This is a genomic window from Streptomyces herbicida (assembly GCF_032656585.1).
Lineage (GTDB): Bacteria > Actinomycetota > Actinomycetes > Streptomycetales > Streptomycetaceae > Streptomyces > Streptomyces herbicida.
In genome coordinates, this window is record NZ_JAUYWJ010000015.1 from 111781 (window position 1) to 169451 (window position 57671).

50 protein-coding genes (2 of these 50 only partly in view) are annotated in these 57671 nt (G+C 69.1%); 28 read left to right on the top strand and 22 right to left on the bottom strand.

Annotation, left to right across the window (positions count from 1 at the left end):
* Positions 1-637, top strand: the 3' portion of a protein-coding gene (locus Q8A52_RS29625; RefSeq protein WP_316756908.1) for an HAD-IIB family hydrolase. 290 nt of this gene lie to the left of the window's left edge; only the last 637 of its 927 coding nucleotides appear in the window; its start codon lies beyond the left edge, outside the window; the stop codon is at positions 635-637.
* 43 nt (positions 638-680) lie between these two features.
* Here the strand turns inward: Q8A52_RS29625 and cydD are convergent, their stop codons facing one another.
* From cydD to Q8A52_RS29640, 3 genes are read right to left on the bottom strand one after another with little or no spacing between them, the layout of a single operon-like run.
* Complete coding sequence (gene cydD / locus Q8A52_RS29630; protein WP_316756910.1) at positions 681-4202, bottom strand: thiol reductant ABC exporter subunit CydD; 3522 nt, start codon at positions 4200-4202, stop codon at positions 681-683.
* A 60-nt stretch (positions 4203-4262) separates the two neighbouring features.
* Entirely contained in the window at positions 4263-5267 is a 1005-nt protein-coding gene (gene cydB / locus Q8A52_RS29635; protein WP_316756913.1) for a cytochrome d ubiquinol oxidase subunit II, read from the bottom strand.
* 18 nt (positions 5268-5285) lie between these two features.
* Positions 5286-6794 (bottom strand): cytochrome ubiquinol oxidase subunit I, encoded by a 1509-nt coding sequence (locus Q8A52_RS29640; RefSeq protein ID WP_316756915.1) that lies wholly within the window; start codon positions 6792-6794, stop codon positions 5286-5288.
* 251 nt (positions 6795-7045) lie between these two features.
* Between Q8A52_RS29640 and Q8A52_RS29645 the strand changes: the two genes are divergently transcribed.
* Complete coding sequence (locus Q8A52_RS29645; protein ID WP_316756917.1) at positions 7046-7426, top strand: cyclophilin-like fold protein; 381 nt, start codon at positions 7046-7048, stop codon at positions 7424-7426.
* A 7-nt stretch (positions 7427-7433) separates the two neighbouring features.
* Here Q8A52_RS29645 and hisC read toward each other — a convergent pair whose 3' ends face one another.
* Entirely contained in the window at positions 7434-8513 is a 1080-nt protein-coding gene (gene hisC / locus Q8A52_RS29650) for a histidinol-phosphate transaminase (RefSeq protein WP_316756919.1), read from the bottom strand.
* A gap of 439 nt (positions 8514-8952) precedes the next feature.
* On the opposite strand from hisC, the gene Q8A52_RS29655 reads away from it, so the two are divergent.
* The 3 genes from Q8A52_RS29655 to Q8A52_RS29665 all read left to right on the top strand — a co-directional run bounded on the left by Q8A52_RS29655 (position 8953) and on the right by Q8A52_RS29665 (position 12698).
* Entirely contained in the window at positions 8953-10065 is a 1113-nt protein-coding gene (locus Q8A52_RS29655) for a LacI family DNA-binding transcriptional regulator (protein WP_316756921.1), read from the top strand.
* A 505-nt stretch (positions 10066-10570) separates the two neighbouring features.
* Positions 10571-11647, top strand: a complete 1077-nt coding sequence (locus Q8A52_RS29660; RefSeq protein WP_316756923.1) for a metallophosphoesterase — start codon at positions 10571-10573, stop codon at positions 11645-11647.
* A gap of 181 nt (positions 11648-11828) precedes the next feature.
* Positions 11829-12698 (top strand): hypothetical protein, encoded by an 870-nt coding sequence (locus tag Q8A52_RS29665; RefSeq protein ID WP_316756925.1) that lies wholly within the window; start codon positions 11829-11831, stop codon positions 12696-12698.
* A 61-nt stretch (positions 12699-12759) separates the two neighbouring features.
* Here Q8A52_RS29665 and thiC read toward each other — a convergent pair whose 3' ends face one another.
* Positions 12760-14544, bottom strand: a complete 1785-nt coding sequence (gene thiC / locus Q8A52_RS29670) for a phosphomethylpyrimidine synthase ThiC (protein ID WP_316756927.1) — start codon at positions 14542-14544, stop codon at positions 12760-12762.
* 244 nt (positions 14545-14788) lie between these two features.
* Here thiC and Q8A52_RS29675 point away from each other — a divergent pair, with 244 nt between their 5' ends.
* Positions 14789-16267 carry a YibE/F family protein gene (locus Q8A52_RS29675; RefSeq protein WP_316756929.1) on the top strand — a complete coding sequence of 493 codons (1479 nt, stop codon included), beginning with the start codon at positions 14789-14791 and terminating at the stop codon, positions 16265-16267.
* 93 nt (positions 16268-16360) lie between these two features.
* On the opposite strand, the gene Q8A52_RS29680 is transcribed toward Q8A52_RS29675, so the two are convergent.
* From Q8A52_RS29680 to Q8A52_RS29695, 4 genes are all read right to left on the bottom strand, one after another.
* Complete coding sequence (locus Q8A52_RS29680; protein WP_263210561.1) at positions 16361-16798, bottom strand: SsgA family sporulation/cell division regulator; 438 nt, start codon at positions 16796-16798, stop codon at positions 16361-16363.
* A 98-nt stretch (positions 16799-16896) separates the two neighbouring features.
* Positions 16897-17760 carry an IclR family transcriptional regulator gene (locus Q8A52_RS29685; protein WP_408649272.1) on the bottom strand — a complete coding sequence of 288 codons (864 nt, stop codon included), beginning with the start codon at positions 17758-17760 and terminating at the stop codon, positions 16897-16899.
* Between the two features lie 196 nt (positions 17761-17956).
* Positions 17957-18169 carry a DUF5326 family protein gene (locus Q8A52_RS29690; RefSeq protein WP_316756934.1) on the bottom strand — a complete coding sequence of 71 codons (213 nt, stop codon included), beginning with the start codon at positions 18167-18169 and terminating at the stop codon, positions 17957-17959.
* Positions 18170-18303: 134 nt separating this feature from the next.
* Positions 18304-18621, bottom strand: coding sequence for a cupin domain-containing protein (locus Q8A52_RS29695; RefSeq protein ID WP_316756937.1), 318 nt, complete (start codon positions 18619-18621; stop codon positions 18304-18306).
* Positions 18622-18680: 59 nt separating this feature from the next.
* Here Q8A52_RS29695 and Q8A52_RS29700 point away from each other — a divergent pair, with 59 nt between their 5' ends.
* From Q8A52_RS29700 to Q8A52_RS29720, 5 genes are all read left to right on the top strand, one after another.
* Positions 18681-19061, top strand: a complete 381-nt coding sequence (locus tag Q8A52_RS29700) for a phage holin family protein (protein ID WP_316756939.1) — start codon at positions 18681-18683, stop codon at positions 19059-19061.
* A 5-nt stretch (positions 19062-19066) separates the two neighbouring features.
* Positions 19067-19558 (top strand): low molecular weight protein-tyrosine-phosphatase, encoded by a 492-nt coding sequence (locus tag Q8A52_RS29705; RefSeq protein ID WP_316756941.1) that lies wholly within the window; start codon positions 19067-19069, stop codon positions 19556-19558.
* A complete protein-coding gene (locus Q8A52_RS29710) occupies positions 19555-20703 on the top strand; it encodes a cystathionine gamma-lyase (protein ID WP_316756943.1) in 1149 nt (382 codons plus the stop codon). The genes Q8A52_RS29705 and Q8A52_RS29710 overlap by 4 nt, the downstream gene beginning before the upstream one ends.
* A 227-nt stretch (positions 20704-20930) precedes the next feature.
* Complete coding sequence (locus Q8A52_RS29715; protein WP_316756945.1) at positions 20931-21836, top strand: LysR family transcriptional regulator; 906 nt, start codon at positions 20931-20933, stop codon at positions 21834-21836.
* A gap of 88 nt (positions 21837-21924) precedes the next feature.
* On the top strand, positions 21925-22407 hold the full coding sequence (locus Q8A52_RS29720; RefSeq protein ID WP_316756947.1) for an NUDIX hydrolase: 483 nt from the start codon (positions 21925-21927) through the stop codon (positions 22405-22407).
* A 4-nt stretch (positions 22408-22411) separates the two neighbouring features.
* Here the strand turns inward: Q8A52_RS29720 and Q8A52_RS29725 are convergent, their stop codons facing one another.
* Both Q8A52_RS29725 and Q8A52_RS29730 read right to left on the bottom strand, forming a co-directional pair.
* Positions 22412-23920 (bottom strand): globin domain-containing protein, encoded by a 1509-nt coding sequence (locus tag Q8A52_RS29725; protein ID WP_316756949.1) that lies wholly within the window; start codon positions 23918-23920, stop codon positions 22412-22414.
* A gap of 333 nt (positions 23921-24253) precedes the next feature.
* Positions 24254-24886, bottom strand: a complete 633-nt coding sequence (locus Q8A52_RS29730) for an HAD family hydrolase (protein ID WP_316756951.1) — start codon at positions 24884-24886, stop codon at positions 24254-24256.
* Between the two features lie 151 nt (positions 24887-25037).
* Here Q8A52_RS29730 and Q8A52_RS29735 point away from each other — a divergent pair, with 151 nt between their 5' ends.
* Entirely contained in the window at positions 25038-25904 is an 867-nt protein-coding gene (locus tag Q8A52_RS29735; RefSeq protein ID WP_316756953.1) for a GNAT family N-acetyltransferase, read from the top strand.
* A gap of 80 nt (positions 25905-25984) precedes the next feature.
* Here Q8A52_RS29735 and Q8A52_RS29740 read toward each other — a convergent pair whose 3' ends face one another.
* Together Q8A52_RS29740 and Q8A52_RS29745 are read right to left on the bottom strand one after the other, a co-directional pair.
* Positions 25985-26404: a GlcG/HbpS family heme-binding protein gene (locus Q8A52_RS29740; protein WP_316756955.1), complete on the bottom strand. Its 420-nt coding sequence runs from the start codon at positions 26402-26404 to the stop codon at positions 25985-25987.
* Between the two features lie 65 nt (positions 26405-26469).
* Entirely contained in the window at positions 26470-27678 is a 1209-nt protein-coding gene (locus tag Q8A52_RS29745; protein ID WP_316756957.1) for an MFS transporter, read from the bottom strand.
* A gap of 145 nt (positions 27679-27823) precedes the next feature.
* On the opposite strand from Q8A52_RS29745, the gene Q8A52_RS29750 reads away from it, so the two are divergent.
* Together Q8A52_RS29750 and Q8A52_RS29755 are read left to right on the top strand one after the other, a co-directional pair.
* The gene (locus Q8A52_RS29750) at positions 27824-28282 is read left to right on the top strand and encodes a MarR family winged helix-turn-helix transcriptional regulator (RefSeq protein ID WP_316756959.1); all 459 of its coding nucleotides are present in this window, start codon (positions 27824-27826) and stop codon (positions 28280-28282) included.
* A 9-nt stretch (positions 28283-28291) separates the two neighbouring features.
* A complete protein-coding gene (locus tag Q8A52_RS29755) occupies positions 28292-28744 on the top strand; it encodes a GNAT family N-acetyltransferase (protein WP_316756961.1) in 453 nt (150 codons plus the stop codon).
* Positions 28745-28825: 81 nt separating this feature from the next.
* Here the strand turns inward: Q8A52_RS29755 and Q8A52_RS29760 are convergent, their stop codons facing one another.
* A complete protein-coding gene (locus tag Q8A52_RS29760) occupies positions 28826-30211 on the bottom strand; it encodes a serine hydrolase domain-containing protein (RefSeq protein WP_316756963.1) in 1386 nt (461 codons plus the stop codon).
* Positions 30212-30255: 44 nt separating this feature from the next.
* Positions 30256-31737 carry a replicative DNA helicase gene (gene dnaB / locus Q8A52_RS29765; protein WP_316756965.1) on the bottom strand — a complete coding sequence of 494 codons (1482 nt, stop codon included), beginning with the start codon at positions 31735-31737 and terminating at the stop codon, positions 30256-30258.
* A 459-nt stretch (positions 31738-32196) separates the two neighbouring features.
* Between dnaB and Q8A52_RS29770 the strand changes: the two genes are divergently transcribed.
* Complete coding sequence (locus tag Q8A52_RS29770; RefSeq protein WP_316756967.1) at positions 32197-33534, top strand: MATE family efflux transporter; 1338 nt, start codon at positions 32197-32199, stop codon at positions 33532-33534.
* A gap of 175 nt (positions 33535-33709) precedes the next feature.
* Here Q8A52_RS29770 and rplI read toward each other — a convergent pair whose 3' ends face one another.
* The 4 genes from rplI to rpsF form a co-directional block, all read right to left on the bottom strand.
* The gene (rplI, locus tag Q8A52_RS29775; protein WP_316756969.1) at positions 33710-34156 is read right to left on the bottom strand and encodes a 50S ribosomal protein L9; all 447 of its coding nucleotides are present in this window, start codon (positions 34154-34156) and stop codon (positions 33710-33712) included.
* An 18-nt stretch (positions 34157-34174) separates the two neighbouring features.
* A complete protein-coding gene (rpsR, locus tag Q8A52_RS29780; RefSeq protein WP_003949403.1) occupies positions 34175-34411 on the bottom strand; it encodes a 30S ribosomal protein S18 in 237 nt (78 codons plus the stop codon).
* Between the two features lie 57 nt (positions 34412-34468).
* Positions 34469-35047, bottom strand: a complete 579-nt coding sequence (locus Q8A52_RS29785) for a single-stranded DNA-binding protein (RefSeq protein WP_316756971.1) — start codon at positions 35045-35047, stop codon at positions 34469-34471.
* A 78-nt stretch (positions 35048-35125) separates the two neighbouring features.
* Complete coding sequence (rpsF, locus tag Q8A52_RS29790; RefSeq protein ID WP_003956532.1) at positions 35126-35416, bottom strand: 30S ribosomal protein S6; 291 nt, start codon at positions 35414-35416, stop codon at positions 35126-35128.
* Between the two features lie 276 nt (positions 35417-35692).
* Here rpsF and Q8A52_RS29795 point away from each other — a divergent pair, with 276 nt between their 5' ends.
* The 3 genes from Q8A52_RS29795 to Q8A52_RS29805 all read left to right on the top strand — a co-directional run bounded on the left by Q8A52_RS29795 (position 35693) and on the right by Q8A52_RS29805 (position 38408).
* The gene (locus Q8A52_RS29795) at positions 35693-36010 is read left to right on the top strand and encodes a hypothetical protein (protein WP_316756975.1); all 318 of its coding nucleotides are present in this window, start codon (positions 35693-35695) and stop codon (positions 36008-36010) included.
* Between the two features lie 179 nt (positions 36011-36189).
* On the top strand, positions 36190-37311 hold the full coding sequence (femX, locus tag Q8A52_RS29800; protein ID WP_316756977.1) for a peptidoglycan bridge formation glycyltransferase FemX: 1122 nt from the start codon (positions 36190-36192) through the stop codon (positions 37309-37311).
* Between the two features lie 65 nt (positions 37312-37376).
* Positions 37377-38408 (top strand): alanine racemase, encoded by a 1032-nt coding sequence (locus Q8A52_RS29805; RefSeq protein WP_316756979.1) that lies wholly within the window; start codon positions 37377-37379, stop codon positions 38406-38408.
* Between the two features lie 110 nt (positions 38409-38518).
* Here the strand turns inward: Q8A52_RS29805 and Q8A52_RS29810 are convergent, their stop codons facing one another.
* Both Q8A52_RS29810 and Q8A52_RS29815 read right to left on the bottom strand, forming a co-directional pair.
* Entirely contained in the window at positions 38519-40027 is a 1509-nt protein-coding gene (locus tag Q8A52_RS29810) for a glycosyltransferase family 87 protein (protein WP_316756981.1), read from the bottom strand.
* A 129-nt stretch (positions 40028-40156) separates the two neighbouring features.
* Positions 40157-42787 carry a transglycosylase domain-containing protein gene (locus Q8A52_RS29815; protein ID WP_316756983.1) on the bottom strand — a complete coding sequence of 877 codons (2631 nt, stop codon included), beginning with the start codon at positions 42785-42787 and terminating at the stop codon, positions 40157-40159.
* Positions 42788-43140: 353 nt separating this feature from the next.
* Here Q8A52_RS29815 and Q8A52_RS29820 point away from each other — a divergent pair, with 353 nt between their 5' ends.
* From Q8A52_RS29820 to Q8A52_RS29835, 4 genes are all read left to right on the top strand, one after another.
* The gene (locus Q8A52_RS29820) at positions 43141-43824 is read left to right on the top strand and encodes a PadR family transcriptional regulator (protein WP_316756985.1); all 684 of its coding nucleotides are present in this window, start codon (positions 43141-43143) and stop codon (positions 43822-43824) included.
* A gap of 43 nt (positions 43825-43867) precedes the next feature.
* On the top strand, positions 43868-44950 hold the full coding sequence (locus tag Q8A52_RS29825) for an inositol-3-phosphate synthase (protein ID WP_316756987.1): 1083 nt from the start codon (positions 43868-43870) through the stop codon (positions 44948-44950).
* A gap of 95 nt (positions 44951-45045) precedes the next feature.
* Positions 45046-46308, top strand: coding sequence for an MFS transporter (locus Q8A52_RS29830; RefSeq protein ID WP_316756989.1), 1263 nt, complete (start codon positions 45046-45048; stop codon positions 46306-46308).
* 135 nt (positions 46309-46443) lie between these two features.
* Entirely contained in the window at positions 46444-46935 is a 492-nt protein-coding gene (locus tag Q8A52_RS29835) for an LppU/SCO3897 family protein (protein ID WP_316756991.1), read from the top strand.
* Positions 46936-47035: 100 nt separating this feature from the next.
* On the opposite strand, the gene Q8A52_RS29840 is transcribed toward Q8A52_RS29835, so the two are convergent.
* On the bottom strand, positions 47036-48478 hold the full coding sequence (locus Q8A52_RS29840; RefSeq protein ID WP_316756992.1) for a CCA tRNA nucleotidyltransferase: 1443 nt from the start codon (positions 48476-48478) through the stop codon (positions 47036-47038).
* A gap of 255 nt (positions 48479-48733) precedes the next feature.
* Between Q8A52_RS29840 and Q8A52_RS29845 the strand changes: the two genes are divergently transcribed.
* From Q8A52_RS29845 to trxB, 6 genes are all read left to right on the top strand, one after another.
* Positions 48734-51097, top strand: coding sequence for a DUF6049 family protein (locus Q8A52_RS29845; RefSeq protein WP_316756994.1), 2364 nt, complete (start codon positions 48734-48736; stop codon positions 51095-51097).
* A 46-nt stretch (positions 51098-51143) separates the two neighbouring features.
* Positions 51144-53498 (top strand): murein biosynthesis integral membrane protein MurJ, encoded by a 2355-nt coding sequence (gene murJ / locus Q8A52_RS29850; protein ID WP_316756996.1) that lies wholly within the window; start codon positions 51144-51146, stop codon positions 53496-53498.
* Positions 53499-53616: 118 nt separating this feature from the next.
* Positions 53617-55341, top strand: coding sequence for a protein kinase family protein (locus tag Q8A52_RS29855; protein WP_316756998.1), 1725 nt, complete (start codon positions 53617-53619; stop codon positions 55339-55341).
* A gap of 26 nt (positions 55342-55367) precedes the next feature.
* The gene (gene sigM, locus Q8A52_RS29860; RefSeq protein WP_316757000.1) at positions 55368-56093 is read left to right on the top strand and encodes an RNA polymerase sigma factor SigM; all 726 of its coding nucleotides are present in this window, start codon (positions 55368-55370) and stop codon (positions 56091-56093) included.
* The gene (locus Q8A52_RS29865; RefSeq protein WP_316757002.1) at positions 56090-57004 is read left to right on the top strand and encodes an anti-sigma factor; all 915 of its coding nucleotides are present in this window, start codon (positions 56090-56092) and stop codon (positions 57002-57004) included. Before sigM ends, Q8A52_RS29865 begins: the two co-directional genes overlap by 4 nt.
* Positions 57005-57174: 170 nt before the next feature.
* Positions 57175-57671, top strand: partial view of a thioredoxin-disulfide reductase gene (gene trxB / locus Q8A52_RS29870; protein ID WP_316757004.1) — the 5' portion only. The gene runs 472 nt beyond the window's last position; only the first 497 of its 969 coding nucleotides appear in the window; it begins with the start codon at positions 57175-57177; its stop codon lies beyond the right edge, outside the window.

The window sequence follows — 57671 nt, forward strand, 5'->3', positions numbered from 1 at the left end:
CTGTGGCAACGGCGCCGCCGTCGTCGACCTGCACGGCAGCCCCGGCACCCACCGGTTCGTGAAGGTGCGCGAACTGGCCCGGGAGAACGCCCTCGACGCCGTACGGCTGCTGCGCGACGCGGCGCCGGGCACGGTGTACGCGGTCGAGCAGACGTACGGCTTCCATCAGGAACCTGCCTATCCGAAGCTGCACATGGAGATACCGGACAATCTCGCTCCGGCCGAGGAACTCCTGGCGTCCGACGGTCCGGGTGCCACTGAGCCGGTGCTCAAGATCCTCGCCTATCACCCGGATCTCGACCCCGACGCGTTCCTCACCCTCGCCCGCCTCGCCGTCGGCGACCGTGCGAACGTCACCCGCTCCAGCCCCAGCGCCCTGCTGGAGCTCAGCGGCCCCGGCGTCTCCAAGGCCAGCACCCTCGCCCTGTGCTGCGCCGAGCGCGGCATCTCGCACGAGGAGGTCGTCGCCTTCGGGGACATGCCCAACGACGTGGAGATGCTGACCTGGGCGGGTCAGTCGTACGCGATGGGCAATGCGCACCCGGACGTGATCGCCGCGGCGTCGGGGCGGACGGTCGCCAACAACGAGGACGGGGTGGCCGTCGTCATCGAGCAGTTGCTGGCGGCCCGGGCGTAGCCTCATCGGGCCGCGGACACGTCCGTCCGCCCGGCAGACCGCTTCAGCGCACTCCGGCCGGCAGCTCCGCCTCGGCCTCCCGCTCCACCATGACGCGCAACGGCCCCTCCACGGCGGCCAGTTCGGCGTACGGTCCGCGCTGCACCACGCGTCCCTCGTCCAGCACGAGCACCTCGTCCACCGCTTCGAGTCCCGCGAGACGGTGGGTGATGAGCAGCGTCGTACGGCCCTCGGTGGCGGCCAGCAGATCGGCCGTGAGCGCGTCGGCGGTGGGCAGATCCAGGTGCTCGGCGGGCTCGTCGAGCACAAGGACAGGGAAGTCGGCGAGCAGCGCGCGGGCGAGCGCCAGCCGCTGACGCTGTCCGCCGGACAGCCGTGCGCCGTGCTCGCCGACCAGCGTGTCGAGCCCGTCGGGCAGCCCGTCCGCCCAGTCGAGCAGCCGGGCCCGCGCCAGCGCGTCCCGCAGCTCCGCCTCGGTCGCGTCCTTCTTCGCGAGCAGCAGGTTCTCACGGACTGAGCTGTCGAAGAGGTGCGCGTCCTGGGCGCACAGCCCGACGAGCCGCCGTACGTCATCGCCGTCCAGCGCGTACGCGTCCACACCGGCCAGCGTGTAGGAGCCCGCGCCCGGGTCGAGGAACCGCAGCAGCACCTGGCCGAGGGTCGTCTTGCCGGACCCGGACGGCCCGACCACGGCGACGCGGCGCCCTTCCTCCAGTATCAGGTCGAGCCCGGTGAGCGCCTCCCGGTGCTGCCCGGAGTACCGGGCGCCCAGCCCCTTCACGACGACCGGGAACGGTGACGCGGGCGCCTGCCGCGGCCGCTCCGGCTCCCGTACGGGCTCGGGGGCGTCCAGGATCTCGTCCACACGCTCCGCGCTGCGGCGCACCCGCTGCCGGTATCGCACGGCCACCGGCAGTCCGAGCACGGCCTCGAAGGCGGCCATCGGGGTGAGGACGACCACGGCCATCACCACCCCGTCCAGCCGGCCCCCGGCGACCGCCTGGGCACCCAGCAGCGCGGTGCCCGCCACGGTCAGGCCGGAGATCAGCGCGGTGAGTCCGTCGCCGAGGGCGGTGGCGGTGGCGGCCCGCGAGGCGATCCGGGTGAGGGTGCCGTCGGCCCGCCGGGCCGCGTCGGTGCGGGCGGGCAGCGCGCCGGCGACCGTCAGCTCGGCGGTGCCGGAGAGCAGGTCGGTCACTCGCGTCGCGAGACCTCCCCGGGCGCGCGCCAGCCGTCGCTCGGCACGCCGGGCCACGGCGCCGGTCAGCAGCGGTACGCCGATCCCGGCCGCGAGCAGTCCCGCCGCGAGCGCGGCTCCGGCCCCGGGCAGCAGCCAGGCGGTGAACGCCACGGATCCGGCGGACACGGCCACCGCGACCCCCGCGGGCAGCAGCCAGCGCAGCCAGTAGTCCTGCAGCGCGTCCACGTCGGCGACGAGCCGGGACAGCAGGTCGCCCCTGCGGGCCGTGCGGAGCCCGGCGGGCGCCAGCCGCTCCAGCCGCCGGTACACGGCGACCCGGGTGTCGGCCAGCATCCGCAGCACGGCGTCGTGCGACACCAGCCGCTCCGCGTACCGGAACACGGCCCGCCCGATCCCGAAGGCCCGCGTGGCCGTCACGGCCACCATCAGATACAGCACGGGCGGCTGTTGCGAGGCACGCGAGATGAGCCAGCCGGAGGTCGCCATCAGCCCGACGGCACAGCCGAGCGCCAGACTCCCGAGGAGCAGCGCGAGGACGAGGCGTCCGCGCCGGGGTCCGGCGAGGGCGCGGACACGGGCGAGGACCCGCCCCTTGGACTCCGTGGGGCCGGCTTCGGTCCCGTCCTCGGCAGGACCGGCGGCCGGCATCTCCTCGACGGAGCGCGCGTGGCGGGAGCCGGCAACGGCGGAAGCGGGGGAAGCGGTGGCCGATGTGCCGGAGAACTCGGCTGCCTCCAGCCGCACCACGCGCTCGGCAACGCCGAGCAACGCCGGTCGGTGCACGACCAGCAGCACGGTCCGTCCCACCGCCAGCCGCCGCACCGCCGCCACGACCTCGGCCTCGGTCGCCCCGTCGAGCGCGGCCGTCGGCTCGTCCAGCAGCAGTACGGGCCGGTCGGCGAGGAACGCCCGGGCCAGCGCGAGCCGTTGCCGCTGCCCGGCGGAGAGCCCGGCCCCGTCCTCGCCGAGCACGGTCCCGGCCCCCTGGGGCAACGCGTCCACGAATTCCAGGGCACCCGCGTCGCGCAGCGCCCGCCGTACGGCGTCGTCGTCCGCGTCGGAGCGCGCCAGCCGTACGTTCTCCGTGATCGTCCCGGCATACAGGTGCGGCCGCTGCGGCACCCAGGCGATGTGCGAGCGCCACTCCTTCAGGTCGACGTCGGCCAGATCGGCTCCCCCGATCCGCACCCGGCCCTCGCTGGGCCGTACGAACCCCAGCAGGACGTTCAGCAGCGTGGACTTGCCCGCACCACTCGGACCGAGCAGGGCGACGGTCTCTCCGGGTTCGACGGCGAAGGAGACGTCCGTCACGGCATCCGTGGAGCGCCCGGGATACCGGACCGTCACACCCTCGAAGGAGAGGGCTGCCGAGGGCACCGGCCCGGTCCCGGACGCGGGCACCGGTGTCTCCAGCACGGCAAAGATCTCTTCGGCGGCGGCAAGTCCCTCCGCCGCCGCGTGGTACTGCGCCCCCACCTGGCGCAGCGGCAAATAGGCCTCGGGGGCCAGCACCAGGATGAGCAGCCCGATGTAGAGGTCCATGTCGCCATGGACGAGCCGCATCCCGATCGTCACTGCGACCAGCGCGACGGACAGCGTCGCGAGCAGCTCCAGCGCAAAGGAGGAGAGGAAGGCGATCCGCAGGGTTCGCAGGGTCGCCTGGCGGTACTCACCGGTGATGCGGCGGATGGACTCGGCCTGGGCCTTGGCGCGCCCGAACACCTTCAGGGTGGGCAGCCCCGCGACGACATCCAGGAAGTGCCCCGAGAGCCGGGACAGGAGCCGCCACTGACGGTCCATCCGGGACTGGGTGGCCCAGCCGATCAGCGCCATGAAGAGAGGGATGAGCGGCAGGGTGCCGACGATGATCGCCGCCGACATCCAATCCTCGGTGACGATCCGCGCCAGCACCGCGGCCGGCACGACCACCGCGAGCCCCAGCTGCGGCAGGTAGCGCGCGAAGTAGTCGTCGAGGGCGTCGACACCACGCGTGGCGAGGGTGACCAGCGAACCGGTCCGCTGTCCGCTCAGCCACCCGGGGCCCAGTGCCGCGGCGCGGTCGAGGAGCCGTCCGCGCAGCTCGGACTTGACTGCCGCGCTCGCCCGGTGCGCGGCGAGCTCGGTGAGCCAGGAGACCAGCGCACGGCCGCCCGCGACCGCCACCAACAGCACAAGGGCGGTGCGCAGTTCGGTCGCCGACTGGCCGTACTGGAAGGCACCGACCACCACTTCGGCGATGAGCATGGCCTGCGCGATGACGAGTCCGGCGCCGAGGGCACCCAGGGCGACGACCGCCACCAGGAAGAGCCGTGTGGCGCGGGCGTAGCGCAGAAGACGCGGATCGATTGGTTTCACGTGAAACATGCCCTTCGGCCCAAGGAGGGGTGTTTCACGTAAACGTGGTGAACACCCCTCCTGCCAGACTCAGTGCGCGGCTTCGGCTATGTGCTGCGTGCCGATCCGCTTGCGGAACACCCAGTACGTCCAGCCCTGGTAGAGCAGCACGATCGGCGTGGCGATCCCTGCGCACCAGGTCATGATCTTCAAGGTGTACGGGCTCGACGAGGCGTTGGTGACCGTGAGGCTCCAGTCGCCGTTGAGCGAGGACGGCATGACGTTCGGGAAGAGCGACAGGAAGAGCATTGCCACGGCGGCCACGATCGTGACGCCGGACAGGGCGAACGACCATCCCTCGCGGCCCGCCTGGTTGGCCACCAGAGCGGCGACCAGCGCGACGACCGCCACGATCATGGCCACCAGGCTCTTGCCGTCACCGCTGTCGACCTGCGTCCACAGCAGGAAGATCACTGCCAGCACGGCCGTGACGAGACCCACCCGCAGCGCGAGCTTCCGTGCCCGCTCCCGGATGTCCCCGACCGTCTTGAGCGCGGTGAACACCGCACCGTGGAAGGTGAACAGCGTCAGCGTCACCAGGCCGCCGAGCAGCGCGTACGGGTTCAGCAGGTCCCACACGCTGCCGATGTACTCGGCGTGCTCGTTGATCTTCACGCCCCGCACGATGTTGCCGAAGGCCACACCCCACAGGAAAGCGGGGATCAGCGAGCTCCAGAAGATCGCCGTCTCCCAGTTGCGCTGCCAGTTCTCCTCGGGCCGCTTCGCCCGGTACTCGAAGGCGACACCCCGGACGATCAGACTGACCAGGATGACCAGCAGCGGCAGATAGAAGCCGGAGAAGAGCGTGGCGTACCACTCGGGGAAGGCGGCGAAGGTCGCGCCGCCGGCCGTGAGCAGCCATACCTCGTTGCCGTCCCAGACCGGGCCGATGGTGTTGATCAGCACCCGCTTCTCGGGCCGGTTGCGGGCGAGAAGCTTGGTGAGGATGCCGACCCCGAAGTCGAAACCCTCCAGGAAGAAGTAGCCGGTCCACAGGACGGCGATCAGGACGAACCAGACGTCGTGAAGTTCCATGACTGCAGCTCCCTCGGCCTAGTACGAGAAGGCCATCGGCTTGTCGGCGTCACGGGCGTCGCCGCCGATCTTCGTGGGCGGGTTGAGGTCGGCCTCGGTGAGCTCGGGCGGACCGGACTTGATGTACTTCACCAGCAGCTTGACCTCGACGACGGCGAGGATCGCGTACAGCACGGTGAAGACGGTCATCGAGGTGAGGACCTCGGCCTGGGAGACGCCGGGGGAGACCGCATGGCGGGTCTGCAGCACGCCGTAGACGACCCAGGGCTGGCGGCCCATCTCGGTGAAGATCCAGCCCCAGGAGTTGGCGATCAGCGGGAAGGCCAGGGTCCAGATCGCGATGCGCCAGTACCAGGTGGTGAGCTTCGGGCTGAGGGCCTTGTTCTTGAACAGGACCAGATGCGGCACTTCGTCGTCGTTCACCCGCAGGTGCTGCGGCAGCATGAACTTCTTCCGGGTCAGCCAGAGTCCGGCCAGACCGATGGCGAAGGACGCCATACCGAAGCCGATCATCCAGCGGAACGCCCAGAAGGTGACGGGGATGTTCGGCCGGTAGTCACCCGGCCCGAACTTCTGCTGCTCGGCCTTGTTGACGTCGTTGATGCCGGGCACATAGGAGCGGAAGTCGTCGTTCGCGAGGAAGGACAGCACGCCCGGCACCTCTATCGCGACCGTGTTGTGGCCCTTCTCCACATCGCCGTACGCGAAGATCGAGAACGGTGCGGAGTCCTGGCCGTCCCACAGGGCCTCGGCGGCGGCCATCTTCATCGGCTGCTGCTTGAACATGACCTTGCCGAGGGTGTCGCCGCTGACCGCGGTGAGCAGACCGGCGATGACCACGGTGATCAGACCGAGCCGCAGCGAGGTCTTCATCTCCGTGATGTGCTTCTTGCGGGACAGGTGGTAGGCGGCGATCCCGACCATGAAGGCGCCGCCGGTCAGGAAGGCCGCGGAGAGCGTGTGGAAGGCCTGGGCCAGCGCGGTGTTCTGGGTCAGCACGTGCCAGAAGTCGGTGAGCTCGGCACGCCCCTTCGCCTTGTTGATCCGGTAGCCGACGGGGTGCTGCATCCATGAGTTGGCCGCGAGGATGAAGTACGCCGACAGGACCGTGCCGATCGAGACCATCCAGATGCAGGCCAGATGGATTCTCTTGGGCAGCTTGTCCCAGCCGAAGATCCACAGACCGATGAAGGTGGACTCGAAGAAGAAGGCGATCAGGGCCTCGAAGGCGAGCGGTGCGCCGAAGATGTCGCCGACGAAGCGGGAGTAGGCGGACCAGTTCATGCCGAACTGGAACTCCTGCACGATGCCGGTGACGACACCCATCGCGATGTTGATCAGGAAGAGCTTGCCCCAGAACTTGGTGGCTCTGAGGTACTTCTCCTTTTCCGTGCGCACCCACGCCGTCTGCAGGCCGGCCGTGAGGGCCGCCAGCGAGATCGTCAAGGGCACGAACAGGAAGTGGTAGACGGTGGTGATGCCGAACTGCCAGCGCGCCAGTGTCTCCGGCGCCAAAGCCAAGTCCACGTCGACAATCTCCTTACATGCCGTGGTCCAGCGGCAGTTTGCCCCTTATGTCACACACATCATCGGAGCAACCGGGACACGCTTGTGAACGCGTTCACATTCACAAGCAATTATGACGCATAGCCGTTCGATGTCGGAGGGGTGGGGGGTCCCTAAGTGCAGCCCGGCGGACCCTGGCCGAAAAGGGCCGGTGGGCCCATGGCACGCAAGGGGCTTCCCCTGTTGCTTCAACATAATGTTGAATCCGAGGCATGCGGACGCAGATATGCATCTCCTGGCCCTCGGCTCACCTCACGGCGACGCTTGAGGACACGCCGACCACGCGGGCCCTCACCAAGGCGCTGCCCCTCGCCTCCACCGCCCGCACCTGGGGCGAGGAGGTCTACTTCGACACGGGCGTCTCCGTTCCATGTGAAACGGACGCCCACCAGGTCGTCGCGCCCGGCACCGTCGCCTTCTGGACGGAGGGCGAGTCCCTCGCCCTCCCCTACGGCCCCACGCCGATCTCGCGAGGCGACGAGTGTCGCCTCGCGAGCCCGTGCAATGTCCTGGGCCGCCTCGACGGCGACCCGCGCCTCCTTGCGACGGTCCGCGAGGGCGACCCGGTCCGCGTGGAGCTCGTGGACGAGTAAGGCCTCCTCAGAGCTCCTTGCGGAACGCCTCCGCCACCTTCACGAAGATGTCGTTCGCCTCGCGCTCCCCGATCGTCACCCGCACGCCCTCGCCGGGGAACGGCCGGACCACGACGCCATGCTGTTCGCAGGCAGCGGCGAAGGCGGCCGTGCTCTCTCCCAGCCGCAGCCAGACGAAGTTGGCCTGGGTCTCGGGCACCGTCCAGCCCTGAGCGCGCAGTGCGTCGACCACGCGCCGGCGCTCGCACACCAGTGAACCGACCCGGCCGAGCAGTTCGTCCTCGGCTCGCAGCGAGGCGATCGCCGCCTCCTGCGCAAGCTGGCTCACGCCGAACGGCACCGCCGTCTTGCGCAGCGCCGCCGCGACCGGCTCATGCGCGATCGCGAACCCGACGCGCAGCCCGGCGAGTCCATAGGCCTTCGAGAACGTACGCAGGACACAGACATTCGGCCGGCTGCGGTAGAGCTCCGCGCCGTCCGGCACCTGCGGGTCACGGATGAACTCCCGGTAGGCCTCGTCCAGCACCACCAGGACATCGCCGGGCACCCGGTCGAGGAACCGCTCCAGCTCGGCCCGCCGTACGACCGTGCCCGTCGGGTTGTTGGGGTTGCAGACGAAGATCAGCCGGGTCCGGTCCGTGATCGCGTCCGCCATCGCGTCCAGGTCGTGCACGTCGCCCGGCGTGAGCGGCACCTGCACCGATCGCGCACCGCTGATCTGCGTGATGATCGGGTACGCCTCGAAGGACCGCCAGGCGTAGATGACCTCGTCGCCGGGGCCGCTGGTGGCCTGGAGCAGCTGCTGGGCGACGCCGACGGAGCCGGTGCCGGTGGCCAGGTGGGAGACCGGGACGTCGAAGCGCTCCGACAGCTCGTCCATCAGCCCGCCGCAGGCCATGTCCGGGTAGCGGTTGAAGTTCGCGGCGGCCAAGGTCACCGACTCCATGACCCCGGGCAGCGGAGGGTAGGGGTTCTCGTTGGAGGACAGCTTGTAGGCGACCGGGCCGTCGGCCGCGGCGGGCTTCCCCGGCTTGTAGGTGGGGATACCCTCCAGCTCGGCGCGCAGCTTCGGGCTCGTCTCGCTCACCGCAGTCCTCCTCGCGACCACCGGCGGACCCTCCGCGCCGCCGGCTTCCAATACTCCTCACCTTATGAGGATTCGGCGCTCCTGCGTACAGGTGAGAAGCGACGGGAAATAGTGAGGCGCAAACCACATCAGCCCCACCCGCAACAGGGGCATCACCGCATGAAGGTGCATGAAACGGGGGGCGCGTCGCACATATATCTACGCGCCGGTGGCTTGCGCCGTGGCGCGCATCGCTCGTCAAGGTGAGTTGAGACCTCTTCGAAACATCGGACACTTGGCAGGCCCATGCGCGCCGACAAGTCACGTCCTGCCATTGGATCGTTCAACTGACTTTCTTTCTAAGGCAGTTGACCCCTTCTGACCATGCAGAAACGTGCCTGTCAACGCGTGCATATGCGTCCGCACTACCCCACCGCCTGAGCCCTACTATCGGCTCGCCATGACAGCAGCAGGGAAGCACCAGGTGAGCCGCGCGGAAACCTCACGTCGAGGCAGTCGGCCGGGTCGAGCAGGCATCAGAGACGTCGCCGCCGCCGCCGGGGTCTCCATCACGACCGTGTCCGACGCCCTCAACGGCAAGGGCCGGCTCCCGGACGCCACCCGGCGCCATGTCCGCGAGGTCGCCGACCGGCTGGGGTACCGACCCTCGGCCGCCGCCCGCACTCTCCGTACCGGCAAGTCGGGACTCATCGGCCTGACCGTGACGACGTACGGGGATGAACCTTTCACCTTCACCGAGTTCGCGTACTTCGCCGAAATGGCCCGCGCCGCGACCTCGGCCGCACTCGCCCGCGGCTACGCGCTCGTGATCCTGCCCGCGACCTCGCGCCACGACGTGTGGTCGAACGTCGCCCTGGACGGCACGGTCGTCATCGACCCCTCCGACCAGGACCCGGTGGTCAGCGAGCTGGTCCGGCAGGGCCTGCCGGTCGTCTCCGACGGCCGCCCGGCCGGTTCGCTCCCGGTCACGGCATGGGTCGACAACGATCACGAGGCCGCCGTACTCGGCATCCTCGACCATCTCGCCGCCGCGGGCGCCCGCCGGATCGGCCTGCTCACGGGGACGACGACGGACACGTACACCCATCTGTCGACCACCGCGTATCTGCACTGGTGCGAACGGGTCGGCCAGGACCCGGTCTACGAGGCGTACCCGGCGCACGACCCGTGTGCCGGCGCCGTCGCCGCCGACCGGCTGCTGGCCCGCCCCGACCGTCCGGACGCCGTCTACGGCCTCTTCGACCCCAACGGCACCGACCTGCTGGCCGCCGCCCGCCGCTACGGTCTGCGCGTCCCGGACGACCTGCTGCTGGTGTGCTGCAGCGAGTCCACGGTGTACGCCAACACCGAGCCGCCCATCACCACGCTGTCCCTGAAGCCCCGGCGCATCGGCACGGCCGTGGTCCAGCTCCTCATCGACGCCATCGAGGGAGTCGAGTCGGAGCACCCGGTCGAGCAGGTGATACCGACCGAACTGATCGTGCGCACATCGTCCCAGCGCCGTTCGCCGCGGACGACGGTCAGCCCGCCGCGGGTGCCGGAGGAGAAGTAGCGCCCGTTCGCCGAGGGGGCGCGCAGGCCGGTCCGGCGGAGCGCGGGGCCGACGGGCCGGGCTCGCGGGAGACCGGCCGGACCGGCGGGCGGATCCGGGCCGGACCGCCGGGTGGGGGGGCAGCGGCAACCGGGGGTCCGCCGATCACGAGCGCATCACACCTGGAGGGCCCGACTCGACAGCCGCCGGCGGGGACTCATCGGCTCGACGGCGGCGGTCGTGCGCATCGCAACAGCGGGTCGTCGGACTGCGACAGCGGGTCGTCAGCCTGACGCCAGGAGGTCGTCCACTCGGTGCCAGGGGCTCTTCAGTCGGCCATCGGGAGGTGAAACCCCTGCCCAAACGGGGCGAAAGCCGCGTTGAACTGGAGTCTTGCTCTGATTCACCACCCCTGGGTCATCACATGGCGCGATCCGCATTCCTATGATGGGCCCACGACACCGCGGGCCGCTGCGACCAGGCAGTCCGAACCGGTGCAGATGCGGCGCGATGGTGGAGGGGTCTGATGACTCAGGGGGCCGGTCAGGGACCCGAGGTGGAGCGGACGGCGACGTTGCGCGACTTCCGGGTACCCGGGTACGTCCACGAGACCGGTCCGTATGCCCACAACACCCACCCCGGCAACACCGTCGCCCCCGTGGAAGAGGGCTACCCGGAGGGGTACACGCCCACCCAGCGCGACCTGCCCGTCATCAACCGGGGCGACACGCTGCAGGTGCCCGTCGAACCGGCGGCCGCACCGGCCCCGCGACAGACCACCGGCACGGGCCCGCTGTATGTCGTCGGAGACGTGCACGGCTATCTCGACGACCTGATCGCCGCCCTCCAGGAGAAGGGCCTGATCGACTCGGCCGGCCAGTGGTGCGCGGGTACCGCCCGGCTGTGGTTCCTCGGCGACTTCACCGACCGCGGCCCGGACGGCATCGGCGTCATCGACCTGGTGATGCGGCTGTCCGCCGAGGCCGCCGCGGCCGGCGGCTACTGCAAGGCGCTCATGGGCAACCACGAACTCCTGCTGCTCGGCGCCAAGCGGTTCGGCGACACTCCCGTCAACTCCGGCGCGGGCACCGCCACCTTCCAGGCGGCCTGGCTGCTCAACGGCGGCCAGAAGACCGACATGGACCGTCTCCAGGACCACCATCTGCAGTGGATGGCCCGCCTCGACGCCGTCGAGGAGGTCGACGGCTATCTGCTCGTCCACTCCGACACCACCGCCTACCTGGACTACGGCGACTCGATCGAGGCGGTCAACGACACCGTCCGCGAGACGCTCACGCGCAACGACGCGGACGAATGCTGGGACCTGTTCCGCAAGTTCACCAAGCGCTTCTCCTTCCGCGACGAGGGCGGCGCCGACGCCGTGCGCTCCCTCCTCGATACGTACGGCGGCACGCGCATCGTTCACGGCCACAGCCCCATTCCGTACCTGCTGGGCGAGGTCGGATCGGAGGACGGCGAGGAGGATGCAGGGCCCGTGGTCGAAGGGCCGCACGTCTACGCGGACGGCCTGGCCATCGCCATGGACGGCGGTGTGACCATGGCCGGAAAGCTGCTGGTCCAGCAACTTCCCCTGGATAACTGACCGTTCGACGGGCAGGCGTCCCCCGACGGCGTATGTGCAGGCCAGCATCCAATTTCTGGCAACCCCCTGTCACCGCGTGCCGTCGCGGCTCTACCATCGGCTTATCCGTAGCAGGCTCCCCTCCGTTTCTGCCCGACGGCTCGCCGGCGTGCGAGCCCCAAGCCCTACGGAGCATCGGGGGATGCACATGAACAGCGTTCCGCAGCACCTGCACAGCGAGGACCGCCAGGAATACGAGCGGATCCTCGATGAGGCGCTGCGCTCCGCACCACACCGCCCGGAACTGGCCGCTGTAGGACAGCGGCTGAACACCGAACAGCTGCGCACCATGGCGCTCAACGCCACCACACTCATCACGGCGGCCGCGGCGACCGAGTACCAGCACTACGTGAAGGTCCGCGAGGAACTGCGCCAACCGGCGCCGTCCACCCCGTCGTCCAGCGGTGAAACCGGCTCCGGTGAGCCGGGCGTCGCGGGCGCGATGGGGCTCGCCACCACCCTCGGCGAGGCGGCCGAGACCACTGGCGCGGGCGCCGTCGCCGTCGTCGCGGTCCTCGCCCCCGTCCTCGCCGGAACCGCCGCGGCGATATTCCTTCTCGTCGGCTACATCCTGAAGATGCTGGACCCCGAGCCGGCCTTCGCCCAGACCATGCTGACCGCGGGATGGGTGTTCGGCGCCATGACCGCGGCCGCGATCCTCGTGGCCGCGGTCGGGCTGCTGCTCACCGCCCTGCGCAACAGTCCCTCGCTGGATGCCGGAGCCTACGGCGAGGCGAACGGGGAAGTGGCCCGGGCCAGGGAAGCCTGGCGAGATGCCCTGCTGGAGCGCGGCATCCTGCCCTTCCTGAGGAACGCGCTCGCCGACCCCGGCACGACCGCACTGCACCGCACGGCCCCACCGGCGCCGACCGGCCGCATGCCGCGCCTCGGCTACGACCGTCCGGGCTTCAGCAGCCCCGACGACGGCTCCGCCCCGGGCCCACGCCCGAGCTTCACGAGCCCGGACTACACGAGCCCGGACTTCGGAGGCCCGGAACACCAGCCGGAATAGCCCCGGCTTGCGCCCCGGGCGGGGCGCAAGCCGGACAACCGGCGACGGAGCGGCCGCCGGATCAGTCGGCGATCGGCAGATAGACCCGGTTGCCCGCGGCCGCGAACTCCTTCGACTTCTGAGCCATGCCCTCCTCGACCTCCGCCCGGCTGCCGCCGTGTTCACGCCGGATGTCCTGGGAGATCTTCATCGAGCAGAACTTCGGCCCGCACATCGAGCAGAAGTGAGCGGTCTTGGCCGGTTCCGCCGGCAGGGTCTCGTCGTGGAACTCCCGTGCCGTGTCCGGGTCCAGGGCGAGGTTGAACTGGTCCTCCCACCGGAACTCGAAGCGAGCGTCGGACAGCGCGTCGTCCCACTCCTGCGCACCGGGGTGCCCCTTGGCGAGGTCGGCTGCGTGGGCGGCGATCTTGTAGGTGATGACGCCGGTCTTGACGTCGTCACGGTTGGGCAGGCCCAAGTGCTCCTTGGGCGTGACATAGCAGAGCATGGCCGTGCCCCACCAGGCGATCATCGCGGCACCGATGCCGGAGGTGATGTGGTCGTACGCCGGCGCGACGTCCGTCGTCAGCGGGCCGAGCGTATAGAACGGAGCCTCATCGCAGATCTCCTGCTGAAGGTCGATGTTCTCCTTGATCTTGTGCATCGGGACGTGCCCCGGGCCCTCGATCATGGTCTGCACATTGAAACGCTTCGCGATCCGGTTGAGTTCCCCGAGCGTCCGGAGTTCCGCGAACTGCGCCTCGTCGTTGGCGTCGGCGATCGAGCCCGGCCGAAGGCCGTCGCCCAGCGAGTACGTGACGTCGTAGGCGGCGAGGATCTCGCAGAGTTCCTCGAAGTTCTCGTACAGGAACGACTCCTTGTGGTGCGCGAGGCACCAGGCCGCCATGATCGAGCCGCCGCGCGAGACGATGCCGGTCTTGCGGTTCGCGGTGAGCGGGACGTACGGCAGGCGGACGCCCGCGTGGACCGTCATGTAGTCCACGCCCTGCTCGGCCTGCTCGATGACCGTGTCCTTGTAGATCTCCCAGGTCAGCTCCTCGGCCCTGCCGTCGACCTTCTCCAGGGCCTGATAGAGCGGCACCGTGCCGATGGGGACGGGGGAGTTGCGCAGCACCCACTCGCGGGTCGTGTGGATGTTGCGGCCGGTGGACAGGTCCATGACCGTGTCGGCGCCCCAGCGGGTCGCCCAGGTCATCTTCTCGACCTCCTCCTCGATGGAGGACGTCACCGCGGAGTTGCCGATGTTGGCGTTGACCTTCACCAGGAACCGCTTGCCGATGATCATCGGCTCGATCTCCGGGTGGTTCACGTTGGCGGGCAGCACAGCCCGGCCTGCCGCGATCTCCTCGCGGACGACCTCGGGAGCAACGTTCTCCCGGACGGCCACGAACTTCATCTCCGGCGTGATCTCGCCCCGGCGCGCATACGCGAGCTGGGTGACCGCCGTGCCGTCGCGGCCGCGGCGCGGCAGACGCGGGCGTCCGGGGAAGACCGCGTCGAGGTTGCGCAGACCACCGCGAGGAGAGGTGTGCTTGATCCCGTCGTCCTCGGGACGGACGGGACGGCCCGCGTACTCCTCGGTGTCGCCACGGGTGATGATCCAGTTCTCCCGCAGCGGCGGTAGGCCCCTGCGGACGTCTGTCTCGACGAGTGGATCGGTGTACGGCCCGGAGGTGTCGTACAGCGTGACCGACTGCCCGTTGGTGAGGTGCACCTGACGAACCGGCACGCGTACATCGGGGCGTGAGCCCTCGACATACCCCTTGTGCCAGCCGATGGACTTCCCGGCCTCACCATCGGCAGAGTTCTGCATGGAGGCAGGCGTGCGTACGTCCTTGTTGGTCATGAGACCTACTCCCTACGCCGGCATTACCCGGTAACAGGTTCAGCGGTCGACGCAGCGGTTTCCGTCTCGGTCGGCGTTTCATGTGAAACATCACTCTGTTCCACGTGAAACGTCGCGCATACGGAGGTCAGCGCCCTCTCAGCCCGGTGCTCCGAGCTCCCGCGTGTGCAAAGGTGCCTCCACGCTAGCGTCAATTCGGCCGCGGTGAACAGAGGGCCCCTGCCGTTCTTGCGATGATCGGGCGGTGACCACGACCCAGCAGTACCCGTTCCCGCCGCCGGAGCCGCCGCGCCGACCCGGCCCCGGACAGCGCGGCGGACACGACCACGAGGGCCACGGTGCCGGTGATGAGAACCACCACGGGCACGGCCATGGACAGGCTCAGGGACATGGGCACGGTTCCGGATTCAGCGGCGGCCACGGCCACTCGCACAGTCACAGCCATGGCCCCGCCGCGCCCGTCTCCAAGCACCTGCGCAAGGTCATTGCCGCGATCCTGATCCCGTTCACCGCGGCGGTCGTGGTCGGGCTCGTCGTGCTCTGGCCCGGTGGAGCCCCGCCGCATCAGCGCACGGGAGTCGGCTTCGACCGGCAGACTCAGCAGGCCGCGGTCACCACGGTCGTAGAGGTGAGCTGCAAGTCGGTGAACGCCTCGGGGGAGACCCCGACGGGCGACACCTCCACCGCCGAGGGCAACTCCGCTCAGCAGCAGGCGAGCGGCACCTGCAAGAAGGCGACGATCCGGGTCGACACCGGCAAGGACAAGGGCCGTACGTTCACGGAGATCGTGCAGCCGGACCAGTCACGGCAGTTGCACGAGGGCGAGAAGGTCGTGGTCGCGTACGAGCCCTCGGCGCCCAAGGACCTGCAGTACTCGGTCACCGATGTGAACCGGAAGTTCCCGATGGCGCTGCTCGCCGGCATCTTCGCGCTCGCCGTCGTGGTGGTGGGCCGGTTGCGCGGCGTCATGGCGCTGGTCGCACTGGCCGTCAGCTTCATGGTGCTGACGTTCTTCATCCTGCCCGCAATCTTGCAGGGCTCGAACCCACTGGTCGTGGCGGTGGTGGGGGCGAGTGCCATCATGCTGATCGCGCTCTACATGTGCCACGGCCTGTCGGCCCGCACATCGGTCGCGGTGCTCGGCACGCTGGTGTCGCTGCTGCTGATCGGCATCCTGGGCTCGGAGTTCATCGACTGGGCCGCGCTGACGGGCAACACCGACGACAACACCGGTCTCATCCATGGCCTGTATCCGTCGATCGACATGAGCGGTCTGCTGCTGGCCGGCGTCATCATCGGTTCGCTCGGCGTCCTGGACGACGTGACCGTGACCCAGACCTCGGCCGTGTGGGAGTTGCACGAGGCCAATCCGTCGATGGGCTGGCGCGGGCTGTACCGGGCGGGCATCCGCATCGGCCGTGACCACATCGCGTCCGTCGTCAACACGCTCGTACTCGCCTATGCCGGTGCCGCGCTGCCGCTGCTGCTGCTCTTCTCGATCGCGCAGAGCAGTGTGACGACCGTCGCCAACAGCGAACTGGTCGCGGAGGAGATCGTGCGCACGCTGGTGGGCTCGATCGGCCTGGTCGCCTCGGTGCCGGTCACCACAGCCCTGGCCGCCCTGGTGGTGTCGGCCGACCGGCCGGGACAAGGCGCGGAGAAGCCGGCTGAGGTCCGGCCGGCCGCGGCGCGCGGTGGAAGGGGCCGGCGCCGCAAGAGGTGACGCTCCGGCAGAACCGGTGACCTATGAGGAGAAGCGTTACTGCAGCGCCCCGCACGTCGTTGTGGGGCGCCTCGCCCTGCGTGCCGTAGCGCGTCAGCCGGCGCTCTGCTCCTCGGCCAGGATGCGGTCCAGGGCCTCGTCGAGGTGGGCGTCGAAGTCGGCGAGCGCCCCCTCCTGGCCGAGCGGCACCAGCTTGTCCGTACGGTCCAGGAAGGCCACCAGTGGCGGCGCCGAGGAACGGAACACCGCCTGGTCGCCACCGACCTGAAGCCGGATCAACACCTCTCCCAGCACGTCCGTGTCGGCAGGCGCGATGTGCACATCGCCGTCCCCGCACGGCCGGCCCACCCCGTCGATCAGCAGCTCGCGCCCGAAGGCCCAGGTCACCGGGGCATCTCCGGGCAGATGGAAGGTCAGCCGTACGGCATAGGGGTCACAGGTCTCGTAACGCAACTCCACCGGAATGCGAAAGGAGAGCTCCTCGGACACGAGAAAGCTCATCATGACCTCTGCCTGCACGGACTCGCGCATCGCCTACCCCGTCTTATGACACCGACTGGCCGGATTGATTCCTTTGACGCTGGTCAAATCTTGCAGAAAGTACACGGGAGATCACAAGGAGTGAGTTTTCAGATACTGATAGAGATCGCCAGTGTCCCTAGATGCCGGCCGACCTCCGCCTGCAGTTGCCGGGCCGCGGGCAGCAGCCGGTCCGCCTGGTGGGCGGGCAGGGAAAGGGCCATCGTGGCCGCCGTGGTGCCGACCGTGATCGGGATCGCCGCGCAGACCGTCCCGAGCGCGTACTCCTGCCGCTCCGTCACGGGCTCCATCCGGCGCATCCGGTCGAGGCGCCGCAGCAGGCTCTGCCCGTCGCGCACGGTGTACGGGGTGAGCGGCTGCACCGGGTAGCGGTCGAGGTGGTCGCGGCGGGCGGCCTCGTCCATCTGGGACAGCAGACACTGCCCGATCGCGTGCGCATGCCCGGTTTCGCGGAAGTCGGCCCACTCCTCGACCGCCGGGGTGCCCGGGGAGTCGGAGACGCACATGACCTCGATCTCGCCGTCCCGGTACATCGCGTAGTACACCGGTACACCGATGGAATCGCGCCATTGCGCGAGTACGGCCGCGACCGCGCTGCGACGTTTCTGCTGCGCCCCGCTGCTGCCCAGCCGCTCGGCCGCCTCACCGAGGAAGAACAGGCCTTTGTCACGGCGGAGATAGCCCTCGTGCACGAGGGTGCGCAGCAGGTGGTAGGCCGTCGGGAGCGCCAGACCGGTCTCGCGGGCCAGTTGCTTGGCAGGAGCGCCGTACTCGTGCTCGGCAACCGTTTCCAGCAGGCGCATCGCCCGTTGCACGGATCCGATGAGGGTGGTCGCGGAGTGCGGCTGCTCGGGGACCGCCGCGGAGGTCGGCCGCTGCACGGGGGGTGTGGAGGAGCGCGGCCGTGCAGGGGGTGCGTGCGGTACTGCGGGTGCGGTGTCAGCCGTGGCCAAGGTTCACTCCCGAAGCGCGAGGGGGCAGCCCGTGCGGAGGAACACGGGTGGGGTGTGCGCCGCCCGCGGGGCTGGGCCCCGCGTCGAATTCCGGACTTTAACCGCCCGCCACCGCTGTCAGACGGCCTGCCCGGAAAACTTCGCTCGCCCGAGGGAACAGGCGATTCCTGTTACCGCCACCCGTTTCCCACGGCCCTCACCAGTCGCTGCGCGACGAGGAACCCGAGATGAACTTCCGCACGATGTAGATCAGTCCGCCGACCAGAGCGACGAAGATCAGGACCTTGAAGAGCAGGTAGACCACGAATCCGACCACGCTGGCTATCAGCCCGCCGAACACGACCAGGGCGATGACCGGCACCGCGATCCACTTCACCCACCACGGCAGTCCCGTGAAGATCTCTCGCATTGCCCTCGTCCTTTGCGGTCTTGTGCGTTCTCGATGTCTTGCACTCGATGCTAGAGCCGCCAGGGGGCCCGGCGGGGGCCTCGCACCCCTTGTCCTCCCCTGACGGTTCCCCTAGGGAACCCTGAGGTGCGGGATCAAGCCTCAGGGGGAGAGAAGACCACCAGGACCCTGAGGTCCTCGCTGATGTGGTGGAACTTGTGGGCCACCCCGGCGGGCACGTACACCACGCTGCCGCGTGCGACCTGGGTCGTCTCCATGCCCACCGTGATCGACGCACGGCCGCTCACGACGAAGTACACCTCGTCCTGGTTGTGGGGCTTCTGAGGGTCGTGCTCGCCCGCGTTGAGGGCGTAGAGGCCGACCGACATGTTGCGCTCCCGCAGAAACTGAAGGTAGGCCCCCTCGTTGGCGGCACGCTCCGCCTCCAGTTCGTCCAGCCGGAATGCCTTCATCGCACTTGCCCGCCCTTGCTCACTGCTCAGATCCGGTCACGTCTGCCACGATCAGACACATGAAGAATTTCGTAGTCAAGACGATCGCCAACGCCGGGGCCCTGGCGGTCGCCGTATGGCTGCTCGACAAGATCACTCTGACCGGTGACAGCACGGGCAAGAAGATCGGCACGCTGATAGTGGTCGCCCTGCTCTTCGGCCTGGTGAACTGGCTGGTGAAGCCGGTCGTGAAGATCCTGACCTTCCCGCTGTTCATCCTGACCCTCGGCCTGATCACCCTGGTGGTCAACGCGCTGATGCTGATGCTGACCTCGTGGCTGAGCGGCAAGCTCGACCTGAGCTTCCACGTGGAGGGCTTCTGGACCGCCGTCGTCGGCGGCCTGATCATCTCGATCGTCTCCTGGGCGCTGAACGTCGTCCTGCCCGACGGCAAGGACTGACCCCGATGGCGTACCGCGTCTGCTTCGTCTGCACCGGCAACATCTGTCGCTCCCCGATGGCCGAATCCGTCTTCCGCGCGCGCGTGGCGGAGGCGGACCTGGCGGACCTGGTCGAGATCGACAGCGCCGGCACCGGCGGCTGGCACGAGGGCGACGGCGCGGACCCGCGCACCGTCTCCGTCCTGGAGGAACACGGCTACGACGCCGACCACACGGCCCGCCAGTTCCGGGCCTCGTGGTTCTCGCGCCTCGACCTCGTGATCGCCCTCGACGCCGGCCATCTCAAGGCCCTGCGCCGTCTGGCGCCCACGGAGGAGGACGCACTCAAGGTGCGGCTGCTTCGCTCGTACGACCCCGCCGCAGGCGAGGACCTCGATGTACCGGACCCGTACTACGGCGGTCCGGACGGCTTCGAGGAGTGCCTTGAGATGGTGGAGGCGGCGAGCACGGGGCTGCTCGCCGCGGTACGCGAGCAGGTGGAGGGACGGGCCGCATGAGCGATTCCGCGACGGACGACGGCCGCGCGGGTGACGGCACCCGCGCGGTGCGCGCCGGGCTGCCCGAACCGGTCAAGCACGAACCGACCCTGCCCGGTCCCGTCTTTGCCGCGCACTTCCATCTGCCGGGCGAGGTGGCGGGTCCGTACGCCTACGGCCGTGACGACAACCCGACGTGGACCCTGCTGGAGCGCGCCGTCGGCGAGCTGGAGGCGCCCGGGCAGGAGGGCGTCGAAACCCTTGTGTTCGCCTCCGGCATGGCCGCCGTCTCCGCGGTGCTGTTCTCCCAGCTGCGCGCCGGGGACGCCGTGGTGCTGCCGAGCGACGGCTACCAGGTGCTGCCCATGGTGCGCGCCCAGCTGGAGGCCTACGGCATCGAGGTGCGTACCGCGCCGACCGGCGGCGACGCCCAGCTGGAGGTTCTGGACGGGGCGAAGCTGCTGTGGATCGAATCCCCGTCCAACCCGGGGCTCGACGTGTGCGACATCCGACGGCTCGCCGAGGCTGCACACGCGCGTGGCGCCCTGGTCGCCGTCGACAACACCCTCGCCACGCCGCTCGGGCAGCGGCCGCTGGAGCTGGGCGCCGACTTCTCCGTGGCCAGCGGCACCAAGCAGCTCACCGGGCACGGGGACATCCTTCTGGGGTACGTCGCCGGCCGTGACGCCGAGGCGATGGCCGCCGTACGCCGCTGGCGCAAAATCGTCGGGGCGATCGCCGGGCCCATGGAGGCCTGGCTGGCGCACCGCTCCATCGCCACGCTCCAGCTGCGCGTGGACCGGCAGAACGCCACCGCCCTCGCGCTCGCGCAGGCCCTGCGCGAGCGGCCCGAGGTGACCGGGCTGCGGTATCCCGGTCTGCCCGACGACCCCTCGCACAAGACCGCCTCGCAGCAGATGCGGCGCTATGGGTGTGTGGTCTCCTTCACGCTGCCCTCGCGCGCGCGTGCCGAGCGTTTCCTCCGGGCGCTGCGGCTCGTGGACGACGCGACGAGCTTCGGCGGGGTGCGGTCCACCGCGGAGCGGCGGCGGCGCTGGGGCGGGGATCCGGTGCCGGAGGGCTTCATCCGGCTGTCGGTCGGCGCCGAGGACGCCGAGGATCTGGTGGCGGATGTGCTCCGGGCGCTCGACGCGTCGGCGGACTGACCTGATCGGGGACGCCCGCTCGGGGTCCGGCTACGCACAACGGACGGTCCGAGCCTCCCCCCTCGTGGCTCGGACCGTCCCGGTTCCGCGCGCGAAGAACCGCGCGAACAAGGCTAGTTGACTCTGTGTCAGTGTCCAATCACGGTAGCGACAGAGACCTATCGACTTATTTATAGTTGGGCCCTGCCTGGGGGCCGGAGAAAGGCAGGGAAAGGGGAGGGCGTGCCATGGATCTGGCCTTGCTGCGCACTTTCGTGACCGTGCACCGGGCCGGCTCCTTCACCCGCGCAGCCGCCCTGCTCGGCCTCTCACAGCCGGCCGTCACCTCACAGATCCGCACCCTGGAAAGACAGCTGGGCCGCCCGCTGTTCCTGCGGCAGGCCCGCGGCGTGACTCCGACGACCATCGGCGACGAGCTCGCCCACAAGGCCGCGCCGCACCTCGACGCCCTGGTGGAGATCACCGAGACGGGACTCGACGACGAGTCCTCGCTGCGCACCCTGCATCTAGCCGGTCCGCCCGAGTTCACCGCGGAGCGTGCACTGCCCGTCCTCACGGAGCTCACCGGCGAGGACGGCCAGAGTTTCGCGCTGCGCGCCTCCTTCGGGAACGCGGAGGAGACCCTGGAGGGGCTGGCCGCCGGACATCATGATCTGGCCATCAGTACGGCCCGCCCGCGCGGCGCGCTGCTCACGGCGACTGCGCTCTGCGACGAGGAGCATGTACTGATCGCAGCCCCGCGCTGGGCCGCGCAGATCGGCTCCGGTGTGCTGCGCCGCAAGGGCGCCCCTGCCCTGGGGAACCTGCCCGTCGTCGAGGTCCATGAGTCGCTGCCCTTCGTCTCCCGCTACTGGGCCTCCGTCTTCGACTCCCGCCCGGCCGCCTCGGGCACCGTCATCGTTCCTGATCTGCGTGCCGTCCTCGCCTGCGCGATCGCGGGCGCGGGGCTCGCGGTCCTTCCGCGCTATCTGTGTGCCCCCGCCCTCGACCTCGGAGAGGTTGTCGCCCTCCACGACCCCGCGGTGCCGCCCCTGCGGACGTACTTCCTGGTGGTACGCACCGGCACGCTCGCCATGCCCCATGTCGCGCGGGCGTACGAGTGGCTCCAGCGGGCGGCCGCGGACTGGGGCTGAGTGCCCCCGTCGCGCGGATCACGCCATGCGGTGGGGCGGTGGCAGTTTGTGATGTTTCACGTGGAACCAGCCGGGCCACATTTCCTCCATGACCGTCCGACCCGTGGTCAAGCGCACCGCCCGTGCCGTCCTCCTGGACGGCGACGACCTGATCCTGATCAAGCGCACCAAGCCCGGTGTCGATCCCTACTGGGTCACTCCCGGTGGCGGGGTCGAGCCGGAGGACACGACCGTCGTCGACGCCCTGCACCGCGAGGTGTACGAGGAGCTCGGCGCCAAGATCACCGACGTGGTGCCCTGCTTCGTGGACACCGTGGAGCACATCGGTGAGGACGGCGGCGCGACCGGCGTGAAGGTGCAGCACTTCTTCGTCTGCCGGCTGGAGTCCATGGACCCGGCCCTGCGCCACGGCCCCGAAGTGGAGGAGCCCGCCGGCGAGTACGAGATCGTCCGCGTGCCGTTCACCCGGGTCGGCATCGCCTCCGTCCATCTCGTCCCGCTGTCGCTGCGGCACTATCTGGACGGCAACATCGAGGGCGTACGCGCCATGCACGCCCCCGACCTCGGCTGACCGGTCAGTCCCCGACGACGACGAGTTCCTCGACCGAGTCGTGCCGTATGCGCTCCGACGGGATGCCGGCGTCCCGCAGCGCGTCGACACCGCTGCGGATCATTCCGGGCGGGCCCGAGAGATAGGCGTCGTACTCGATCCACGGGCCGTATTCCCTTACGGCATCCGGGAGCTGGAGGCGCGCCTGCTGGTCGATGACCGCTCGGACCGAGAGCCATGGATGGGCCTGCTGGAGCCGGAGCATGGTGTCGATGTCGTAGAGGTCATGGTCGGTGCGGGCGCCGTAGAACACCTCGACCGGGCGGCGCTCTCCGTGCTCGGCGACGTCCTCGATCAGCGCCTTGATGGGGGCGATGCCGGTGCCGCCGCCCAGACAGAGCAGACCGCTGTCGGTGGTGTGATCGACGGTCATCGAACCGGTGGGCGGGCCGAGCCGGATGACGTCACCGGGACGGGCGCGGTGCACCAGCGCATTGGAGACCCAGCCCGCGGGCACGGCCTTCACATGGAACGTCAGCAGTCCGTCCGGGCGGGGCGCGGAGGCGAAGGAGTAGTGCCGCCAGATCCGCGGCCACCAGGGCGTCTCCAGGCTCGTGTACTGCCCGGCGAGAAACGGGTAGGGCTGGCCGGGGCGGACATTGATGACGGCGACGTCCGGCGTCCTGAGGTCGTGGCTGACGACTTCCGCGTACCACCAGGCGGGAGCGCGCAGCTCGTCCGCGGCCGCCGCGTCGATCATGACCTGGGAGATCGTCGTGTACGTCCGCACCCAGGCCGCCTCGGTCTCCGCGTCCCAGACGGCGGAGGCGTACTTGCCGAGCGCGCCGATGAGGCACTCGCCGACGGCCGGGTAGTGCTCGGCCCGTGTGCCGTACTTCCGGTGGCCGCGGCCGAGGTTCTGCAGATAGTCCACGAGGACGGGCGTGTTGTCGATGTGCTCGGCCGCGGTGAGCAGGGCTCTGAGCAGCCGGTCCCGCTGGGTGTCCATCGCGGCCGGGAACAGGGAGCGCAGGTCCGGGTGGCGGACGAAGAGAAGCGCGTAGAAGTACGAGGTGACCTTGTCGGCGACGGGAGCGACCTCGGCCATGGTGCGGCGGACGAGGACGGCGTCCGGCGAGGCCTCCCGGGTCACGGGGGCGGGGTGCTGGTCGCGCACCTCCTGCTCGAAGGGCGGTGAGGCCGAAGCGGTCCGCGCGTCGGCGGGCGCGGGGGCGGGGGGTCCGTACGGCGGTATTCGCTCCTGAGCCGCCGGGGCTCCGCTCATGGGGGCGGGGCGGTCGGTCCCTGCCCCGGGGCCGTGAGCGTCCGCGGGAGGGCGTGGAGGGCCCTCCGTAGGGGGCGGGCCCGTCGGCCGCGCCGCCGCCGGAGGACGGCCCTGGTCCGTCTCCCGCTCATCGGTGGGCGACGCATCCGGCGGCGCCTTGCGCGGCATGAACCAGCCGCCCCCGCCGGCCCTTCCGTTGTCCGCCGACGTGGTGGTCGGAGCGTCCATGGTGTGCCTCGCCTCGAACATCTCTCGGTCGGTGTGCGCACTTCCTGGATCGGAAGGTGCCTGCTTTCCCTCGCGGACGGCTTCCCTTTCCGGTTCCGGCCAAAGAGCCCATACGGCCGCATTCAACCCGCAGCATCGCACCCCGAGCGGGCACCTCGGCCACGTAACCGGAAATACGGTTCTTCGATCTCTCCGTCCCGTTAGGCTGCAATGCCCTGCTCTCGGCACGTACGGGATGTCTGCGCCTCACCCCGGACGTGAACCGGAGTCGACCCTACCGGCCGTCGCCGTCCACACAAGTCCCCCCTTGCTCCCCCACCGGTTCTTCAGGCCGCAAACCATGGGTTCCTTCAACTACCGTGCACCGCACGCCAATTCATAGGCGTCCCACAAATCTCGCCCCGTGTAGGAGTGCGTCGCAAGACCGGCAAGACACCCGTCCCCATTGACCGCCACGGATACCGGCACCACTGCGAACAGGTCCCTGTCCGACATCGAGTCGCCATAGGCGATGCAGTCGGCCCGGCTCACCCCGAACTTCTGGCACAGTCCATCCGCGATCCGCACCTTGGCCGCGGCGCTGAGCGCTCCGGCCGGGTCCACGGGCTCGGTGAACGGCACGGCGGGGAAACGGGATCCGAACGCCGCATGCGCACCCCAGTCCAAGAGCCGCTCGACGAAGAACGAAGGCGAGAGCGACACCACCGCGCAGTACTCACCCGCGTTTCTGATCTCCGCCCACACCTCACGAATCCGAGCCAGCCAGGGAGCCCCGTCAAAGGCCGCGACCACATGCGCCTCGGTCAGCTCGGCCCACAGCGCATGCACCCGGGTCGCATACTCCGGCGGACCTATCCGCCCCTCCGAGATGGCCCGGTCGAGCGCCACTGTCTCCGCTTCCAGTCCCAGCTGGCGTGAAATCTCCACCGGAGCGGAGCTGCCGTGCAGCAACGTGCCATCGAGGTCGAAGAGATGAAGTCTCGCCATGGGCGTCGAGGCTAATCGGGTCCCCGATGTTTCACGTGAAACAACCCGCCTTGACCGCACGTTGTACAGATGGCCACGACGTGGCCAAAAGCACATGCGTCCCCCCGAATCAGGTGGACGTCAGGGGTGCCGGTCGGACAGCCTGACCTGCGTGCCGACTCCTTCCCTCGCCGCTCTGCCCATCCGCCGACTGACGCCTCGCGATCTCACCGCCTGTGCCGACCTGTCAGAGGACCGGGGGTGGCCCCGCGAGGAACACAAGTGGGGATTCCTCCTCGCGGCCGGGAAGGGCCACGGCATCGACGACCCCGACGGCGGCCTTGTCGCCGCCTGCGTCATCACGGAGTACGGCCCTCGGGATCGGCCGGATCTTGCGGCCATCGGCATGGTGCTGGTCGCCGAGAAGCACGCCCGCCAAGGCGTCGGCCGCCGGCTGATGCGCCACGTCGTCTCGCTGATGGGGACCACACCGCTGACGCTCCATGCGACGCCGTACGGCCGTCCGCTGTACGAGGAGCTCGGTTTCAAGCTCACCGGACAGGCGGAGATGCTTCAGGGGCACTTCACGCCGGGCGGGCCGGAGCCTCGGGTCGTGACGCGCTCGGCCACCGCCGAGGACCTCGGCTCGATCCTCCGGCTCGACGAGGAGGTGTTCGGCGCCGATCGCACGCACATCATCACGCGCCTGCCCGCCTTCTCCGACCAGCTGCGCGTCGCCGAGGAGAGCGGCCGGATCGTCGGGTACACGGCCGCCTGGCCCAATATGGACACCCATGTAGTCGGCCCGCTGATCGCCCGCGACACGGAGACCGCGAAGGCTCTCATCGCCTCGCTCGCCGCCCACACGGAGCGTCCGCTCCGCATCGACATCGATGTGCGGCACGAGGAGCTCATGGCCTGGGCGCAGGAGCGCGGACTGGGGTCCGTGTCGTCCAACGCCGTCATGACGTACGGCATCACGGAACTGCCCGGGGACTGGACCTGGCGGTTCGCTCCGCTGACGGTCGCGGCGGGCTGAGAAGCGCTCGTACGTACGGCGAAGGCCGGGCTCCCGCCATGTGGTGGGAGCCCGGCCCTGCCGCCCGGGCACGCGCGGGATCAGGCGAACGCGTCCACGGCGGCGAGCGCGAAGCCATGGTCCTGCTCCGGAGCACCTCCGCCGACGCCTATCGCACCGATCAGCCGGCCGTCGCGATGGACCGGAATGCCGCCCGCGATGAACAGCAGCGGCCGGTCGAGCGCGGTGGGCAACGTGTGGAACAGGCCACCGGGCTGCACGGCGTCGACGAGGTCCGCGGTGGGGGCGTTCAGCTGCAGTGCCGTGTAGGCCTTGCGGGTGCTGGTCTCCCCGGAGATCAGCACGGCCCGGTCGTCGCGCCGGAAGGCGAGCAGATGACCGCCCGCGTCCAGCACGGTGACGCTCACGGTGCCTCCGGCGGCCTCCGCCGCGCGGCGGACCTCGGTGATGAGGATCTCGGCGTCGTGGGTGGTGAGCGGGGCGACGGCGGTGGTGCTCATGAAGGGTTTCTCCCTGGGGTGCTGCTTGGAGTACTGCACGGGGCGGGCTCGGTGAAGGGTGCGGCTCAGTGGTGGACGGCCGTCCGCTGCGCGGCGGGTGTGCCACCCGCCACCACCGCTGAGGGCCCGCTGCCGCGGCGCTCCAGGGCCGCCGAGAGGACGGCCAGGACCAGGGCGGCTGCGGCAAGTGCGGCGCCGACCCAGTTGGGGGCGGTGTATCCGAAGCCCGCGGCGATCACCATGCCGCCGAGCCAGGCGGAGAGGGCGTTGCCGAGGTTGAAGGCGCCGATGTTCACGGCGGAGGCCAGGGTGGGTGCGCCGTGTGCCTGGTCGAGGACGCGCTTCTGCAGCGGCGGGACGGTCGCGAAGCCCAGGGCGCCGATGAGGGCGATGGTCACGGCTGCCGCGATCTTGTTCTGCGCGGTGAGCGTGAAGAGCGCGAGCACGACGGCCAGGGCGCCCAGGGAGACGTACAGCATCGGCATCAGCGCGCGGTCGGCGAACCGGCCGCCGACGAGGTTGCCTCCGACCATGCCGAGGCCGAAGAGGACCAGCAGCCAGGTGACGGAGCCGTCGGCGAAGCCGGCGACATGGGTCATCATCGGCGCGATGTAGGTGATGGCCGCGAAGACACCGCCGAAGCCCAGGACGGTCATCGCCATGGCGAGCAGGACTTGGGCGTTCTTGAAGGCGGCCAGTTCGTGGCGCAGATGCACACCGTCCGGCTTGGACAACTCGGGGACCAGCCTGGCGATGCCCGCCAGGCCGACGACGCCGAGGGCGGCGACGATCCCGAAGGTCACGCGCCAGCCGGCGTGCTGGCCGACGAGCGTGCCCAGCGGGACACCGACGACGTTGGCGACCGTCAGACCGGTGAACATCATCGCGATGGCTCCGGCCTTCTTGTCCGGGGCCACCAGTTCGGCCGCGACGACCGAGCCGATGCCGAAGAAGGCGCCGTGGGCCAGCGAGGCGATCACCCGTCCGATCAGCATGACAGCGAAGGCGGGGGCGAGGGCGGACACCAGGTTTCCGGCGATGAACAGGCCCATCAGCAGCATCAGCATCCGCTTGCGCGAGATCTTGGTGCCGAGCGCGGTCATCAGCGGGGCGCCGATCACCACGCCGATCGCATAGCCCGTGACGAGCAGGCCCGCGGTGGGGACGGAGACCCCGAAGTCACTCGCGACCTCGGGCAGCAAGCCCATGATCACGAACTCGGTCGTTCCGATTCCGAAGGCCCCGATCGCGAGGGCCAGAAGCGCGAGAGGCATGTGGGGGTACACCCTTCCCAGATGATTGCAGGAGCGCTTTGCGTGCGCCAACAATAATTGCATACGCGGGCTATATGCAATCGCGGGCTATCGCGGTGTTGTCCTATCCTGGGTTTCAGCCGCTCCGGGACGGAGGAAAACGCCAATGACAGCGACGGACCCCGCGCTCACCGCCCTCGCCCAGGGCTGGTGTGCCCTCTCCCTGCTGCACGGGAGGATCGAGGCGCACATCGAGCGGGCCCTGCAGGCGAAGCACGACCTGAGCGTGCGCGAGTACTCCCTGCTGGACGTGCTCAGCCGACAGCACGACGGCGAAGGGGGACATCTGCAGATGAAGCAGGTCGCCGACGCAGTCGTCCTCAGCCAGAGCGCCACCACGCGGCTCGTCACCCGCCTCGAGGACCGCGGCCTCCTCGAGCGCTATCTGTGCCCCACTGACCGCCGTGGCATCTATACGAACGTCACCGAAGCGGGCCTCAAGCTGCTCGAAGAGGCGCGTCCGACCAATGACGCCGCCCTGCGCGAGGCCCTCGACGAGGCGGCCAGAAACCCCGAGCTCGCCCCGCTGGTACGGGTCATCGAGTCGTTGAACGTGCCCGCATAGGGTGCGGGCATGGGAGATCTCGAAATACGCTCCGCCGTCGCCGCCGACATCCCCGCCGTCGTCGGCATGCTCGCCGACGACCCGCTGGGCGCGCAGCGCGAGTCACTGGACGACCTTGCTCCGTATCTGACCGCGCTGGAGCGGCTCTCCGCCGACCCGAACCAGCGGGTGGTCGTGGCCGTGCGCGAAGGTCGCGTCATCGGCACGCTCCAGCTCACCACCATTCCCGGGCTGTCCCGGCGCGGTGCCACCCGGTCGATCATCGAGGCCGTTCGCATCCACGCGGACGAGCGCGGCAGCGGTCTGGGCACTCAGCTGATCGAGTGGGCGATCGACGAATCCCGTCGCCAGGGCTGCCAGTTGGTACAGCTGACCTCCGACGTCAGCCGCACCGACGCCCACCGCTTCTACGAGCGGCTCGGCTTCACGGCCTCACATGTGGGCTTCAAACTCCAGCTCTGAAGCACGACTTCGAGCTCCGGCTCTGAAACGCAGGAGGCGGCCTGTTTCACGTGAAACAGGCCGCCTCCTGTGCTGGACCGACTAACCGATCCCGCGCCACCCCTCCGGATCCACACCACCGGGCACCGGAGCCCCCTCCTCGTACGGCTGCCGCGTGAACACGAACGATCCGAGGTCGAGATGGCTCACCGCCTTGTCCGGGCGCCGTACGGGCCGCAGGAGCTCTCCGGCGTAGTAGCCCTCCAGACCCGTCCAGGTGCCGTCGTCGTTGGCCTGGAAGCGTGACCGACGGCCGTTGCCGGACAGCGGCCCGAGCGAAATGAGCCCGTCGGCCGTCACCCGCAGGGCGAAGGCCTGCGTGCCCCAGTACCACTGGCCCGCCAGCTCCACCACGGACGGGTCGGCTTCCCGCAGCGGCCGCCACGGCTCCGGGATGCGTGGCTCGGCCTCGGCGACAATGCGCACGAGATCGGCGCCCACCGCGGACAGCACCGGGCCGGAGGTGCAGTTCGCCAGCACCACGGCCGCGACATCGTCCGCCACGCTGATGACGAGGTTCGCCAGGAAGCCCGGCAGCGAACCCGAGTGCCCCACCAGCAGCCGCCCGTTCCGGTGCTGGATCTGCAGGCCGAGTCCGTACGAGGCGCCGTCCGCCACATCCGCGGCCTCGGCCGGCGCGGCCGGCGTGCGCATCTCCCGTACCGACTCCGCGCTCAGCACCCGATCGTCCCCCGCGGCCAGGAAGGCGGCGAACCGCGCCAAGTCACCGGAGGTGGACCAGAGCTGCCCGGCCGGAGCCATTCTCCCGAGATCCTCGGCGGGCTCAGGAAGTATCACATCGGCCCACGGATGCACGGCCCAGCCGCCCGCATGCGGTGCCAGGGGCTGCGCACTTGTACGGCTCAGGCCCAGAGGTTCGAGGATCTCGCGCCGCAGGACGTCCTCCCAGGGGGCTCCCCTCAGCTCCTCCACCAGCGCGCCCAGCAGCGTGTAGCCGGGGTTCGAGTAGTGGTGGCGGCGGCCGACGGGGTGCAGGAAGGGCTGCTCGCCGAGCACATCGGTGAGTTCGGGGCGCAGCGACCCAGGTGTGCGCTCCCACCACGGGCCGGGCGACTCCGCCGCCAGCCCGCCGGTGTGCGCGAGCAGTTCGGCGATGGTGGCCTCCCCCGCACCGGTGCCCGGCAGATGCTTCTCGAGGGGGTCACCGAGGTCGAGCAGTCCCTCGTCGCGCAGCCGCAGCACGAGGACGGCGGTGAAGGTCTTGGTGATCGAACCGATCCGGTACTGCACGTGCTCGTCCGGCGCGTGCCCGTCCACCGAGGTCCGCGCACCGTGCCACACGGCCCTGCCGTCCCTCACCACAGCCGCCACCAGTGACGGCGCCCGCCCTTCCGCCTGCGCCACGGCGATCCGGTGCAGCAGCGCGCGTCGTGTACCGGTTAGCAGCTCTTCCTGCGATGTCGTCATGAGCCCAGTCCATCCGGTGCGGCGACGTGCGTCGAGTTCATTTCTCAGGTCTGTGCCATGTCCACGAACCGCGAGTAGTGGCCCTGGAAGGCCACCGTGATCGTCGCGGTCGGACCGTTACGGTGCTTGGCGACGATCAGGTCGGCCTCGCCCGCGCGCGGGGACTCCTTCTCGTACGCGTCCTCGCGGTGCAGCAGGATGACCATGTCGGCGTCCTGCTCGATGGAGCCGGACTCACGCAGGTCGGAGACCATCGGCTTCTTGTCGGTGCGCTGTTCGGGGCCACGGTTCAGCTGGGAGAGCGCGATGACCGGGACCTCCAGCTCCTTGGCGAGCAGCTTGAGGTTACGGGACATGTCCGAAACCTCCTGCTGGCGGCTCTCGGCCCGCTTGGAGCCGCCGGACTGCATCAGCTGGAGGTAGTCGATGACGACCAGCTTGAGGTCGTTGCGCTGCTTCAGACGGCGGCACTTGGCACGGATTTCCATCATCGACAGGTTCGGGGAGTCGTCGATGTAGAGGGGGGCCGCGGAGACGTCCGGCATACGGCGGGCCAGTCGCGTCCAGTCCTCGTCGGTCATGGTGCCCGAGCGCATGTGGTGCAGGGCGACTCGGGCCTCCGCGGACAGCAGACGCATCGCGATCTCGTTGCGGCCCATTTCGAGCGAGAAGATGACGCTCGGCAGGTTGTGCTTGATCGAAGCGGCCCGGGCGAAGTCCAGTGCGAGCGTCGACTTACCCATGGCGGGACGTGCCGCGATGACGATCATCTGGCCCGGGTGCAGCCCGTTCGTCAGCGAGTCGAAGTCCGTGAAGCCGGTGGGCACACCGGTCATCTCACCGCTGCGCGAGCCGATGGCCTCGATCTCGTCGAGGGCGCCCTCCATGATGTCGCCAAGGGGCAGGTAGTCCTCGCTGGTGCGCTGCTCCGTGACGGCGTAGATCTCGGCCTGGGCGCGGTTGACGATCTCGTCGACGTCGTCGTCGGCCGCGTATCCCATCTGTGTGATGCGGGTGCCGGCCTCGACTAGGCGGCGCAGTACGGCCCGCTCGCGGACGATCTCCGCGTAGTACTCGGCGTTGGCCGCGGTCGGCACGGTCTGGACGAGCGTGTGCAGATACGAGGCGCCGCCGACCTTGTTGATCTCGCCGCGCTTGGTGAGCTCGGCGGCGATCGTGATGGGGTCGGCCGGCTCGCCCTTCGCGTAGACGTCGAGGATCGCCTGGTAGATCGTCTCGTGGGCGGGCTTGTAGAAGTCATGGCCCTTGAGGACCTCGACGACGTCCGCGATGGCGTCCTTGGACAGCAGCATGCCGCCGAGAACGGACTGCTCGGCGTCGAGGTCCTGCGGCGGCACCCGCTCGAAGGCCGAGCCGCCGCCGTCCCACTCACCGTTCTCCCGGCCCCGGTCGTGCTGCTCGTCACGGCTCCGGCCGCCGCCGTCCCCACGCCGACGGGAGGCGGGCAGACGATCACTGGGACCGCTGTCGGCCCACGGGTCGTCCAAGGGCTCGGAAATGCTCACCGAGCCACCTCCTCCCGTCCGCCCAGCGGACCTCGCCGTGCCCCTCATTTCTACGGCACGACACTGACAGTTGAGAGGCCCAACTCCGGTTCTGTCGCGTCGGATTTGTGACGTTTCCGAGGTCGGCGGACGGAGCGGGCGCCGGACCACGTTAGGCCCGTCGGCACCGTCAGCCAATCTGGTTATCCACAGGCCATGTGGACGACGGCCCGGATGCTGTGGAGAAACTGGCAAAACCTGTGCACGACCCGGTGGACAGCCCTGTGAACAAGCCCTCGAATCCCCTTGGCAAATCACTCTGACCTGCAGCGTTGTCGTCCACCGGCTGTGCAGAAGAAAAACTTCCCCAGTCGGATCAAGATCGGTTCGAACGCTATGCGAGACCACGCGGCGCCAGATGAGAGGTAAGGATCAGATGCCATTTGCACCTCTTACCTGTGGACGATTAGATTAGTGCTCATGCCACTGGCTCCCACGATCCCCGGGCCCACCCGACGACGGCACGACCGCGAGATCGTCGCGCTGGCCGTCCCGGCCTTCGGTGCACTCGTCGCCGAGCCGCTGTTCGTCATGGCCGACAGCGCGATCGTCGGCCATCTCGGCACCGCCCAGCTGGCCGGCCTCGGTGTAGCCTCGGCCCTCCTCACGACTGCCGTGAGCGTCTTCGTCTTCCTCGCCTACGCCACCACGGCCGCCGTCGCGCGCCGCGTCGGCGCGGGCGACCTCCAGGCGGCCATACGCCAGGGCATGGACGGCATCTGGCTCGCGCTCCTGCTCGGAGCCGCGGTCATCACCGCCGTCCTGCCCCTGGCCCCGGGCCTTGTGTCCCTCTTCGGCACATCGCACACCGCCGCTCCCTTTGCGACGACCTATCTGCGCATCTCGGCGCTGGGCATCCCGGCCATGCTGGTCGTGCTCGCCGCGACCGGCGTCCTGCGCGGACTCCAGAACACCAGAACCCCGCTGTACGTCGCCGTCGCGGGCTTCCTCTCCAATGCCGCCCTCAACATCGGACTCGTCTACGGTGTCGGGCTCGGCATCGCCGGCTCCGCCTGGGGCACCGTCATCGCCCAGTGCGGCATGGCGGCGGTCTATCTCGCCGTGGTGGTCCGGGGCGCCCGTAAGCACGGGGCGTCCCTGCGCCCCGACGCCGCGGGCATCAGGGCTTCCGCCCAGGCCGGCGCCCCCTTGCTGGTCCGGACGCTGTCGCTGCGGGCGATCCTCATGATCGCCACGGCTGTCGCGGCACGCCTCGGTGACGCCGACATGGCCGCCCACCAGATCATCCTCTCCTTGTGGAGCCTGCTGGCCTTCGCTCTCGACGCCATCGCGATCGCGGGCCAGGCCATCATCGGGCGCCATCTCGGCGCGGACGACGCCCAGGGCGCCCGCGAGGCCTGCCGCCGCATGGTCCAGTGGGGCATCGCCACCGGTGTCGTACTGGGTCTGCTCGTGGTGGCCGCCCGACCGCTGTTCCTCCCGCTGTTCACCAGCGACTCCGTGGTGAAGGGTGCGGCACTGCCCGCACTGCTGATGGTGGCCCTCTCCCAGCCCATCTGCGGAATCGTCTTCGTCCTGGACGGCGTCCTGATGGGCGCCGGGGACGGGCCCTACCTGGCCTGGGCGATGGTGGTGACCTTGGCGGTGTTCACCCCGGTCGCGCTGCTCGTACCCACGCTGGGCGGTGGCCTCACCGCGCTCTGGGCGGCCATGACGCTCATGATGACGGTCAGGATGCTGACCCTCTGGCTGCGCGCCCGCTCGGGCCGCTGGATCGTGACGGGTGCGACGCGCTGACTGTTTCGGATCAGCTGACCGTTTCGGACTCGTCGGCCGTTTCACGTGAAACATGAGCGAGCGGCAACGACCTCGGGCACCAGAAAAGCGACCCCGGGCACCAGAAAGGGGCCGCATCCCGTGAAGGATGCGGCCCCTTTCACCGGCTCATGCGAGCACGGCGATCACGCGGCGATCAGGCCGCGACGACCTCGATGCTGACCTTGGCGGCAACCTCGGGGTGCAGACGCACGGACGTCTCGTGGGCGCCCAGGGTCTTGATCGGCGCGCCGAGCTCAATGCGGCGCTTGTCGACCTCGGGGCCACCGGAAGCCTTGATCGCGGAGGCGATGTCGGCCGGGGTGACGGAACCGAAGAGACGGCCGGAGTCGCCGGAGCGAACGGCCAGGCGGACCTTGACGCCCTCGAGCTGGGCCTTCACAGAGTTGGCCTGCTCGATGGTCTGGATCTCGTGGATCTTGCGGGCGCGGCGGATCTGCGCCACGTCCTGCTCGCCACCCTTGGTCCAGCGGATAGCGAACTTCCGCGGGATGAGGTAGTTGCGAGCGTAACCGTCCTTGACGTCGACGACGTCGCCGGCGGCGCCGAGGCCGGAGACCTCGTGGGTGAGGATGATCTTCATGTGTCGGTCACCCTTCCCTTATCGCGCGGTGGACGTGTAGGGCAGCAGCGCCATCTCACGGCTGTTCTTGACGGCCGTGGCGACGTCACGCTGGTGCTGCGTGCAGTTGCCGGTCACGCGGCGGGCACGGATCTTGCCGCGGTCGGAAATGAACTTCCGCAGCATGTTCGTGTCCTTGTAGTCCACGTACGTGACCTTGTCCTTGCAGAAAGCGCAGACCTTCTTCTTCGGCTTGCGCACAGGCGGCTTCGCCATGGTGTTTCTCCTGTGTGATCAAGAAGTTTGGGTACGACCCGCCCTCGGTCCGAAGACCTAGAAGGGGGGCTCGTCCGAGTAGCCGCCGCCACCGCCGCCGGAGTTTCCGCCCCAGCCGCCGCCACCCTGGTTGCCACCGGCGGGAGCGCCGGTCGCCCACGGGTCGTCGGCAGGAGCGCCGCCCTGCTGGCCGCCACCGGAGCCTCCGCCCCAGCCGCCGCCACCCTGGCCGCCACCGCCGCTGTAACCGCCCTGGCCACCGCGAGCGCCACCGGCGGTCTTGGTGACCTTGGCCGTGGCGTTGCGCAGGCTGGCGCCGACTTCCTCGACGTCCAGCTCGTAGACCGTGCGCTTGACGCCCTCACGGTCCTCGTAGGACCGCTGCTTCAGCCGGCCCTGCACGATGACGCGCATGCCTCGCTGGAGCGACTCGGCGACGTTCTCCGCCGCCTGACGCCAGACCGAGCAGGTCAGGAAGAGGCTTTCGCCGTCCTTCCACTCGTTCGTCTGACGGTCGAAGGTGCGGGGAGTGGACGCGACGCGGAACTTCGCGACCGCCGCACCGGACGGGGTGAAGCGCAGCTCGGGGTCGTCGACAAGATTGCCGACGACCGTGATGACGGTCTCGCCTGCCATGGGGGAACCTCTCGGCGGGTTTGCTCTGGCTGCTTGGTTGCTGCTACTCGAAATCCGAGATCAGCTGAGCGGGAGAGCTCAGTGGGTCTCGGGGCGGAGGACCTTGGTCCGGAGGACCGACTCGTTCAGGTTCATCTGGCGGTCGAGCTCCTTGACGACCGCAGGCTCGGCCTGCAGGTCGATGACCGAGTAGATGCCCTCGGGCTTCTTCTTGATCTCGTACGCGAGACGACGACGGCCCCAGGTGTCGACCTTCTCCACCTTGCCGTTGCCCTCACGGACGACGGAGAGGAAGTTCTCGATCAGGGGGGCGACAGCGCGCTCCTCCAGATCGGGGTCGAGGATGACCATCACCTCGTAGTGACGCATGTGGAACCCACCTCCTTTGGACTCAGCGGCCACGGTCGTTCCGTGGCAGGAGGGTTGTGATGCGTACGCAACAGTGTCTGTCAGTAAAACAGCCGCCACTGACAATCGGAGGCTCCCGCCGGGAGCCTCCGCCGTGGCCTGGGCAGACACCGCTGCAGAGGGTACAGAGTACCCGCACACCGGCTTCCGGTTGAAATCCGGCCGGGGGGACCGCCAATCTGTACACGTCGGGTGTGTATGGCGCTACGATGCGCCGCCTTTCGCAGGAGGTGCCCCATGGCACAACAGGCATTGCGACCCAACACCGCCGGATCCTTCCTCGCGACGGACGGCAAACCTCATCCCCTCCAGGACGCGTTGACCGTGGTGACGCTGGTTCTGGGTGTGACGTCCTTCATCACGGCGATGTTCGACAACCTCCACCTGATCAGTTCCTGGACGGGCCTGGTGGGGATCTTCACCGGCGCATACGGGCAGTGGATCTCGGAGACCACGCGTGAGCGCCTCGGTCTGATCCTGGGTCTCGGTGCCTCGGCCGTCGGTTTCTACCTGGGAATGGCGCACGGCGGACTGTTCGGCGGACTCAGCGGATGACCGCCCGGACACCGTCCCTCGAACATCCGTAGAACACCCCTGATCGCCTCGGCGCGCGACAGGCCGGGGCGAAGGACCCGTGCGCCCAGTCGGGGCGCTCGCAAGGCGCAGTAGGCTTCGGCGCGAGAGCCGGAGCCCCTGTACCCATGGGGACACACCAGCCCGAGGAGCGCCCCGACATGAGCCTGACCCTGAGGACCATCAGCCGCGAACAGCATCTGGCATACATCCAGAGCCTGCCGGCGGCTAGCCACATGCAGGTCCCGGCCTGGGCCGACGTCAAGGCGGAGTGGCGATCCGAGAACCTCGGCTGGTTCGACGACCGCACCGGCGAGATGGTCGGCGCGGGCCTGGTCCTCTACCGCCAACTGCCCAAGATCAAGCGCTACCTCGCCTATCTTCCCGAGGGCCCGGTCATCAACTGGTTCGCGCCGAATCTGGACGACTGGATCCAGCCGATGCTGGCCCACCTCAAGCAGCAGGGCGCCTTCTCCGTGAAGATGGGCCCCCCGGTGATCATCCGGCGCTGGGAGGCCAACTCCATCAAGCAGGGCATCCAGAACCCGGACGTGAAGCGCCTGCGCGACATCGAGGCCGACTTCATCGAGCCGCGCGCCTTCGAGGTGGCCGACAAGCTGCGCCGTATGGGCTGGCAGCAGGGCGAGGACGGCGGGGCCGGCTTCGGCGACGTACAGCCGCGTTACGTCTTCCAGGTGCCGCTGGCCAACCGCTCCCTGGAAGAGGTCCACAAGAACTTCAACCAGCTGTGGCGCCGCAACATCAAGAAGGCCGAGAAGGCCGGCGTCGAGGTCGTCCAGGGTGGCTACCAGGACCTCGAGGAGTGGCAGCGGCTGTACGAGATCACGGCCGTGCGCGACCACTTCCGGCCCCGCCCGCTGTCGTACTTCCAGCGCATGTGGACGGCCCTCAACAGCGAGGACCCCAATCGCATGCGGCTGTACTTCGCCCGCCACAACGGCGTGAACCTCTCGGCGGCGACCATGCTGATCGTCGGCGGGCACGTCTGGTACTCCTACGGCGCCTCCGACAACATCGGCCGTGAGGTCCGGCCCTCGAACGCGATGCAGTGGCGGATGCTGCGCGACGCCTACGCGCTCGGCGCGACGGTCTACGACCTGCGCGGCATCTCCGACTCGCTGGACGAGACCGACCACCTCTTCGGCCTGATCCAGTTCAAGGTGGGCACCGGGGGGCAGGCCGCCGAGTACCTCGGCGAGTGGGACTTCCCGCTGAACAAGCTGCTCCACAAGGCTCTCGACATCTACATGTCGCGTCGCTGATGTCCCATTCGGTGCTTCCATACCTCTGACACACCGCAGCCACGAGAAAGGTTCCAGGTCCGGCCATGGCGCTCACGCTCTACGTCGACACCGCGCGCTGGCGTGCGCACCACAAGCACGTGCAGGAGCAGTTCCCGGGGCTCGTCCCGGTCTGCAAGGGCAACGGCTACGGCTTCGGGCACGAGCGCCTGGCCGAGGAGGCCACGCGCCTGGGCTCGGACGTCCTCGCCGTCGGCACGACGTACGAGGCCGCGCGCATAAAGGACTGGTTCGGCGGTGACCTGCTGGTGCTGACGCCGTACCGGCGGGGCGAGGAGCCCGTGCCGCTGCCCGACCGGGTCATCCGCTCGGTGTCGTCCATCGACGGCGTGTACGGCCTCGTGGGCGCCCGTGTGGTCATCGAGGTGATGTCCACGATGAAGCGGCATGGCATCAGCGAGCAGGACCTGCCGCAGCTGCACTCCGCCATCGAGAACGTCCGGCTGGAGGGCTTCGCCATCCATCTGCCGCTGGACCGCACCGACGGCTCGGACGCCGTCGAGGAGGTCATCGGCTGGATGGACCGGCTGCGCGCGGCCCGGCTGCCGCTGCACACGATGTTCGTCAGCCACCTCAAGGCCGACGAACTCGCCCGGCTCCAGCAGCAGTTCCCGCAGACCCGCTTCCGCGCCCGGATCGGCACGCGGCTGTGGCTGGGGGACCACGAGGCCACCGAGTACCGCGGGGCGGTCCTGGACGTCACGCGCGTCGCCAAGGGGGACCGGTTCGGCTACCGCCAGCAGAAGGCGGCCTCCGACGGCTACCTGGTGGTCGTGGCGGGCGGTACGTCGCACGGGGTGGGTCTGGAGGCCCCGAAGGCGCTGCACGGCGTCATGCCGCGCGCCAAGGGCGTCGCACGGGCCGGCCTGGCGACCGTGAACCGGAACCTTTCTCCGTTCGTCTGGGGCGGCAAGCAGCGCTGGTTCGCCGAGCCGCCGCACATGCAGGTGTCGATCCTGTTCGTGCCGGCGGACGCACCCGAGCCGGAGGTCGGTGAGGAGCTGGTGGCCCATCTGCGGCACACCACCACGCAGTTCGACCGGCTCGTGGACCGCTGACACGCCTCCCGGCAGCCGAAAGGCCGTACACGGAGATCCGTGTACGGCCCTTTTCATGCGGCTTCCAGACGACGCCACACCGGTGGCCTCCGGCCCAACACCCTGTTCGCTCAGAGCGAACCGTCCGCCGAAGGCCCAGGCCCCCGGCTGCCCCAATCCACCTGAGGAGCGTCGAAATGGGCGGCGTGCCGCGGGGGATGGGCCGCCGAGCCGAGCACGAAGACGTCCGCCGCGCCGTCGAGCACTCCGCCCGAGGGGTCGTCGTCACCGGAGCGGCGCACCACGTCGCGCTCCGGCATGAGGGCGTCCCGTACGACCACGCCGCACAGGTACAGCGTGCCCAGCAGGTGCACCGCGATCGCCCAGTGGTATCCATGGGTCGGCAGTCCCTTGTGGGCGTCTCCGCTCGTCGTGTACGCCAGGTACATCCAGATCCCGAGGAAGTACGCCACCTCGCACGCCTGCCAGATCAGGAAGTCACGCCACTTCGGCCGGGCCAGCGCCGCCAGCGGCACCAGCCACAGCACGTACTGCGGCGAGTAGACCTTGTTGGTCAGAATGAAGGCCGCCACGATCAGGAAGGCGAGCTGGGCGAAGCGCGGACGGCGCGGAGCGGTGAAGGTGAGCACCGCGATTCCCGCGCAGCACAGCAGCATCAGCAGCGTGGCGAGCGTGTTGACCGTGTCCGTGCTGGGCGGGCTCGCCGAGTTCTGGGCCCAGATCAGCCAGAAGGAACCGAAGTCCACGCCCCGCTCCTGGCTGAACGTGTAGAACTTCGACCAGCCCTCGAAGGCGAACGCCATCACTGGCAGATTCACGGCCAGCCAGGCGACCGTCGCACCGCCCAGTGCCTTGCCGAAGTCCCGCCACTTGCCCGCGCGCCAGCACAGCACGAGCAGCGCGCCGAGCAGCAGGACGGGATAGAGCTTGGCGGCCGTGGCAAGCCCCAGCAGGACGCCGAACGCGAGGGAACGGCCCCGCGACCACATCAGCATCGCCGCGGCCGTCAGTGCGACCGCCAGCAGGTCCCAGTTGATGGTGGCGGTGAGCGCGAAGGCGGGCGCCAGGGCGACCAGCAGGCCGTCCCAGGGGCGCCGGGCGTGCGTACGGCTCACGCAGACGGCGATGACGGCGGCGCACACCATCAGCATCCCGGCGTTGACGAACCAGTACACCTGCTCCTGGTGCTGGAGGCTGCCGCTGCCGGGTGTGAGCCAGGCGGCCACCTCCATGAACACACCGGTGAGGACCGGGTACTCGAGGTACTCCATGTCGCCCTGGAGCTTGTCGAAGTACGGCACGAGCCCGTCGGCGAAGCCACGTCCCTGGTAGAGGTGCGGGATGTCCGAGTAGCAGGCGTGCGTGTACTGCGAACTGGCGCCGAAGAACCAGGCGCCGTCGTAGCACGGCGCCTTCTGGACCAGGCCGAGGGCGAACATGCCGATCGCCACCAGCACGACGACCCGTACCGGGGTCCACCAGGTCCTTCCGATCAAGGCGTAGCGGCCGACGGGGCCGCCGATCAGCTCACTGCCGGCCGCGGCGACCTCGTCCTCCCTGGTCGGCCGCACCAGATCCGGCTCGCGCACGCTCGTGGGCGTCGTTTCTGCACTGGGCATGGGGCACATCCTGCCGTACGTGTCTAGGAGTACGCCGAAGGCCGCCGCACCTCGTGAGGTACGGCGGCCCATGTTTCACGTGAAACACCCTCGGCGGGCGAAATGATCACCAACCGGTCGGTTCACCGACTAGCCTGCCGGTCCTCCGAAGAATCCTCCGTTGCCATTGCCGTTGCCTCTGGTGCTACCGGTACTCGACGTATCCGTTGGAGTCGGCGATGAGGTCACCCCACCGTCTGTGCCGCTGGTGTCGCCGCCATTGGTGTTGCCGCAGTTGAACTTGAACCTGCAGGACTCGCTCGCGGAGGGAGACGGCGAGGTGGCCGTCTCGCTCGGCGTGGCGCTGGGCGTCTCGCTCGGGGTCTCGCTCGGCGTGATGGTGACCGACGGGGTCGGGGAGGGAGCGCCCGCCTCGTCCGCGACCTCACCGATCTTGGCTGCCTCCGGGAAGGGGAGGTCGTTGGTGCCCTCGAGTGCGGCCTTCATGTACTCCGTCCACACGGAGGTCGGGATGTCACCACCGTGGATGGATGCCACACCGGCCGTACCGTTCATGGAGAGCAGCTCGTGGTCCTTCGGGTTCTCCCGGAACATTGCGACGGACGTCGACAGCTGCCGGGTGTAGCCGACGAACCAGGCCGACTTGTTGCTGTCGGTGGTACCGGTCTTGCCCGCCGCCGTACGGCCCAGGGCCTTGGCGTTCTGACCCGTACCGTTCTGGATCACGTTCTGGAGGGTGTCCGTGACGTTGTTCGCCACGTCCTCGGGGATCGCCGTCGTGCGCTTCGGCTTCTCGAAGCTCGGGAGCGGCTGCCCGTCCTTCTTGACCTTGGTGACCGAGTACGGATCCGCGTGCGTGCCGGAGGCCGCGAAGGTCGCGTAGGCGTCGGCCATACGGATCGCGCTGGGAGTGGAGGTTCCGAGCGCGAAGGACGGGTTGAGCCCGGCGAAGCTCTTGTCCAGGATGCCGGCCCTCTTGGCCACGTCCCTCACGTGCGACATGCCCACGTCCCAGCCGAGCTGCACGAACGGCGTGTTGATGGACTGCTCCATCGCCTTGCGCAGGGTGATGTAGCCCCAGGCGTGGTTGCTCTCGTTGTTCTGGTAGAAGACCGAGTTGTCCTTGTTCAGAACGAACGAGCCGTCCTCGTTTCTGACCTTGAGATGGTCGTTGCCGTTGTACTTGCTCAGCGGCGAGACCCCGACCCCGTCCGTCTTGTACGTGCCGTACTGCATGGCCGCCGCAAGCACGAACGGCTTCCATGTCGATCCCACGGGGACACCCGAGGTGTCCGCGTTGTTGGTGAAGTGGTTGTTCTCGTAGCCCGCGCCGCCGTACAGGGCGACGATTTTTCCGTCATTGGGCACCACCGAGGCCGCGCCGAACTGGACGTACTTGTCCTTCTCGCGCGTCTTCGGGTTCAGGCGCTGCTTCTCGATCTTCTTCACGGCCGCGCTCAGGGCGTTGACCTTGGACTTGTCGAAGGTCGTGTAGATCTGGTAGCCGCCCTTGTCGAACTCCGCCTCCGTGACGTGGGAGTGCGCCAGGACGTACTTCTTCGCCGTGTCGGCCAGGTAGCTGATCTGGCCGGTCATGCCCTTGGTCGCCTTGCGGCCCTGAGGCGTGGGGTACTTCTTGATCGCATCCTGGTACTGCTGATCCGTGATGCGCTTGTCCTTGTGCATCTCGCCGAGAATCCAGCTCCAGCGTTCCTGGGAGCGCTTGCGGTTGGACTTGGCGTCGGCCGCGGGGTCGATGTCCGAGTTGCCGGCCGGGTCGTAGTACGTCGGGCCCTTGAGCAGCGCGGCGAGGAAGGCGCACTGACTCGGCTGGAGACTGACCGCGTCCACGCCGTAGTAGGTCTGAGCGGCGGCCTGGATGCCGTAGGCGCCACGGCCGTAGTACGAGGTGTTCAGGTAGCCCTGCAGGATCTGCGGCTTGGTGAGCTTCGTGCCCACCTTGATGGAGATGAACATCTCCTTGAACTTGCGGGAGAGCGTCTGGTTCTGGCTCAGGTAGGTGTTCTTGACGAACTGCTGGGTGATCGTCGAGCCACCCTGCGTCTCACCGCCCCGGGCCATGTTGGCCAGGGCGCGCGCGATACCCATGGGGTCTACACCCGAGTCCTGGTAGAAGCTCTTGTTCTCGGCCGAGATCACCGCCCACTGCATGGCCTGGGGGATCTGGTCGATGGTGACGTTCTGACGGTTCACACCCGTGCCCGTCGCGACCATCTGCGAGCCGTCGGCCCAGTAGTAGACGTTGTTCTGGGACTTGGCCGCGTCGTTCTCATTGGGGATGGAGACCATGGCGTAGCCGACACCGACCATGGCCACGAGGCTGCCGATGAAGCCGATGAACAGCCCGGTGACGAGTTTCCAGGAAGGCACCCAGCGGTGCCACCCGTCCTTGTTGTAGCGCGGGTAGTCGATGAACCGCTTCTTGGCGGGCGGAACCGCGCGGCCTCTGCCGCGCCCCGGCCCGCCCGGGCCACCACGTCGGCCACCCGGCCCCTCGTCGACCGCTCTGCGGCGGCCTCCCGTACTTCTCTGCGCCGCCCGACGGGCCTCGGCACGGCTGCCGTAGGGGCGCTCCTCACCTCTGGACCCATAGGCATCGGACCCATAGGAGTCGGAAGGGGACCCGGTGGCGCCTCGCGGTGCCGCACGGCGGCCGGAGGACGAGCCGGACTGGCCGCGTCGGGCCGCGGCACGTCCGCCTCCCTGCGGCGGCGGCGGTTTGCGACGGTGCTCGCTCATCGAACGATTACTCCTCGGGCAGGCGCACCCTTGCGCGCCTGGAAAAGGCGGCTGGTTTCCGGTCCCCCCGAAGTACGGATGTGGTCGGTTTTGCATTCACCCGTACTGCACCGAGGACATGGACGCTCCCCAGACGTCACTTGGTTCCCGGCGGTGTGCATGCCGCACAGACTACGCACCGCCAAAACCCGCCTTTCCGTATATTCATCCCAAATCAGGCAACTTGCCTCCTACGAATCGGTGATGTGATCCCGTTCACCGTCCCCGCTCTTGTCGCATGCGGAAGGCCGTTCTATCGTCGTGATGTATCGAGTCGATACATCAGCGAGAGATAAGGACGAGAGGAGGCGACGATGAGCCGGCGTTCCGGCATCCTCGAGTTCGCCGTACTCGGCCTGCTCCGTGAGTCTCCGATGCACGGCTATGAGCTGCGCAAACGACTCAACACGTCACTGGGTGTGTTCCGTGCGTTCAGCTACGGGACGCTCTACCCCTGCCTCAAGACGCTGGTCGCCAACGGCTGGTTGATCGAAGAGCCGGGCAGCACCCACGAGGACGCCCTGGCCGCCCCCCTCGCGGGACGCCGCGCCAAGATCGTCTATCGGCTGACGGCGGAAGGTAAGGAGCACTTCGAGGAGCTGCTCTCGCAGACCGGCCCCGACGCGTATGAGGACGAGCACTTCGCCGCCCGGTTCGCCTTCTTCGGGCAGACGTCACGCGACGTGCGCATGCGCGTACTGGAGGGCCGCCGCAGTCGGCTGGAGGAGCGCCTGGAGAAGATGCGCGCCTCGCTGGCCCGTACCCGGGAGCGACTCGACGACTACACGCTTGAGCTCCAGCGCCACGGGATGGAGTCCGTGGAGCGCGAAGTGCGCTGGCTGAACGAGCTCATCGAGAGCGAGCGGGCCGGGCGGGACCTCAGGGGTTCCGCGTCCGGGGGGTCCGCTCAGCAGGACACATCATTTGGAGCGACGGGCGGCCTGCCCCGTCCCGGGGACACCCCTGGGACGGATACGCCCGGCGACACCGCCACGTGAAGCCCACTCAGGGCCTCACTCGTACACACAGGGAGCAACCGGAATGGGTTCGGTTCGCGTAGCCATCGTCGGCGTGGGCAACTGCGCCGCGTCGCTGGTGCAGGGAGTCGAGTACTACAAGGACGCCGACGCGGCGTCGAAGGTCCCCGGCCTGATGCACGTGCAGTTCGGCGACTACCACGTCGGTGACGTGGAGTTCGTCGCCGCCTTCGACGTGGACTCCAAGAAGGTCGGCCTCGACCTCGCGGACGCGATCGGCGCCTCCGAGAACAACACCATCAAGATCGCCGACGTTCCGAACACCGGCGTCACGGTCCAGCGCGGCCACACCCTCGACGGCCTCGGCAAGTACTACCGCCTCACTATCGAGGAGTCCGCCGAGGAGCCGGTCGACGTCGTCCAGGTCCTCAAGGACAAGCAGGTCGACGTGCTCGTCTGCTACCTGCCCGTCGGTTCCGAGGACGCAGCGAAGTTCTACGCCCAGTGCGCCATCGACGCCAAGGTCGCCTTCGTCAACGCCCTCCCGGTCTTCATCGCCGGCACCAAGGAGTGGGCGGACAAGTTCACCGAGGCGGGCGTCCCGATCGTCGGTGACGACATCAAGTCCCAGGTCGGCGCCACCATCACGCACCGCGTCATGGCGAAGCTGTTCGAGGACCGTGGTGTGCGCCTGGAGCGCACGATGCAGCTGAACGTCGGCGGCAACATGGACTTCAAGAACATGCTCGAGCGTGACCGCCTGGAGTCCAAGAAGATCTCCAAGACGCAGGCCGTCACCTCCCAGATCCCCGACCGGGACCTCGGCGAGAAGAACGTCCACATCGGCCCGTCCGACTACGTCGCCTGGCTGGACGACCGCAAGTGGGCGTACGTCCGCCTCGAGGGCCGCGCCTTCGGCGAGGTCCCGCTGAACCTGGAGTACAAGCTCGAGGTCTGGGACTCCCCGAACTCCGCCGGCATCATCATCGACGCCCTGCGCGCCGCGAAGATCGCCAAGGACCGCGGCATCGGCGGCCCGATCCTCTCCGCGTCCTCGTACTTCATGAAGTCCCCGCCGGTCCAGTACTTCGACGACGAGGCCCGCGAGAACGTCGAGAAGTTCATCCGCGGCGAGGTCGAGCGCTAGGACCGGCGCTCCTCCGAGAACGCTCCTGCCAGGGCTGTGAGGGTCCCCGGGTTTCCAGACCCGGGGACCCTCCCGCATGTGTGAGGCTGTGCCCCATGCCCGTCGTTCGCGACCTGCGCGTCCTGCTCCGCTTCCGGAACTTCCGGCGCCTGCTCGCCGTACGCCTGCTCTCCCAGGGCGCCGACGGCGTCTATCAGATCGCGCTCGCCGCGTACGTCGTCTTCTCCCCCGAGAAACAGACCTCGGCCACCTCGATCGCCTCGGCGATGGCGGTACTGCTGCTCCCGTACTCCCTCGTCGGCCCCTTCGCGGGTGTCCTGCTGGACCGCTGGCGGCGCCGTCAGGTCTTCGTGTACGGCAACCTGTTGCGCTCCGTGCTGGCGGCGGCCACCGCCGTCCTGATGGTCAGCCAGGTGCCGGACTGGCTGTTCTATGTCTCCGCGCTGTGCGTCACGGCCGTCAACCGCTTCGTTCTCGCCGGACTCTCCGCCTCCCTGCCGCGCGTGGTCGACACCGAGCGCCTGGTGATGGCCAACTCCGTCTCGCCGACCGCCGGAACGCTCGCCGCGACCGCGGGCGGCGGTCTGGCCTTCCTCGTACGGCTGGTGGTGGCGGACTCGGACGCCGCGGTGGTCCTGCTGGGCGCAGCCCTCTACCTGTGCGCGTCCCTCACCTCGCTGACCATGGCTCCCGGACTGCTCGGCCCCGACCGGAACCATGAACTTCCGCACCTCGGTACGGCACTCGTGGGCACCGCGCGGGAACTGCTGGCCGCCGTACGGCATCTGGCCGCGCCGCAGCGCCGGGAGGCCGTCTGGGCACTGCTCACGATGACACTGATGCGCTTCTGCTACGGCGCGCTGCTGGTCATGGTGCTGATGCTGTGCCGGTACGCCCTCTCCTCCAGCCCGGAGGGCGGACTCCGCCTGCTCGGTCTCGCGTTGGGGGTGTCCGGCGCCGGCTTCTTCGCGGCCGCCCTGGTGACACCCTGGGCGGCCGGACGGCTCGGTCCCGGGCGCTGGATCGCCGTGTGCGCCGCGACGGCCGCGGTCCTGGAACCCGCCCTCGGTCTGCCCTTCTCCGCCGGCCCGATGCTGGTCGCGGCCTTCGTCCTGGGGCTGACCACCCAGGGGGCGAAGATCGCCACGGACACGATCGTGCAGTCCTGCGTGGAGGACGGGTTCCGCGGCCGGATCTTCTCCGTTTACGACGTCCTGTTCAACGTCGCCTTCGTCGGCGCCGCCGGAGCCGCTGCCCTGATGCTCCCACCGGACGGCCGCTCACCGGCCCTGGTGGTCACGGTCGCCGTTATCTACGGGGCAGTTGCTGCGGCTATGGCCCGCTTTGAACGCTGGTAAGTGTCACATCAAAGACACAGAGTGCCCCTCGGTTTCAGGGTTGTCAGTGGGAACCGCTAACTTACGTGGGTCTTACCTCGCGCCAGGCGCACTCAAGTTCAGCCATGCGCACCCACGTTCTAGGGGGACCCCAAAGTGACGACTCCGCCGCCCCAGGGCCAGGCTCCGTACCCGCCGCAGGGCGGCTACCCGCAGCAGGGCCAGGCCCCGTACCCGCCCCAGGGCCAGGCACCCTACCCGCCGCAGCCGGGCGCGCCGTACGCTCCGGTGCCCCCGCAGCCCAAGCGCAAGATCGGCTTCAAGACGATCAAGAACATCGTCATCGTCGTGGCCGCGATCGGTGTGGCCATCGGTGGCTACATAGCCAGCCAGGACGATGCGACCACCGCCAAGGTCGGCGACTGCATGCACCGCGGCAGCACCAACGACTCCGACCCGGACCTCGAGGTCGTCGACTGCAAGTCGGCGAAGGCCCAGTACGTGGTGCTGGCCAAGGTCGAGGGTACGTACTCCGGCACCTCGGCCCAGGTCACGTGTGAGACCAAGGCCAAGGACTTCAAGTACGTCTACACCGAGACGAAGAGCGGCAGCGACTTCCTGCTCTGCCTGAACGACTACAAGAAGTAAGGCAGACCTGAAGAGGGGCGGTGTTTCACGTGAAACACCGCCCCTCGGCGCATCTCGGCGGCGGCATGTTTCACGTGAAACATGCCGCCGTTTCACAAGCTCAGCCCTGCTCGGCCCACCACTCCTTGAGTGCCGTCACCGCCGCGTCGTACTCCATCGGCCCGTGCTCCAGTCGGAGCTCCAGCATGTGCTTGTAGGCCTTGCCCACCGTCGGGCCCGGTCCGACGCCCAGGATCTCCATGATCTGGTTGCCGTCGAGGTCCGGGCGGATCGCGTCGAGCTCCTCCTGCTCCTGGAGCTGGGCGATGCGCTCTTCCAAGCCGTCGTACGCCCGGGACAGCGCGATGGCCTTGCGCTTGTTCCGGGTGGTGCAGTCGGAGCGGGTCAGCTTGTGCAGCCGGTCGAGAAGCGGTCCCGCGTCGCGGACATAGCGGCGGACCGCGGAGTCCGTCCACTCACCGGTGCCATAGCCGTGGAAGCGCAGGTGGAGTTCGACCAGCCGTGAGACGTCCTTCACCAGCTCGTTGGAGTACTTCAGCGCCGTCATGCGCTTCTTGGTCATCTTCGCCCCGACCACCTCGTGGTGATGGAACGAGACCCGGCCGTCCTTTTCGAAGCGCCGCGTGCGCGGCTTGCCGATGTCGTGCAGCAGGGCGGCCAGGCGGAGGGTCAGATCGGGACCGGCCTCCTCCAGGGCCATCGCCTGCTCCAGGACGATCAGCGTGTGCTCGTAGACGTCCTTGTGCCGGTGGTGCTCGTCACTCTCCAGACGCAACGCAGGCAGCTCGGGCAGAACGTGATCGGCCAGACCGGTGTCGACCAGGAGCGTGAGGCCCTTGCGTGGGTACACGGACAGGATCAGCTTGTTCAGCTCGTCCCGGACCCGCTCCGCCGACACGATCTCGAGACGGCCGGCCATGTCCTTCATCGCCGTCACGACCTCGGGCGCGACCTCGAAGTCGAGCTGGGCGGCAAAGCGCGCGGCACGCATCATCCGCAGCGGATCGTCCGAGAAGGAGTCCTCGGGCGTGCCCGGGGTGCGCAACACCCGTGCCGCGAGGTCCTCGAGCCCGCCGTGCGGATCGATGAACTCCTTCTCCGGCAGCGCCACGGCCATCGCGTTGACCGTGAAGTCACGCCGGACGAGGTCCTCCTCGATGGAGTCGCCGTACGACACCTCGGGCTTGCGCGAGGTCCGGTCGTACGCCTCCGACCGGTAGGTGGTCACCTCGATCTGGTAGCCGTCCTTCTGCGCCCCCACCGTGCCGAACGCGATCCCGACCTCCCATACGGCGTCCGCCCACGGTCGCACGATCTTCAGTACGTCCTCGGGGCGGGCGTCGGTGGTGAAGTCCAGGTCATTGCCGAGCCGGCCCAGCAGCGCATCGCGGACCGAGCCGCCGACCAGGGCGAGCGAGAACCCGGCCTCCTGGAAACGGCGGGCGAGGTCGTCGGCGACGGGGGCCACCCGCAGCGGTTCGCTCACCGCGCGCTGCTGCACCTGGTTCACGGCAGTGGGAGTGTCTTCATTGGCGTTCGGCACAACAAAAGAGGGTACGTGGCCCGGACGGCCGGGAGCGCCCCCATTAAACGCCCGCGACCATCTCCCGCGATAAGGGTCACAGTCTCCGCTCCTGCGACGTACATCCACTATCCGTTCAATAAGGGACATACGGTGCATGTCGTTCGGGTCTGCCGATCTTGTGGAGCGGACCGCGGCACTTCCCCTCAGCGCACCTCGTTACCATGCCTGGACGCACATTCCGACGACCACTGACGACGAGGGACGGGCGAGCGCGTGGCCGAGGCGGCAGACTTCCAGGGGATGACTCCCTCACCTGCCCGCCGGTGGCTGAGGCGCACCGGGGCACTGCTCGCCGGGGCGCCTCTGCTGGCCGGCCTGCTCCAGCTGTCCGCCGCGACGCCCGCCCGGGCCGCCTCCTCGGACGCGGTGTCCGTCTCACTGGACTCGCTCAGCCCCAGCGTCCCTTCGGACGGGGACACGCTGACCGTCTCCGGCACGGTGACGAACAACGGGAAGCAGTCGGTCACCGGCGCCCACGTGGGCCTGCGCGTGGGCCCGGAGCTGACCATCCGCTCGGCCATCGACAGCGCCGCCGACCGGTCCGACAGCCTCCAGACCTCCCTCGGCTCCGAGGTCGGCGGCAAGTACGTCGCGAAGTTCGCCAAGCTCCCCCCGCACGTCGCCCAGCACTTCAGCATCTCCGTACCGGTCGACAAGCTCGACCTCGGCGAGGACGGCGTCTACGAGCTCGGCGTCTCGCTCTCCGGCCAGACCTCGGCGCAGCCCTGGGAGCAGGTGCTCGGCATCCAGCGGACGTTCCTGCCGTGGCAGCCGGACGAGGCCGACACCAAGACGAAGACGACGTTCCTGTGGCCGCTGATCTCCACCGTCCACATGACGGCGAGGACCGGCGCCGGTGAACAGCAGACGCCGGTCTTCCTCAACGACGACCTGGCCAGGGACATCGCGCCGGGCGGCCGCCTGGCCCAGATGCTGGCCCTCGGCAAGGACCTCGACGTCACCTGGGTGATCGACCCCGATCTGCTCGCCTCCGTGGACGCGATGACGCGCAGCTACCGGATCCAGGGCGACGACCACACCACCACGGCCGGCACGCACCAGGCGGTCGCCAAGCAGTGGCTAGCCGACCTGCAGAAGGCCGTGGCGGACAAGGAGGTCGTCGCACTGCCCTTCGCGGACCCGGACCTGGCCTCCCTCGCCCACAACGGCACGAGCGTCACCGGCTCGCTGAGCCACCTCAAGGACGCCACGGACGTCGTCACGAACACGGTGGAGCCGATCCTCCATGTGAAGCCGACCACGGACTTCGCCTGGCCGGTGAACGGCGCCGTCGACCCGTCGATCATCAAGGTCGCCACCTCGGCGGGCGCGGACAAGGTGATCGCCCGCAGCGACAGCCTCCAGGAGACCGGTGGCCTGACCTACACACCGTCCGCGGCCCGCCCGATCGGCGGCGGCACCACGGCGGTGGTCGCGGACTCACGGCTGTCCAGGGCCTTCGAGGGCGATCTGACGAAGGCGGACTCGGCCACGCTCGCCGTCCAGGAGTTCCTGGCCCAGAGCCTGGCGCTGAACGTCCAGACGGACAAGCAGCGGAACATCGTCGTCGCCCCGCAGCGCATGCCGTCCTCGAGCCAGGCCCAGGCGATGGCCCAGGCGATCGGGGCCCTCCAGGAGGGGAACTGGGTCCAGACCCAGGACCTCACCGCAGCCGCCAAGGCCAAACCCGACCCGAGCGCCACCACGAGGATCCCGTCGACGTCCGCGTACCCCTCCTCGCTGCGCAAGCAGGAGCTGCCCCGGTCGGCTTTCGAGCAGATCGCGCGTACGCAGGACAAGCTCGACAACTTCCAGGTGATCCTCACCGACGAGTCCCGGGTGGCGACCCCCTTCGGGCGGGCCATAAACCGTGCGATGTCCGCGTCATGGCGAGGCCGGACCGTCGAGGCGGTCGGCTTCCGTGCCGGCGTGGAGGCATGGCTCGACGAGCTCACGGACCAGGTCAAGCTGATCGACAAGTCCCCGACCAAGCTGTCCGGCCGCAGCGCCACCATCCCGGTGACCGTGCAGAACAACCTGGTGCAGGGCGTCGACCACCTGGTCCTGCGGCTGACCTCGACCAATCCCACCCGCCTCAAGATCGGCGGCGAGGCATACCAGGAGCAGCGCGTCGCGGTGTCCGGCGGGCACAGCCAGTCCGTGAAGTTCACCACGTCCGCCAACGCCAACGGCCAGGCGACCGTGATCGCCCAGCTGTACACCGAGGACGGCCAGGAGTACGGCACCGAGGTCAGCTTCGATGTGAAGGTCACCGAGGTCACGCCCACCGTGATGCTGGTCATCGGCGGCGGTGTCCTGCTGCTCGTCCTCGCCGGCTTCCGGATGTACACCCAGCGCAAGCGCGCCGCCGCCAAGGAGGCCGAAGAGGACGGCCCCGAGGAGGCGGGGAAGGACACCGACGGTCCCGAGAACCCCGAAGGCCCTGAGGACCGTCTTCAGGAGGAGTCCGACGCCCGCTCCGGGGCAGACGACCCGGAGCAGCCGAGTGACCCGACACCGGACACCGCACCGGAAAGCGCCGACCCGTCCGGGACGGGTGAGAGAGTGGACCGTTGAGCGATGTCGTGGCCGGTGGGCCCGGGGACGATGAGGTGGGGTAACCATGAACGCGCCGTACGAGGGTGACCGTGGCCAGGCCGCGGCCGGCTCGGGCTACCCCGAGCCGCCGCCCGAGCCCGGCCAGGTGCCGCCGCAGCCCGCGGCGGACATGTACCTCCAGGACGCCTACGACCAGGACCCCTACCGGGCACAGGACCTCTCCGCCCAGGACCCGGTCGCCGAGGCGCTCTACGACCGTGCCTCGCACCCTCCGCCGCCGCCGGGCACGTACGAGCCGCAGCAGCCGCTGTACTCCCAGCCGGCCCAGTCCCCGTACGCCCCCGACCCCCACGTGTGGGCCCAGACCCCCGCCCCGGAGCCGGAGCGCCCGGCGCACTACATGCCGTACGGCGACAACCCCCGCACGACCCAGTTCGTGGGCGTGGACGACCTGGTCACGCACTCCGGCGAGGAGCACCACGAGCCGGACGCCTTCGCGCATCTCTTCCGGGACCAGCAGCAGGGCGGCGGGCACCCCTCCATGGAGCCCCCGGCCGTACCGGGCCCGGCCGGTCCGGGCGTCGGCCCGGGTCCTGTGGGGCACTACGCGGCGGCCCCGCAGCCCGCGGTCCCGCAGCACCCGGCCGGCCCGCAGCACCCGGCCGCCCCGTACGCCGCGGCCGCACACCCCGCCGCGCCTCAGGCGGCCGGGGCGCCCGCTCCGGCATCCGCCGCGGCCGCCGCTCCCGGCACCGACTCCGCCCCCGCCGCGCCTGCGGCGAAGAAGGGCGGACGGGCCTCGGGCCTGCTGAAGTCCAGCGCCGTGATGGCGGCGGGCACGATGGTCTCCCGGCTCACCGGCTTCGTCCGCTCCGCGCTGATCGTCTCCGCGCTGGGCGTCGGCCTGCTCGGCGACACCTTCCAGGTCGCCTATCAGCTGCCGACGATGATCTACATCCTGACCGTCGGCGGCGGCCTCAACTCGGTCTTCGTGCCGCAGCTCGTCCGTGCCATGAAGGAGGACGAGGACGGCGGCGAGGCGTACGCCAACCGGCTGCTGACGCTGGTGATGGTGGCGCTGGGCGCCCTCACGGCCCTCGCGATCGTGGCCGCCCCGCTCCTGATCCGGCTGCTGTCCGACTCGGTCGCCAGCGACCCGGCGGCCAATGAGGTCGGTGTCACCTTCGTCCGCTACTTCCTGCCCTCGATCTTCTTCATGGGCATCCACGTGGTGATGGGTCAGATCCTCAACGCCCGTGGGAAGTTCGGCGCGATGATGTGGACCCCGGTCCTCAACAACATCGTCATCATCGTCACGCTCGGCATGTTCATCTGGGTGTACGGCACCGCCGCCGACTCCGGGATGAAGGTCACGAGCATCCCGCCGGAGGGCCAGCGGCTGCTCGGCATCGGCGTGCTGCTCGGCCTCGTCGTCCAGGCCCTGGCGATGATCCCGTACCTGCGGGAGACCGGCTTCCGGCTGCGGCTGCGTTTCGACTGGCGGGGGCACGGCCTCGGCAAGGCGGCCACGCTCGCCAAGTGGACCATCCTGTTCGTCCTCGCCAATCAGGCGGGCGCGCTCGTCGTCTCCCAGCTGTCCACCGCGGCCGGCAAGGCCTCGCCCGTCGACGGCACCGGCTTCGCCGCCTACGCCAACGCCCAGCTGATCTGGGGCCTGCCGCAGGCCATCATCACGGTCTCGCTGATGGCGGCCCTGCTGCCGCGCATCTCGCGCTCGGCGGCCGAGGACGACGCGGGCGCGGTCCGCGACGACATCTCACAGGGTCTGCGGACGACCGCCGTGGCGATCGTGCCCATCGCGTTCGGCTTCCTGGCTCTCGGCATCCCGATGTGCACGCTGATCTTCGGCTCCTCGGGCACCAGCGAGGCCACGAACATGGGTTACATGCTGATGGCCTTCGGCCTCGGCCTGGTCCCGTACTCCGTGCAGTACGTCGTCCTGCGCGCCTTCTACGCCTACGAGGACACCCGCACGCCGTTCTACAACACGGTGATCGTGGCCGCGGTCAACGCGGGAGCCTCGGTGCTCTGTTACTTCCTCCTCCCGGCCCGCTGGGCGGTCATCGGCATGGCCGCCGCCTACGGCCTCGCCTATGCGATCGGCGTGGGGGTTGCCTGGAAGCGGCTGCGGAAGCGGCTGGGCGGCGATCTGGACGGTTCCCGCGTACTGCGGACGTACGCGCGTCTGTGCATCGCCTCGGTGCCTGCGGCACTGCTCAGCGGCGCGGCCTGCTACGGGATCGGACACACTCTCGGCCAGGGCGTCATCGGCTCGTTCGCCGCACTCCTGGCGGGCGGTGCCGTACTGCTCGGAATCTTCTTCGTCGCGGCCCGGCGCATGCGCATCGAGGAGCTCAACTCCCTCGTCGGCATGGTGCGCGGGCGTCTGGGGCGCTGAAGAGGGGGTACGCGCACAACCATCGTCCGCCGCCGTGTGTCGTGCATAGCGGCGGACTGTGGGCACAATTGGATTCGGCGTCGGACAGCGTGCAACGGATGGGGAGGCAGGGACGACGGTGGCGGAACGGAGCACAGCTGCCGTCGACGTGGCAGACAACAGCGGTGACGAGCCGCTGACCGCCAAGGCGGACCAGTCCACGGCCGACGGGGTGGCCCAGAACCCGGAGCTGGACACGGACAGCAACGAGGGACAGGGGAGCGGCGGGACCGATGGCGGTCCCGGGAAGGCGTCACCTCCTGAACTGCACAGCGGTCACAAACTCGCCAGGCGTTACCGCCTGGAGGAGTGCGTCACCCGTCTGGACGGATTCAGTAGCTGGCGAGCGGTCGACGAGAAACTCCGTCGCGCCGTCGGCGTCCATATCCTGCCCGCGGACCACGCACGAGCCCGCTCGGTGCTGGCCGCGGCCCGTTCCTCCGCGCTGCTCGGCGATCCCCGCTTCGTCCAAGTCCTGGATGCGGTCGAGGAGAACGACCTCGTCTATGTCGTGCACGAGTGGCTGCCCGACGCCACGGAGCTGGGCACCCTGCTCGCCGCCGGGCCGTTGGAGCCGCACGACGCCTACCAGATGGTCAGCCAGGTGTCCTCCGCCATGGCGGCCGCCCACCGCGAAGGCCTCGCCCATCTGCGGCTCAACCCGAACGCCGTGCTGCGTGCCTCAACCGGCCAGTGGCGCATCCGGGGGCTCGCCGTGAATGCCGCGCTGCGCGGCATCAGCTCCGACACCCCGCAGCGTACGGACACCGAGGCGATCGGTGCCCTGCTGTACGCGGCACTGACCCAGCGGTGGCCGTACGAGAACGACGCGTACGGCCTGTCCGGGCTGCCCAAGGACATCGGCCTCATCGCGCCCGACCAGGTGCGCGCAGGAATCCACCGGGGCCTGTCCGAGCTGGCCATGCGCGCGCTCGCCAACGACGGTGCCACCGCCTCCCGGCACGAGTCCCCCTGCACCACGCCGGAGGAGCTGGTGAAGGCGATCGGCGAGATGCCCCGCATCCGCCCGCCGGAGCCCGCGTTCGCCGCACCGCCCGAGTACCAGCGCACCACGTACCAGCAGGGCACGTACGGCCGTCCGGCCCCTCATCCCGGCGCCACCCAGCAGCTGACCACGCCGCCGCCCCCGCTGCAGAGCCGCACCGGCAAGGCCCTGAAGTGGGCGGTCTCCGCCCTTCTCATCGCGGCCCTGGGCCTGGGCAGCTGGCAGCTCGCGGACGCTCTGATGCACCAGGACGGCAAGTCCGAGGACACGCCGAGCTCACAGCCGACGGACGACGGCGACAAGGGCAAGGACGCTGCGAAGCCCAGCGCGCCGATAGAGATTCAGCACGCCCAGGAGTACGTCGCCAAGGGCGGTGCCCAGCATCCCGGCGACGTCAGCAAGACCTACGACAACAGCACCTCGACGTACTGGAAGACCAGCACCTTCCTGGAAGGGCCGTCCCTCGCGCCCTACAAGCCGGGCGTCGGCATCGTCTACGACCTCGGCTCGGCCAAGGAACTCGCCACGGCGAGCATCGGGCTTCGCTACCCTGGCGATCACACAACGGTCGAGCTGTACGCGGCCGACTCGCTGACCCCGGCGTCGTTGGATTCGATGGACAGGATCGGCAGCGTCACGACCACCGGGACGACCGCGACGGTGAAGGTCAGCAAGAAGGTGAAGAGCCAGTACGTCCTCGTATGGCTCACCGCCGTGCCGAAGTCGGGTCCGGACCCCGAGGCGTACTCCCAAGACGGCTACAAGCAGGCCATCACCGAAGTGAAGTTCAGGGGCTGACGTCCCAGCGGAGGCGGAGGGGGCAGATGGCGGAGGGCGCCGGATACGACGGAGTGAGCGACCAGAACCTGCTCGCCCGCCATGTCGAAGGCGACCCCGATGCCTTCGGTGAGATCGTGCGGCGGCACCGGGATCGGCTCTGGGCGGTCGCGCTGCGGACGCTGGGGGACCGTGAGGAGGCCGCTGACGCGGTCCAGGACGCTCTGGTGTCCGCCTACCGGGCTGCCCATACCTTCCGGGGCCAGTCGGCCGTCACAACGTGGCTGCACCGGATCACGGTGAACGCCTGCCTGGACCGTGTCCGCAAAGCCGCCTCCCGGAAGACCGCTCCCGTCGACGACACCGAGCGTCTGGAGCAGCTCCTCGAGCCGCACGAGTCGGCCTCGGCGCCGGCCGAGCGGAACGACCTGCACCGCCAGCTCCTCGAAGCCCTCGGCACACTTCCCCACGAGCAGCGTGCGGCCCTCGTCCTGGTGGACATGCAGGGCTACCCCGTGGCGGAGGCGGCCCGCATCCTCGATGTGCCGACCGGAACGGTGAAAAGCCGCTGCGCTCGGGGTAGAGCAAGGCTGCTGCCCCTGCTCTCCCATCTCCGGCCGGAAAACGCCGCTGACGGGACAAAGCCGGACCCGGGACGGAACCGGGCGCCGGGGACATCCGTCCCACCGGCAGCGGGTCCTCAGAACAGAGGTCCGCACACCACGGGGCCGAGCGATTCAGCTGCAGTGAAGGGCGGAGGTGGGCGAGCGTGACTTCCACGACGGACACGACCGGGCACCCGGACGTCGCCGAGATCTCCGACCTCACCGAAGGCCTGCTCCCGCCCGCCCGCACCACGGACGTACGGCGCCATCTGGACGCCTGCGAGCTGTGCACGGATGTCTACACATCACTGGAGGAGATCCGGGGCCTCCTGGGCACGCTGCCGGGCCCGATGCGGATGCCCGACGACGTCGCGGGGCGTATCGATGCCGCCCTCGCCGCGGAAGCCCTGCTGCAGGCCACCACTTCGGAGTCCGTGGACACGCCGGTCATGGTCTCCGCCTCCCCTGCGTTGTCGGACGAGGACGCCGAGTCGCGTGTTTCACGTGAAACATCGGCCTCGGTGGACCGACCCGCCGGACGCCCCCATGCGGCGACCGGACCGGGTCGTAAGGACCGTGGGCGTGGCCGACGGCGCCGGACGGTCGCCCTGGGAGCCGTCTTCACCGCTGCCCTGCTGGGGGCCGGGTCGTTCTTCCTGGAGTCACTGGGGAACGACCAGCCGACCACCGCGGCGCACGACGCCTTCTCCAGCGGAAACCTCAAGGGCCAGGTGACGGATCTCCTCACCACGAAGAAGGGCTTGCATCGAGGCTCCGACAGCCAGAAGCCCCGGCTGGGTATCGAGTCGGACACCGATACACCCGGGTCGACCGCCAAGACCCTCATCCAGCCGCAGATCCAGGTCCCCGGCTGCGTGCGGCAGGGCATCAACAACGCCGGCAATGTCCTGGGCGCCCAGAAGGGAACGTACGAGGGAACAGATGCGTACCTCGTCGTCCTGCCCGACGCGGGCGACAACGCGCGGGTGACGGCGTACGTCGTCGACGCGACCTGTGTGAGCAGGGAGGCGGCCGCCCCGGGCAAGGTCCTCCTCACCCAGTCCTTCGCGCGTCCCTGAGCGACTGTTCTTCGTCTCGGCCGAGCATGGTCAATCCCCGCCCGTGTGACACCCCGTGTGCCCGGACACACCGGGAATGCGGGACCCTTAGGATCCGTTGGGTGGGGTGAGGGTTCCGAAAGGGACTCCCACCGGTCGACTGACACAGACCAGAGACGAGGAATCAAGCCGTGAGCGACGTCCGTAACGTGATCATCATCGGCTCCGGGCCCGCCGGGTACACGGCGGCGCTCTACACCGCGCGCGCGTCGCTGAAGCCCCTGGTGTTCGAGGGCGCCGTCACCGCGGGTGGTGCGCTGATGAACACCACCGAGGTGGAGAACTTCCCCGGCTTCCGCGACGGGATCATGGGCCCCGACCTCATGGACAACATGCGCGCCCAGGCCGAGCGCTTCGGCGCCGAGCTCATCCCGGACGACATCGTCTCCGTCGACCTGGCCGGTGAGATCAAGACCGTCACGGACACCGCGGGCACCGTCCACCGGGCCAAGGCCGTCATCGTCACCACCGGCTCCCAGCACCGCAAGCTCGGCCTGCCCAACGAGGACGCCCTCTCCGGCCGTGGTGTCTCCTGGTGTGCCACCTGCGACGGGTTCTTCTTCAAGGACCAGGACATCGCAGTGATCGGCGGCGGTGACACCGCGATGGAGGAGGCCACCTTCCTCTC

Excerpts from the sequence above, each read along its gene's own strand:
- cydD (WP_316756910.1), bottom strand. The coding sequence starts at position 4,202 with ATGTTTCACGTGAAACCAATCGATCCGCGTCTTCTGCGCTACGCCCGC.
- cydB (WP_316756913.1), bottom strand. The coding sequence starts at position 5,267 with ATGGAACTTCACGACGTCTGGTTCGTCCTGATCGCCGTCCTGTGGACC.
- Q8A52_RS29645 (WP_316756917.1), top strand. The coding sequence starts at position 7,046 with ATGCGGACGCAGATATGCATCTCCTGGCCCTCGGCTCACCTCACGGCG.
- Q8A52_RS29655 (WP_316756921.1), top strand. The coding sequence starts at position 8,953 with ATGACAGCAGCAGGGAAGCACCAGGTGAGCCGCGCGGAAACCTCACGT.
- Q8A52_RS29660 (WP_316756923.1), top strand. The coding sequence starts at position 10,571 with ATGACTCAGGGGGCCGGTCAGGGACCCGAGGTGGAGCGGACGGCGACG.
- Q8A52_RS29665 (WP_316756925.1), top strand. The coding sequence starts at position 11,829 with ATGCACATGAACAGCGTTCCGCAGCACCTGCACAGCGAGGACCGCCAG.
- thiC (WP_316756927.1), bottom strand. The coding sequence starts at position 14,544 with ATGACCAACAAGGACGTACGCACGCCTGCCTCCATGCAGAACTCTGCC.
- Q8A52_RS29680 (WP_263210561.1), bottom strand. The coding sequence starts at position 16,798 with ATGCGCGAGTCCGTGCAGGCAGAGGTCATGATGAGCTTTCTCGTGTCC.
- Q8A52_RS29690 (WP_316756934.1), bottom strand. The coding sequence starts at position 18,169 with ATGCGAGAGATCTTCACGGGACTGCCGTGGTGGGTGAAGTGGATCGCG.
- Q8A52_RS29695 (WP_316756937.1), bottom strand. The coding sequence starts at position 18,621 with ATGAAGGCATTCCGGCTGGACGAACTGGAGGCGGAGCGTGCCGCCAAC.
- Q8A52_RS29700 (WP_316756939.1), top strand. The coding sequence starts at position 18,681 with ATGAAGAATTTCGTAGTCAAGACGATCGCCAACGCCGGGGCCCTGGCG.
- Q8A52_RS29705 (WP_316756941.1), top strand. The coding sequence starts at position 19,067 with ATGGCGTACCGCGTCTGCTTCGTCTGCACCGGCAACATCTGTCGCTCC.
- Q8A52_RS29710 (WP_316756943.1), top strand. The coding sequence starts at position 19,555 with ATGAGCGATTCCGCGACGGACGACGGCCGCGCGGGTGACGGCACCCGC.
- Q8A52_RS29715 (WP_316756945.1), top strand. The coding sequence starts at position 20,931 with ATGGATCTGGCCTTGCTGCGCACTTTCGTGACCGTGCACCGGGCCGGC.
- Q8A52_RS29720 (WP_316756947.1), top strand. The coding sequence starts at position 21,925 with ATGACCGTCCGACCCGTGGTCAAGCGCACCGCCCGTGCCGTCCTCCTG.
- Q8A52_RS29725 (WP_316756949.1), bottom strand. The coding sequence starts at position 23,920 with ATGTTCGAGGCGAGGCACACCATGGACGCTCCGACCACCACGTCGGCG.
- Q8A52_RS29730 (WP_316756951.1), bottom strand. The coding sequence starts at position 24,886 with ATGGCGAGACTTCATCTCTTCGACCTCGATGGCACGTTGCTGCACGGC.
- Q8A52_RS29740 (WP_316756955.1), bottom strand. The coding sequence starts at position 26,404 with ATGAGCACCACCGCCGTCGCCCCGCTCACCACCCACGACGCCGAGATC.
- Q8A52_RS29745 (WP_316756957.1), bottom strand. The coding sequence starts at position 27,678 with ATGCCTCTCGCGCTTCTGGCCCTCGCGATCGGGGCCTTCGGAATCGGA.
- Q8A52_RS29750 (WP_316756959.1), top strand. The coding sequence starts at position 27,824 with ATGACAGCGACGGACCCCGCGCTCACCGCCCTCGCCCAGGGCTGGTGT.
- Q8A52_RS29755 (WP_316756961.1), top strand. The coding sequence starts at position 28,292 with ATGGGAGATCTCGAAATACGCTCCGCCGTCGCCGCCGACATCCCCGCC.
- Q8A52_RS29760 (WP_316756963.1), bottom strand. The coding sequence starts at position 30,211 with ATGACGACATCGCAGGAAGAGCTGCTAACCGGTACACGACGCGCGCTG.
- Q8A52_RS29770 (WP_316756967.1), top strand. The coding sequence starts at position 32,197 with ATGCCACTGGCTCCCACGATCCCCGGGCCCACCCGACGACGGCACGAC.
- rplI (WP_316756969.1), bottom strand. The coding sequence starts at position 34,156 with ATGAAGATCATCCTCACCCACGAGGTCTCCGGCCTCGGCGCCGCCGGC.
- rpsR (WP_003949403.1), bottom strand. The coding sequence starts at position 34,411 with ATGGCGAAGCCGCCTGTGCGCAAGCCGAAGAAGAAGGTCTGCGCTTTC.
- Q8A52_RS29785 (WP_316756971.1), bottom strand. The coding sequence starts at position 35,047 with ATGGCAGGCGAGACCGTCATCACGGTCGTCGGCAATCTTGTCGACGAC.
- rpsF (WP_003956532.1), bottom strand. The coding sequence starts at position 35,416 with ATGCGTCACTACGAGGTGATGGTCATCCTCGACCCCGATCTGGAGGAG.
- Q8A52_RS29795 (WP_316756975.1), top strand. The coding sequence starts at position 35,693 with ATGGCACAACAGGCATTGCGACCCAACACCGCCGGATCCTTCCTCGCG.
- femX (WP_316756977.1), top strand. The coding sequence starts at position 36,190 with ATGAGCCTGACCCTGAGGACCATCAGCCGCGAACAGCATCTGGCATAC.
- Q8A52_RS29805 (WP_316756979.1), top strand. The coding sequence starts at position 37,377 with ATGGCGCTCACGCTCTACGTCGACACCGCGCGCTGGCGTGCGCACCAC.
- Q8A52_RS29810 (WP_316756981.1), bottom strand. The coding sequence starts at position 40,027 with ATGCCCAGTGCAGAAACGACGCCCACGAGCGTGCGCGAGCCGGATCTG.
- Q8A52_RS29815 (WP_316756983.1), bottom strand. The coding sequence starts at position 42,787 with ATGAGCGAGCACCGTCGCAAACCGCCGCCGCCGCAGGGAGGCGGACGT.
- Q8A52_RS29820 (WP_316756985.1), top strand. The coding sequence starts at position 43,141 with ATGAGCCGGCGTTCCGGCATCCTCGAGTTCGCCGTACTCGGCCTGCTC.
- Q8A52_RS29825 (WP_316756987.1), top strand. The coding sequence starts at position 43,868 with ATGGGTTCGGTTCGCGTAGCCATCGTCGGCGTGGGCAACTGCGCCGCG.
- Q8A52_RS29830 (WP_316756989.1), top strand. The coding sequence starts at position 45,046 with ATGCCCGTCGTTCGCGACCTGCGCGTCCTGCTCCGCTTCCGGAACTTC.
- murJ (WP_316756996.1), top strand. The coding sequence starts at position 51,144 with ATGAACGCGCCGTACGAGGGTGACCGTGGCCAGGCCGCGGCCGGCTCG.
- sigM (WP_316757000.1), top strand. The coding sequence starts at position 55,368 with ATGGCGGAGGGCGCCGGATACGACGGAGTGAGCGACCAGAACCTGCTC.